The organism is Streptomyces altiplanensis, assembly GCF_053591575.1.
Genome location: NZ_JBSFUB010000021.1, coordinates 1 through 57,671, shown reverse-complemented (window position 1 = coordinate 57,671; position 57,671 = coordinate 1). Strand labels below are relative to the sequence as shown.

36 protein-coding genes and 6 pseudogenes (1 of these 42 running past the window's edge) are annotated in these 57,671 nt (G+C 68.8%); 25 read left to right on the top strand and 17 right to left on the bottom strand.

Going from position 1 to position 57,671, the window contains the following annotated elements; translation table 11 throughout:
* The 8 genes in view from ACWD0Y_RS13070 to fabD are tightly spaced (at most 50 nt apart) and all read left to right on the top strand, a layout consistent with a single transcriptional unit that may run on beyond the window.
* Positions 1-443, top strand: the end of a protein-coding gene (locus ACWD0Y_RS13070) for an SDR family NAD(P)-dependent oxidoreductase (RefSeq protein ID WP_450260419.1). Its footprint begins 15,235 nt before the window's first position; 443 of the gene's 15,678 nt are visible here — the last part of the coding sequence; its start codon lies beyond the left edge, outside the window; the stop codon is at positions 441-443.
* The gene (locus ACWD0Y_RS13065; protein WP_450260418.1) at positions 440-8,119 is read left to right on the top strand and encodes an amino acid adenylation domain-containing protein; all 7,680 of its coding nucleotides are present in this window, start codon (positions 440-442) and stop codon (positions 8,117-8,119) included. Before ACWD0Y_RS13070 ends, ACWD0Y_RS13065 begins: the two co-directional genes overlap by 4 nt.
* Before the next feature lie 17 nt (positions 8,120-8,136).
* On the top strand, positions 8,137-17,400 hold the full coding sequence (locus ACWD0Y_RS13060) for an amino acid adenylation domain-containing protein (RefSeq protein WP_450260417.1): 9,264 nt from the start codon (positions 8,137-8,139) through the stop codon (positions 17,398-17,400).
* A gap of 50 nt (positions 17,401-17,450) precedes the next feature.
* On the top strand, positions 17,451-17,705 hold the full coding sequence (locus ACWD0Y_RS13055; protein WP_450260416.1) for an acyl carrier protein: 255 nt from the start codon (positions 17,451-17,453) through the stop codon (positions 17,703-17,705).
* Position 17,706: 1 nt separating this feature from the next.
* Positions 17,707-19,011, top strand: a complete 1,305-nt coding sequence (locus ACWD0Y_RS13050) for a beta-ketoacyl synthase N-terminal-like domain-containing protein (RefSeq protein WP_450260415.1) — start codon at positions 17,707-17,709, stop codon at positions 19,009-19,011.
* A 20-nt stretch (positions 19,012-19,031) separates the two neighbouring features.
* On the top strand, positions 19,032-20,294 hold the full coding sequence (locus tag ACWD0Y_RS13045; protein WP_450260414.1) for a hydroxymethylglutaryl-CoA synthase family protein: 1,263 nt from the start codon (positions 19,032-19,034) through the stop codon (positions 20,292-20,294).
* Positions 20,282-22,699 carry an enoyl-CoA hydratase/isomerase gene (locus ACWD0Y_RS13040; RefSeq protein WP_450260413.1) on the top strand — a complete coding sequence of 806 codons (2,418 nt, stop codon included), beginning with the start codon at positions 20,282-20,284 and terminating at the stop codon, positions 22,697-22,699. Before ACWD0Y_RS13045 ends, ACWD0Y_RS13040 begins: the two co-directional genes overlap by 13 nt.
* Before the next feature lie 13 nt (positions 22,700-22,712).
* A complete protein-coding gene (gene fabD, locus ACWD0Y_RS13035; RefSeq protein ID WP_450260412.1) occupies positions 22,713-24,602 on the top strand; it encodes an ACP S-malonyltransferase in 1,890 nt (629 codons plus the stop codon).
* 70 nt (positions 24,603-24,672) lie between these two features.
* On the opposite strand, the gene ACWD0Y_RS13030 is transcribed toward fabD, so the two are convergent.
* Together ACWD0Y_RS13030 and ACWD0Y_RS13025 are read right to left on the bottom strand one after the other, a co-directional pair.
* Entirely contained in the window at positions 24,673-25,905 is a 1,233-nt protein-coding gene (locus tag ACWD0Y_RS13030; RefSeq protein WP_450260411.1) for a cytochrome P450, read from the bottom strand.
* 217 nt (positions 25,906-26,122) lie between these two features.
* Positions 26,123-26,950: a pentapeptide repeat-containing protein gene (locus ACWD0Y_RS13025; protein WP_450260410.1), complete on the bottom strand. Its 828-nt coding sequence runs from the start codon at positions 26,948-26,950 to the stop codon at positions 26,123-26,125.
* Between the two features lie 653 nt (positions 26,951-27,603).
* Here ACWD0Y_RS13025 and tap point away from each other — a divergent pair.
* Both tap and tpg read left to right on the top strand, forming a co-directional pair.
* Positions 27,604-29,874, top strand: coding sequence for a telomere-associated protein Tap (gene tap / locus ACWD0Y_RS13020; protein ID WP_450260409.1), 2,271 nt, complete (start codon positions 27,604-27,606; stop codon positions 29,872-29,874).
* Positions 29,875-29,886: 12 nt separating this feature from the next.
* On the top strand, positions 29,887-30,444 hold the full coding sequence (gene tpg / locus ACWD0Y_RS13015; protein WP_450260408.1) for a telomere-protecting terminal protein Tpg: 558 nt from the start codon (positions 29,887-29,889) through the stop codon (positions 30,442-30,444).
* A gap of 184 nt (positions 30,445-30,628) precedes the next feature.
* On the opposite strand, the gene ACWD0Y_RS13010 is transcribed toward tpg, so the two are convergent.
* Entirely contained in the window at positions 30,629-30,865 is a 237-nt protein-coding gene (locus ACWD0Y_RS13010; RefSeq protein ID WP_450260407.1) for a hypothetical protein, read from the bottom strand.
* Positions 30,862-31,113, bottom strand: a complete 252-nt coding sequence (locus ACWD0Y_RS13005; RefSeq protein WP_450260423.1) for a hypothetical protein — start codon at positions 31,111-31,113, stop codon at positions 30,862-30,864. The genes ACWD0Y_RS13010 and ACWD0Y_RS13005 overlap by 4 nt, the downstream gene beginning before the upstream one ends.
* Before the next feature lie 818 nt (positions 31,114-31,931).
* On the opposite strand from ACWD0Y_RS13005, the pseudogene ACWD0Y_RS13000 reads away from it, so the two are divergent.
* Positions 31,932-32,126 (top strand): annotated as a pseudogene (locus ACWD0Y_RS13000) (NF041680 family putative transposase); the annotation flags it as partial.
* 4 nt (positions 32,127-32,130) lie between these two features.
* On the opposite strand, the pseudogene ACWD0Y_RS12995 reads toward ACWD0Y_RS13000, so the two are convergent.
* Positions 32,131-32,628: pseudogene (locus ACWD0Y_RS12995) on the bottom strand (transposase); the annotation flags it as partial.
* Between the two features lie 512 nt (positions 32,629-33,140).
* Between ACWD0Y_RS12995 and ACWD0Y_RS12990 the strand changes: the two are divergent.
* Positions 33,141-33,893 (top strand): DUF899 family protein, encoded by a 753-nt coding sequence (locus ACWD0Y_RS12990; protein WP_450260406.1) that lies wholly within the window; start codon positions 33,141-33,143, stop codon positions 33,891-33,893.
* 81 nt (positions 33,894-33,974) lie between these two features.
* Here the strand turns inward: ACWD0Y_RS12990 and ACWD0Y_RS12985 are convergent, their stop codons facing one another.
* The 4 genes from ACWD0Y_RS12985 to ACWD0Y_RS12970 all read right to left on the bottom strand — a co-directional run bounded on the left by ACWD0Y_RS12985 (position 33,975) and on the right by ACWD0Y_RS12970 (position 39,215).
* On the bottom strand, positions 33,975-34,682 hold the full coding sequence (locus tag ACWD0Y_RS12985; protein ID WP_450260405.1) for a hypothetical protein: 708 nt from the start codon (positions 34,680-34,682) through the stop codon (positions 33,975-33,977).
* Between the two features lie 371 nt (positions 34,683-35,053).
* Entirely contained in the window at positions 35,054-37,330 is a 2,277-nt protein-coding gene (locus tag ACWD0Y_RS12980; protein ID WP_450260404.1) for an FG-GAP repeat domain-containing protein, read from the bottom strand.
* Positions 37,331-37,462: 132 nt separating this feature from the next.
* Complete coding sequence (locus ACWD0Y_RS12975) at positions 37,463-37,660, bottom strand: hypothetical protein (protein ID WP_450260403.1); 198 nt, start codon at positions 37,658-37,660, stop codon at positions 37,463-37,465.
* A 430-nt stretch (positions 37,661-38,090) separates the two neighbouring features.
* Positions 38,091-39,215 carry an NADAR family protein gene (locus ACWD0Y_RS12970; RefSeq protein WP_450260402.1) on the bottom strand — a complete coding sequence of 375 codons (1,125 nt, stop codon included), beginning with the start codon at positions 39,213-39,215 and terminating at the stop codon, positions 38,091-38,093.
* 314 nt (positions 39,216-39,529) lie between these two features.
* Between ACWD0Y_RS12970 and ACWD0Y_RS12965 the strand changes: the two are divergent.
* The 4 genes and pseudogenes from ACWD0Y_RS12965 to ACWD0Y_RS12950 all read left to right on the top strand — a co-directional run.
* Positions 39,530-39,915 (top strand): annotated as a pseudogene (locus ACWD0Y_RS12965) (transposase); the annotation flags it as partial.
* A gap of 2 nt (positions 39,916-39,917) precedes the next feature.
* Positions 39,918-40,193 (top strand): annotated as a pseudogene (locus ACWD0Y_RS12960) (IS30 family transposase); the annotation flags it as partial.
* A 4-nt stretch (positions 40,194-40,197) separates the two neighbouring features.
* Positions 40,198-40,323 (top strand): annotated as a pseudogene (locus tag ACWD0Y_RS12955) (IS3-like element ISAar45 family transposase); the annotation flags it as partial.
* A gap of 110 nt (positions 40,324-40,433) precedes the next feature.
* Complete coding sequence (locus ACWD0Y_RS12950) at positions 40,434-41,858, top strand: IS1380 family transposase (RefSeq protein ID WP_450260401.1); 1,425 nt, start codon at positions 40,434-40,436, stop codon at positions 41,856-41,858.
* Positions 41,859-42,040: 182 nt separating this feature from the next.
* Here ACWD0Y_RS12950 and ACWD0Y_RS12945 read toward each other — a convergent pair whose 3' ends face one another.
* Positions 42,041-42,382 carry a hypothetical protein gene (locus ACWD0Y_RS12945; protein ID WP_450260400.1) on the bottom strand — a complete coding sequence of 114 codons (342 nt, stop codon included), beginning with the start codon at positions 42,380-42,382 and terminating at the stop codon, positions 42,041-42,043.
* Between the two features lie 122 nt (positions 42,383-42,504).
* Here ACWD0Y_RS12945 and ACWD0Y_RS12940 point away from each other — a divergent pair.
* Together ACWD0Y_RS12940 and ACWD0Y_RS12935 are read left to right on the top strand one after the other, a co-directional pair.
* Positions 42,505-42,699, top strand: a pseudogene (locus ACWD0Y_RS12940) (RacP protein); the annotation flags it as partial.
* A 9-nt stretch (positions 42,700-42,708) separates the two neighbouring features.
* The gene (locus ACWD0Y_RS12935; RefSeq protein ID WP_450260422.1) at positions 42,709-43,557 is read left to right on the top strand and encodes a HesA/MoeB/ThiF family protein; all 849 of its coding nucleotides are present in this window, start codon (positions 42,709-42,711) and stop codon (positions 43,555-43,557) included.
* 390 nt (positions 43,558-43,947) lie between these two features.
* Here the strand turns inward: ACWD0Y_RS12935 and ACWD0Y_RS12930 are convergent, their stop codons facing one another.
* The 3 genes from ACWD0Y_RS12930 to ACWD0Y_RS12920 all read right to left on the bottom strand — a co-directional run bounded on the left by ACWD0Y_RS12930 (position 43,948) and on the right by ACWD0Y_RS12920 (position 46,261).
* Positions 43,948-45,099 (bottom strand): family 2 encapsulin nanocompartment cargo protein terpene cyclase, encoded by a 1,152-nt coding sequence (locus ACWD0Y_RS12930; protein ID WP_450260399.1) that lies wholly within the window; start codon positions 45,097-45,099, stop codon positions 43,948-43,950.
* Between the two features lie 607 nt (positions 45,100-45,706).
* Positions 45,707-45,877 (bottom strand): hypothetical protein, encoded by a 171-nt coding sequence (locus ACWD0Y_RS12925; protein WP_450260398.1) that lies wholly within the window; start codon positions 45,875-45,877, stop codon positions 45,707-45,709.
* Between the two features lie 27 nt (positions 45,878-45,904).
* Positions 45,905-46,261, bottom strand: a complete 357-nt coding sequence (locus ACWD0Y_RS12920; protein ID WP_450260397.1) for a PRC-barrel domain-containing protein — start codon at positions 46,259-46,261, stop codon at positions 45,905-45,907.
* A 504-nt stretch (positions 46,262-46,765) separates the two neighbouring features.
* Here ACWD0Y_RS12920 and ACWD0Y_RS12915 point away from each other — a divergent pair.
* On the top strand, positions 46,766-47,023 hold the full coding sequence (locus ACWD0Y_RS12915) for a hypothetical protein (protein WP_450260396.1): 258 nt from the start codon (positions 46,766-46,768) through the stop codon (positions 47,021-47,023).
* Positions 47,020-47,400: a hypothetical protein gene (locus ACWD0Y_RS12910; protein ID WP_450260395.1), complete on the top strand. Its 381-nt coding sequence runs from the start codon at positions 47,020-47,022 to the stop codon at positions 47,398-47,400. Before ACWD0Y_RS12915 ends, ACWD0Y_RS12910 begins: the two co-directional genes overlap by 4 nt.
* A 52-nt stretch (positions 47,401-47,452) precedes the next feature.
* Here the strand turns inward: ACWD0Y_RS12910 and ACWD0Y_RS12905 are convergent, their stop codons facing one another.
* Positions 47,453-47,644 carry a hypothetical protein gene (locus ACWD0Y_RS12905; protein WP_450260394.1) on the bottom strand — a complete coding sequence of 64 codons (192 nt, stop codon included), beginning with the start codon at positions 47,642-47,644 and terminating at the stop codon, positions 47,453-47,455.
* Positions 47,645-48,456: 812 nt separating this feature from the next.
* Here ACWD0Y_RS12905 and ACWD0Y_RS12900 point away from each other — a divergent pair.
* Together ACWD0Y_RS12900 and ACWD0Y_RS12895 are read left to right on the top strand one after the other, a co-directional pair.
* Positions 48,457-51,507 carry an RHS repeat-associated core domain-containing protein gene (locus ACWD0Y_RS12900; RefSeq protein ID WP_450260393.1) on the top strand — a complete coding sequence of 1,017 codons (3,051 nt, stop codon included), beginning with the start codon at positions 48,457-48,459 and terminating at the stop codon, positions 51,505-51,507.
* 49 nt (positions 51,508-51,556) lie between these two features.
* The gene (locus tag ACWD0Y_RS12895) at positions 51,557-51,769 is read left to right on the top strand and encodes a hypothetical protein (protein ID WP_450260392.1); all 213 of its coding nucleotides are present in this window, start codon (positions 51,557-51,559) and stop codon (positions 51,767-51,769) included.
* 521 nt (positions 51,770-52,290) lie between these two features.
* Here ACWD0Y_RS12895 and ACWD0Y_RS12890 read toward each other — a convergent pair.
* Together ACWD0Y_RS12890 and ACWD0Y_RS12885 are read right to left on the bottom strand one after the other, a co-directional pair.
* Positions 52,291-52,653, bottom strand: coding sequence for a DUF6281 family protein (locus tag ACWD0Y_RS12890; RefSeq protein ID WP_450260391.1), 363 nt, complete (start codon positions 52,651-52,653; stop codon positions 52,291-52,293).
* 168 nt (positions 52,654-52,821) lie between these two features.
* A complete protein-coding gene (locus ACWD0Y_RS12885; protein ID WP_450260421.1) occupies positions 52,822-53,544 on the bottom strand; it encodes a hypothetical protein in 723 nt (240 codons plus the stop codon).
* A gap of 595 nt (positions 53,545-54,139) precedes the next feature.
* On the opposite strand from ACWD0Y_RS12885, the gene ACWD0Y_RS12880 reads away from it, so the two are divergent.
* Genes ACWD0Y_RS12880 through ACWD0Y_RS12870 form a run of 3 tightly spaced genes read left to right on the top strand, consistent with a single transcriptional unit; the run spans position 54,140 to position 56,520 of the window.
* Positions 54,140-54,862, top strand: a complete 723-nt coding sequence (locus tag ACWD0Y_RS12880; protein WP_450260390.1) for a metal-dependent hydrolase — start codon at positions 54,140-54,142, stop codon at positions 54,860-54,862.
* Positions 54,862-55,440: a helix-turn-helix domain-containing protein gene (locus ACWD0Y_RS12875; RefSeq protein WP_450260389.1), complete on the top strand. Its 579-nt coding sequence runs from the start codon at positions 54,862-54,864 to the stop codon at positions 55,438-55,440. Before ACWD0Y_RS12880 ends, ACWD0Y_RS12875 begins: the two co-directional genes overlap by 1 nt.
* An 18-nt stretch (positions 55,441-55,458) precedes the next feature.
* Positions 55,459-56,520, top strand: a complete 1,062-nt coding sequence (locus ACWD0Y_RS12870; protein WP_450260388.1) for a threonine aldolase family protein — start codon at positions 55,459-55,461, stop codon at positions 56,518-56,520.
* Between the two features lie 123 nt (positions 56,521-56,643).
* Here the strand turns inward: ACWD0Y_RS12870 and ACWD0Y_RS12865 are convergent, their stop codons facing one another.
* Positions 56,644-56,928, bottom strand: coding sequence for a hypothetical protein (locus tag ACWD0Y_RS12865; RefSeq protein ID WP_450260424.1), 285 nt, complete (start codon positions 56,926-56,928; stop codon positions 56,644-56,646).
* Positions 56,929-57,671 lie beyond the last annotated feature (743 nt).

Below are 57,671 nucleotides of genomic sequence, written 5' to 3'. Positions count from 1 at the left end.
CCTCGGCATCCGCCGCCGCAAGCACCGGCCGGGCCCAGGATCCCGGCGGCCCCGGCCCGGCCCGGAACCCCGGTGAGGACATCGGCCGCTACCTCGCGGACTACTTCACCGAGGCGCTGGGGCTGGACGCCGGTGAACTCCCCATGGACAAGGACCTGCACGGCGTCGGCGTCGACTCGATCCTGTGGGCCCGTCTCCAGCGCGCGGTCCGGGCCGATCTCGGCCTGACCCTCACCACACGGGAGATCGTGGAGCTGGCCACGCTGGAGCGCATCACGGCGGTACTCACCGCCAAGCGCGCACCCGAGGCTGTCGCACCACCCACCCCCGAAACGACCGACGACGTACGGGAGGCCAGGGCCAAGGCCCTGGAAGCGTTCCGGCAGGGCGACGTCGGACTCGAAGACCTGAAAGCACTCATGAAGGAAGCACCGGGCGCGTGAACGAGGACCAGATTCTGGCGGGCTTCAAGGCGGGCATCTACTCCGCCGAGGACGTGCTCGCCTTCTACGAGCGGCTTCAGGACGCGTCCCGGACGGACGCCCCGGACAGGTACCCCCTGTCCGAAGGACAGAAGGGGCTGTGGCTCCTCCACAAGCTGCGCCCCGACTCGGACGTGTACAACGTCCCGGTCTGCTTCCGCACCTCCGCGCCGTTCGACGTCGCGGTGTTCCACGAGGCGTTCGAGCTGGTGGTCGGCCGCCACACCCCGCTGTCCAGCGTGGTCGTGGAGGACGAAGGAACCCCCTACCTGGTGCCGCGGACCTCCGGTGACATCCGCTTCCGCCACCAGCCGGTGCCTTCCGGCCTCCCCGAGGAAGTCCTGCTCACGCTCGTGCGCGAGCAGGCCAAGGCACCGTTCGACCTGGCCCGGGACTCGCTGGCGCGTGCCTTCGTCTACTCGACGGGCTCGGCCGACGCGCCCGACACCCTCGTCCTGCTCGTCTTCCACCACCTGGTGTTCGACGGCGCCTCCACCCCCGTCCTCCTGCGTGATCTCCTCCAGGCGTACGAAGCGCTGCTCGAGGGCCGCACCCCGGAGGACACCTCCGGACGGCAGGACAACTACAACGCGTTCGTCCGCTGGGAGGCCGACCTCCTCGCCGGGCCGGAAGGCGCACGCCACCGCGCCTTCTGGCAGGACACCCTGGCGGGCCCCCTTCCCGTGCTGCGCCTCGGCATCGAGCGGGCGCCCGCGCCGGGCACCGCCGCAGCCGGAGAGACCGCCCGGCTCGCGCTCACCCCGGAGCTCGCCGCCGAGGTGCGCGACCTGTGCGCCGCCCACGGCATCAAGCCCGCCGTCCTCTTCCTCGCCGTGTACGAACTGCTCCTGCACCGCTACAGCGGAGAACGCGACCTGATCGTCGGCGTCCCCTCCATGGGCAGGCCGGGCGCCGCCTACGACGACTCGGTCGGCTACTTCGTCAACATGGTGCCCGTCCGGCACGGGGTGCGTGGTGACGAGCCGTTCACCGACTTCGTGCGGGAGCTGACGCTGGTCATGGCCGACGGCCTCGACCACGCCGCCTACCCGTTCCCGCGCATGGTGCAGGACCTGAGCCTGCGGACCGACCCCGACAACTCACCGGTCTTCCAGGTCTCGTACGTCTTCCAGAACAAGCGCATGATGCACGTGACGGACGAGGTCCGCGGCCTCGGCCTCGCCCGGTCCCTCCGGTTCGTCGACCGGATCTCCCAGGAGGGCGAGTTCAAGCTCCACCTGGAGGTCTTCGAGAACGCGGCCGACGACTACACGCTGCACCTCAAGTACGACGCCCAGCGCTTCGACGCCGAGACCGTCGAGCGCTTCCTCGACCACTACCGGCGCCTGCTGCGGTCACTGGTGGCCGAACCCCGGCAGTTGCTCTCCGAGGCGTCGCACCTGTCCGACGAGGAACGTCATCAGCTGCTCGACGAGTGGAACGACACCCGTCGCCCCTACTCCGACGACCGCAGCCTGCCCGACCTCCTCGACGCCGCCGTGGCCCGCCACGGCCACCGCACCGCCCTCGAGCTGGGCGGACGGACGCTGACGTACGAGGAACTCGGCGCTCGGGTCGACGCCGTCGCCCGTGAGCTGCGGCACCGGGGCGTCACGGCGGACACCGTCGTCGGCGTCTGCATGGAACGCTCCTTCGAGATGGTGATCGGCCTGTGGGCGGTCATGAAAGCGGGCGGCGCCTACCTGCCCCTCGAACCCGGCTACCCGGCCGAGCGCCTCCAGTACATGATCGAGGACTCCGGCGCCCGCATTCTGCTGGCCCAGACCGGAACCGACACGTCCGTGCTGTCCGGCGCCGACCGGGTGATCCGGCTCGACGCCGGGGGCCGGCTGACCGGCGATGTCTCCGACGGCGCCGTGGCCCCTGCCACCACCACCGTCGACCCCGGCCACCTGGCGTACGTCATCTACACCTCCGGCTCCACCGGCCGTCCCAAGGGAGTGATGGTCGAGCACCGGGCGGCCGTCAACCGCATGGAGTGGATGCAGAACGAGTACGCCCTCGGTACCGACGACGTCGTGCTCCAGAAGACGCCGTTCAGCTTCGACGTCTCCGTGTGGGAGTTCGTCTGGCCTCTCATCACGGGCGCCCGCCTGGTCCTCGCCGAGCCCGCCGGCCACAAGGACCCCGACCACCTGATCTCCCTCATCCGCTCGGCCGGGGTCACGACCCTGCACTTCGTCCCGTCCATGCTGCGCCTGATGCTCGACCAGGACGGCTGGGCCCGGTGCACCTCCGTCCGCCAGGTCTTCTGCAGCGGCGAGGCCCTGCCCCCGGAGCTACCCGCACGGCACTACGCCGTGCACGGCGCACGGCTGCACAACCTCTACGGGCCGACCGAGGCGGCCATCGACGTCAGCCACTGGGCATGCCCGCCCTCCACGGAGCCGACCGGCACCGTGCCGATCGGCCGGCCGATCCAGAACATCCAGCTCCATGTGCTCGACGACTTCGGCCGGCTGCAGGCCGTCGGCTGCGTGGGCGAACTGCACATCGCCGGTGCCGGCCTGGCCCGCGGCTACCTGAACAACCCCGATTTGACGCGTGAGCGGTTCATCCCGAACCCGTACGCCGATGACCCCGACGCGCGCATGTACCGGACCGGCGACCTGGTCCGGCGGATGGCGGACGGCACCCTGGAGTACCTCGGCCGTATCGACAACCAGGTAAAGCTGCGGGGTTTCCGCATCGAGCTCGGTGAGATCGAGGAGCGCCTGGCGCGGCACCCGGTCGTCCGGGCCTGCGCCGTACTGGTCCGCGAGGACAGCCCCGGTGAACCGCGTCTGGTCGGCTACGTGGTCCTCGACCGGGAACACACCGGTGACTTCCACGAGGAGCTCAGCCGGCACCTCGGCCGCACGCTGCCCGAGCACATGGTCCCGAACGCCCTGGTCCGCCTGGGGGAGCTGCCCCTGACCGCGAACGGCAAGCTCGACCGCAGGGCGCTCCCGGCACCCGATTCGAGCGCGTACGGCGTCGTCGGCGAGCGCGTCGCCCCCGGCACCGACACCGAGCGGGCCCTGCTCGCGATCTGCTCCGACCTGCTCGGCTTCGACGAGCAACGCATCGGTGTGAACGACAACTTCTTCGCCCTGGGCGGCCACTCGCTGCTCATCCCCAAGCTGACCGCCCGACTGGCCGACAGCGGACTCGACTGCGACCTCCAGAGCGTGTTCGGCGCCTCGACCTTCGCCGAGCTGGCGGTCACGATCGACTCCGCCGCGACCGCGGCCCAGGACGACCCGACGACGGGCGAGGCGGCTGCCGAGCCGTTCACCGTCCCGCCGAACGGCATCCCCGCCGGCTGTACCCGGATCACGCCCGACATGCTCCCGCTCGTGTCACTGACCGAGGACGAACTGGCGACGGTCGTCGCCGCGGTGCCGGGCGGAGCCGCCAACCTCCAGGACATCTACCCGCTGGCGGCGCTCCAGGAGGGGATGCTGTTCCACCACCTCAAGGAGGGCGGCCGGGACCCCTACGTGCTCTCCGGTGTGTTCTCCTTCGAGAGCCGGGCGCACCTGGACGGTTTCGTACGGGCCCTGCGGCAGGTCGTCGCACGGCACGACGCGCTGCGCACGGCGATCCTGACCCAGGGGCTGCCGCAGCCCCTGCAGATCGTGGTCCGGCACGTCGACCTCGAAGCGGAGGAGTTCGAGGTGCTCCCCGGCTCCGACATCCAGGAAGAGATCCGTGAGCTGCTGGCGCGGCCGCAGACGATGCGACTGGACCGCGCACCCCTCATCCGGCTCCGCGCCGCCCGCCGCCCCGGCACCCCGGAGTGGTTCGTGGTGCTCAACCTCCACCACGTCATCGACGACGCCACCTCGCTGGGCTTCCTGTTCCAGGAACTGGTCGCGCACATGACGGGCAGGGAGAGCGACCTCGCGGAGCCGGTGCCGTACCGGAACTTCATCGCGCACGTCCGCCACCGTGCCCAGAGTCTCGATCCGGCGAGCTTCTTCCAGACCCAGCTCGGCGACGTGACGGAACCGACGGCGATGTTCGGCCTGCACGACGTGCACGGCGACGGCCGCCGTGTACTGGACCTGCGCCGCCCGTTGGACAGCCGTCTCGGGCAGCGGATCAGGGACTGCGCCAAGGAGCTGCGAGTCAGCCCGGCGACCCTGTTCCACGCCGGCTGGGCGCTGGTCGTGTCGGCGTGCAGCGGACGCGACGACGTGGTCTTCGGTACGGTGATGTCCGGGCGCCTGCAGGGTCCCCGCGGGATCGAGCGCATGCTCGGCAACTTCATCAACACGCTCCCGGTGCGCGTCGGCCTCGACGGCACGAGCGTGCGCGACCTGGTGCGCACCGTCGACCAGGAACTGCGGGAGCTGGTGCGCCACGAGCAGACCCCGCTGGCCGTCGCCCACGGCCACAGCGACGTGCCCCGCGAGACGCCCCTGTTCAACGCGATCCTGAACTACCGGCACCTGGAGTCCGGTGACCGCATCGACGACTCCGAGCTGGAGCGCGCGGGCGTCAGGTCACTGGCCGGCGTGATCGAGCGCAGCAACTACCCGGTCGCCCTCTCGGTCGACGACCTGGGCCATTCCTTTTCGCTCGACGCCCAGATCGACCAGGCGCAGGACGCCGAACTGGTCATCGACTACCTCGAAACCGCCATGGCGAACCTGATCGACGCGCTTGCCGGGGACGAGTCGGCCGAGGGCCCGGCCCTGGAGCTGCCCGTGCTGAGCGCCGGGCTGCGCAGACGTGTGCTGGTCGAGTGGAATTCTGTTCCGGGTGTTGTTTCCGGCACGGGTTCCGGCACGGTTTCTGGTTCTGGTGTGGTGGGGCGTTGTGTTCATGAGTGGTTCGAGGAGGTTGTGGCGCGGTCTCCTGGTGCGGTGGCGTTGGAGTGTGAGGGTCGTTTTGTTTCGTATGGGGAGTTGAACGAGCGGGCGAATCGTCTGGCGCGGTATTTGCGTGGGCTGGGTGTGGGGCCGGATGTTCTGGTGGCTCTGTGTCTGCCGCGCAGTGAGTTGATTGTGGTGTGTGTTCTGGCGGTTTTGAAGGCGGGTGGTGCGTATGTGCCGTTGGATCCGTCGTCGCCGGTGGAGCGTGTGCGGTATCAGTTGGAGGACAGTGCGCCGTGTGTGGTGCTGACGGACGGTCCTTTGCCTGAGGGGTTTGGTGTTTCGTCGGTTCCGGTGGTGGATGTGCGGGGGGATGCGGGTCTGTGGGCGGGGCTTGATTCTTCTGATGTTGTGGTGCCGGGTGTGTCGTCGTCGTCTTTGGCGTATGTGATTTATACGTCGGGTTCGACGGGGGTGCCGAAGGGTGTGATGGTTGAGCATCGGAATGTGGCGCGGTTGTTCACTGCGACGGATGAGTGGTTCCGTTTTGGTGAGCGGGATGTGTGGGCGTTGTTCCATTCGTTCGCGTTTGATTTTTCGGTGTGGGAGATGTGGGGCGCTCTGTTGCACGGTGGGCGTCTGGTGGTGGTTCCGCAGGCGGTGACGCGTAGTCCTGGTGAGTTCTATGAGTTGTTGTGTGCGTCGGGTGTGACGGTGCTGAATCAGACGCCGAGTGCGTTTCGGCAGTTGATCGCGGCGCAGGGTGAGGATGCGGCGGCGCATCGGTTGCGTGTGGTGGTGTTCGGTGGTGAGGCGCTGGATGTGGCGTCGTTGCGGCCGTGGATGGGTCGTTCGGTGAACCGTGGTACCGAGCTGGTGAACATGTACGGGATCACTGAGACGACGGTGCATGTGACGTACCGGTTGTTGGGTGAGGGGGATGTGGAGCGGTCGGTGAGTCCGATCGGCCGGCGTATTCCTGATCTGCGGACGTATGTTCTGGATCGTTTCGGTCAGCCGGCTCCGGTCGGTGCTGTGGGTGAGCTGTATGTGGGTGGTGCGGGTGTCGCGCGGGGTTATCTGAATCGTCCGGAGCTGAGTGCGGAGCGTTTCCTGGATGATCCGTTCTGTGGTGTCGCGGGTGCGCGGATGTACCGGACGGGTGATCTGGCGCGGTGGTCCCCGGACGGCACGCTGGAGTATCTGGGCCGTAACGACGAGCAGGTCAAGATCCGTGGATTCCGCATCGAGCTCGGGGAGATCGAGGCGAAACTCACCGAACACCCCGCCGTCCAGGAAGCCCGCGTCGTGGTACGCGAATACGACGACCAGGACCGCCGTCTGGTCGCTTATGTGGTGCCGTCGGCCGAGCGGGCCCCCGCTGTCCGCGAGCTGCTGCGCATGGGCCGCACCGAGCCCGAAGCGCTCGCGCAGACCTATGAACTGCCCAACGGCATGACGGTCTTCCAGCAGAACAAGAGCGAGACGGAATTCGTCTACGAGGAGATCTTCACCAACCTCGAATACCTGCGGAACGGGATCACCATCCGCAACGGTGACCGCATCTTCGACGTGGGTGCCAACATCGGCATGTTCACGCTCTTCGCCGGAAGCCGCTGCCCCGACGCGAAGATCTACGCCTTCGAACCGATCCCGCCCGTGTTCGATTCGCTGCGCCGCAACGTGGAACTCCACGGCCTCGACGCCAAGGTCTACGCGTGCGGTCTCGCCGCGGAGACCAAGGAGGAGACCTTCACCTTCTACCGGCACAACACCGTCATCTCCTCCAGTGTGACCACCGTCGAGCAGGCGCACGAGATGGTCCGCTCCTACCTCCGCAACCAGGAGGAACTGGCCACGGACGGAGCAGGCAGCACTGACGGTGAGGCAGCCGGCGACGAGCTCGTGGACGAACTGGTCGACGCGCGGCTCGACAGCGAGCAGTTCACCTGCAGCCTCAGGACCCTCTCGGAGATCATCGAAGAGGAGGAGGTCGACCGGATCGACCTCCTGAAGATCGATGTGGAGAACGCCGAGTACGAAGTGCTCAAGGGCATCCACTGGCGGGACTGGCCCAAGATCCGCCAGCTTGTGGTGGAACTCCACGACGTCAACGGACAGCTGGAGAAGGTCGTCACCCTCCTGAAGGCCCTCGGCTACGACGTCGTCTGCGAGCAGGACAACCGGCTGCTGCGCAACACCACGCTCTACAACGTCTACGCGCGCCGGGCCGACGAGGCACCGTACGTCGCCGGCGCCGACGAGCCGTCCACGGCCGGTACCCGCTGGTCCGGCTCCGCCGCGCTGCTCGGGGACGTCCAGAGCGCCCTGCGCGCGGCGCTGCCCGAGTACATGGTCCCCGCCGCCCACGTCCTGCTCGACGAACTGCCGCTCACCCAGAACGGCAAGCTGGACCACCGCACCCTGCCCGCTCCGGAGAGTCTTCGCGGGAACGCGGAGCGACTGGTCGCCCCGCGCACCGAGTCCGAGCGGACCGTCGCCGCCGTCTGGGCAGACCTCCTGCGCACGGACGTCGACGACCTCGGTGCCCACAGCAACTTCTTCCAGCTGGGAGGCAACTCGCTGCTGGTTACCCGGCTCGTCAACCGCCTGGCACAGACGACTGGCGCGGAACTGCCCATCCAGGCCGTCTTCGACGGTCCGACACTCGCGGAAATGGCCGCCGAGCTGGAACGGCGTGCCCCCATGGCGTCGGCCGAGGGCGCGCTCGACGTGGCCACGATCCTGGAGAGCATCGGCCTCATCGAGAGCATGAGCGAAGAAGAGCTGGACGCGTTGGAAGGCCAGATCTAATGACCACGGGGCCGAACATGAGCACAACGAACAACGACAACTCGCTGGAACTGATCAGGAAGATCAAGTCCCTGCCCGCCAAGCAGCAGCGCGCCCTGGTCGCGATGCTCAAGAAGCAGGGCGTCGACCTTTCCGCACTGGAGGCCATCCGTCCGTACCCCCGCACCGGGGACGGGCCGGTCCGGCTCTCCTTCGCGCAGCAGCGACTGTGGTTCCTGGCCAGGCTCGACGGGACCAGCGCGTACTACAACATCCCGATGGCCATGCGGCTGCGCGGGCCGCTCGACCGCCCGGCGCTGCTGCGCGCCCTGGAGACGATCGTCCAGCGGCACGAGGTCCTGCGCACCCGCTTCGTGGAGCGGGACGGAGTGCCCTACCAGGACATCGGTGACGGCAGCGACTTCATCGTCTCGCAGGAGGAACTCGCCGACCCCGCCGAACTCCCGTCGATCTGCGAGCGCGAGGCGGTGGAGCCGTTCGACCTCGCCCGCGAATCACTTATCCGGGTACGCCTGCTGCGCCGGTCCGAGCAGGAGCACGTCCTGCTCGTGACCATGCACCACAGCGTGTCCGACGGCTGGTCGCTCGGTGTCTTCTTCCGCGAGATGGTCACCCTCTACGAGGCGTTCTGCGCGGGTGCGGAGTCGCCGCTCGCGCCCCTGCCGATCCAGTACGCGGACTACGCGCACTGGCAGCGCCAGTGGCTGGTCGACGAGGTCCAGGCCCGCCAGGTGAGCTACTGGAAGCAGCAGCTGGACGGGATCGACCCCCAGGTGTCCCTGCCGACGGACCGGGCGCGTCCCGCCGTCAAGACGTACCAGGGCGCTCACGAGCGCTTCCATCTCCCGAAGGACCTGCTGACGCGGCTCAAGGCGCTCGGCGAACAGCACGACGTCACGCTCTACATGACACTGCTGTCGGTCTACGCTCTGCTGCTCCACCACTACGGCGAACAGACCGACATTCCCATCGGCACCCCCGTCGCCAACCGCAACCGCATCGAGTCCGAGGGCCTGATCGGCTTCTTCGCCAACACCCTGGTGATGCGTGCCGACCTGTCGGGCGACCCGACCTTCGCCCAGCTCCTCGGACGGGTGAAGGAGGTGGCCCTACAGGCGTACAGCCACCAGGACGTGCCGTTCGAGGCCGTGGTCGACGCGCTCCAGTTGGAGCGCAGCCTCAGCCACTCACCGGTCTTCCAGGTGGCGTTCGTCCTCCAGGAGGCACAGGCCGACAGTGAGGTACGCCTGGGTGACCTCGATGTCTCCCTCATCGAGTTCGACTTCGACATCACCAAGTTCGATGTGACGCTCGATCTGCGCGAGGCACCCGACGGACTGATCGGCGCCGTCGAGTACAACACCGACCTGTTCGACCGGGAGACCGTCCGGCGCTTCGTACGCCATTACACCGCCTTGCTCCATGCCGTCGTGGCCGAACCGCAGCAGCGGATCTCCCGGATCAGCACCCTCGATGAGGCCGAGCGGCATCAGGTCCTCGTCGAGTGGAATTCTGTTCCGGGTGTTGTTTCCGGCACGGGTTCCGGCACGGTTTCTGGTTCTGGTGTGGTGGGGCGTTGTGTTCATGAGTGGTTCGAGGAGGTTGTGGCGCGGTCTCCTGGTGCGGTGGCGTTGGAGTGTGAGGGTCGTTTTGTTTCGTATGGGGAGTTGAACGAGCGGGCGAATCGTCTGGCGCGGTATTTGCGTGGGCTGGGTGTGGGGCCGGATGTTCTGGTGGCTCTGTGTCTGCCGCGCAGTGAGTTGATTGTGGTGTGTGTTCTGGCGGTTTTGAAGGCGGGTGGTGCGTATGTGCCGTTGGATCCGTCGTCGCCGGTGGAGCGTGTGCGGTATCAGTTGGAGGACAGTGCGCCGTGTGTGGTGCTGACGGACGGTCCTTTGCCTGAGGGGTTTGGTGTTTCGTCGGTTCCGGTGGTGGATGTGCGGGGGGATGCGGGTCTGTGGGCGGGGCTTGATTCTTCTGATGTTGTGGTGCCGGGTGTGTCGTCGTCGTCTTTGGCGTATGTGATTTATACGTCGGGTTCGACGGGGGTGCCGAAGGGTGTGATGGTTGAGCATCGGAATGTGGCGCGGTTGTTCACTGCGACGGATGAGTGGTTCCGTTTTGGTGAGCGGGATGTGTGGGCGTTGTTCCATTCGTTCGCGTTTGATTTTTCGGTGTGGGAGATGTGGGGCGCTCTGTTGCACGGTGGGCGTCTGGTGGTGGTTCCGCAGGCGGTGACGCGTAGTCCTGGTGAGTTCTATGAGTTGTTGTGTGCGTCGGGTGTGACGGTGCTGAATCAGACGCCGAGTGCGTTTCGGCAGTTGATCGCGGCGCAGGGTGAGGATGCGGCGGCGCATCGGTTGCGTGTGGTGGTGTTCGGTGGTGAGGCGCTGGATGTGGCGTCGTTGCGGCCGTGGATGGGTCGTTCGGTGAACCGTGGTACCGAGCTGGTGAACATGTACGGGATCACTGAGACGACGGTGCATGTGACGTACCGGTTGTTGGGTGAGGGGGATGTGGAGCGGTCGGTGAGTCCGATCGGCCGGCGTATTCCTGATCTGCGGACGTATGTTCTGGATCGTTTCGGTCAGCCGGCTCCGGTCGGTGCTGTGGGTGAGCTGTATGTGGGTGGTGCGGGTGTCGCGCGGGGTTATCTGAATCGTCCGGAGCTGAGTGCGGAGCGTTTCCTGGATGATCCGTTCTGTGGTGTCGCGGGTGCGCGGATGTACCGGACGGGTGATCTGGCGCGGTGGTCCCCGGACGGCACGCTGGAGTATCTGGGCCGTAACGACGAGCAGGTCAAGATCCGTGGATTCCGCATCGAGCTCGGGGAGATCGAGGCGAAACTCACCGAACACCCCGCCGTACGCTCCTGCGCCGTGCTGGCCCGAGAGGACCAGCCCGGCGACAGGAAACTGGTGGCCTACGTCGTCCTGACCGACGCCCCCTCCGGCGGTGCCCCCTCCGCTGACGGACCGGGAACAGCCGACCACCGCGCCGAACTCGCCCGCCACCTGCGGCGGACGCTGCCCGACTACATGGTTCCCAGCGCCTTCGTGGCACTGGAGCGACTGCCGATCACCGCCAACGGCAAGCTCGACCGCAAGGCGCTGCCCGCTCCGGGGATCGACGCCTACGCCCAGCGCGATTACACGCCGCCCAGCACCCCCACCGAGCGGATTCTCAGCTCCGCCTGGGCGGAGCTGATGGACTTCGACGAGGGACGCGTCAGCGCCCACGACAACTTCTTCGCGTTGGGCGGGCACTCCCTGCTCATCACCGTCCTGATAGCTCGGCTCAAGGAACACGGGCTGGACGTCACCGTACGCAGCGTCTTCAACAGCCCCACGCTGGCCGACCTGGCAGCCGAGATCGACCGCGGGACGGCCGGCGGCCCCGCCTATCAGGTCCCGGACAACCTGGTGCCGCCCGACTGCGAGCGGATCACCCCGGAGATGCTGCCGTTGGTCCGGCTCGGCCAGGCCGAGATCGACTCCGTCGTGGAGAAGGTGCCCGGCGGCGCGCCCAACGTGCAGGACATCTACCCGCTCGTGCCGTCACAGGAGGGCATCCTCTTCCATCACCTGATGGATCCCGCGAACGACCCGTACGTCATCCCGATCCTGCTCGTCGCCCCTGACCAGCAGGTGTGCGACTCTTTCGTGGCCGCCCTCCAGGCGCTGATGGACCGCCACGACGTGATGCGCACCGCCGTGGTCACCGAGGGCCTGCCCGAACCTGTGCAGGTCGTGCTGCGCGACGTACGCCTGGAGGTCGAGCGGCTGAGTCTCGACCCGGACGAGGACGCCGAGCGGCAGGCCCGCGCCTGGCTGTCCCGGCCGGGCGCGATGAGCCTGGACCGGGCGCCGCTGCTGCGGCTCGCGGTGGCCGCCGACCGGCACTCCGCACAGCGCTACCTGCTGCTGAGCGTGCACCACCTCATCGAGGACGCGACGTCCCTGCGGCTCATCCTCGACGAGCTGACGGCCCACATGGCCGGCCGTCCGGAGCGGCTGGCCCCGCCCCCGGCCTACCGCGACTTCGTCGGCCACACCCTGCATCAGCTGGCCTCCAAGGACGCGGAGGCTTTCTTCCGTCAGGAGCTGGGCGACGTCACCGAGCCGACCACACCGTTCCAGCTGGTGGACGTGCACGGCGACGGCAGCCGGGTCCGCGACCTGCGCCGCTCGCTCCCGGCCGGACTGACACGCGACCTGCGCGAGCAGGCCCGGCGCCTGCGCATCAGCCCCGCCGGCCTCTTCCACGCCGCGTGGGCCCTGGTGACCGCGGCCACCAGCGGGCGCGACGACGTGGTGTTCGGCACCGTCCTGTCCGGGCGCCTCCAAGGTGTCCCCGGCGTCGAGCGGATGCTGGGCAACTTCATCAACACCCTGCCCCTGCGGGTACGGCTGCGCGACCGCAGCGTCCAGGAGCTGGTGTCCGACGTCGACGCCGGCCTGAAGGAACTGATCTCCTACGAGCAGAGCGCACTCACCCTGGCCCAGCAGTCCAGCGGTCTGGACAGCGACGCCACCCTGTTCAGTTCGATGATCAACTACCGGTACTTCGAGCCCCGTCAGGGCGACGGGGGCCCGGCCACCCTGGAGGACTTGGGCATCCGCTGGCTGGGATCCCTGGACCGCACCAACTACCCGGTCGGTGTGTCGGTCGACGACACCGGGACCGAACTCTCCCTGAACGCACAGGTCGACGCCACCCTCTCGCCGGACGCGGTACTGGGGTACGTGGAAGCCGCGCTGTTCGGGATCGTTGCCGCGCTGGCCGACGACGACGGGGCCGGCACCCGGGCGCTCGACATCGACGTCGTCCCGCCCGCGGAGCGCCACCGTCTGCTGACCGAGTGGAACGACACCGCCAAGCCCTACCCCGACGACCACTGCCTGTTCGAGCTCTTCGAGGAGCAGGTGCGGGAGCGGCCGGACGCCGTCGCCGTCGAGTACGGCGACCAGCGTCTGACCTACGCGCAGACCAATGCCCGCGCCAACCGCGTCGCCCATTACCTGCGAGAACAGGGCGTGGGCCCGGACATCCTGGTCGGCCTGTGCGCACAGCGCTCACCGGAGATGGTGATCGGGCTGCTCGGCATTCTCAAGGCGGGCGGCGCCTATGTCCCCATCGACCCGGGCTACCCCCAGGAACGCATACGCACCCTGGTCGCCGGCTCCGACGTGGGCATCGTGCTCAGCGAGTCGACCCAGCCGGCCTCACTCCTCGAAGGCACCGCGGACGGCGCCCGCCCCCAGGTCGTCCACCTGGACACCGGGGAACGCGCGGACGACCGCGCCCAGGTGCTCGCCGACCGGCCGGAGAGCGACCTGACCCGGGCGGAGCTGGGGCTCACCCCCGACCACCTTGCCTACGTCATCTTCACCTCGGGTTCCACCGGGCTCCCCAAGGGTGTTCTCGTGGAGCAGCGCGGCGTCGTCCGTCTGGTGCGCAACCCCGACTACTTCCCGACCACCTCCGCCACCGTCATGCTCCACCACTCGTCGATCTCGTTCGACGTGGGCTCGCAGGAGGTTCTCGGTCCGCTGCTGTCCGGCGGCCGGCTGGTCCTGCACGACGGCGACTCCAAGGACGTCGGCCATCTGCTCGACCGGGTGGAGCGCTCGGGCGTCACCATGATGGCCCTGTCGGCGGCCTTCCTCCCGGCCTTCGCGGAAGCCGCGCAGGGGCGGAGCCTGCCGCTGGAGTACCTGGGCGTGGGCGGCGAGGCGTTCTCCGCGAAGGACGTACTCCGGCTCCACCGGGCGCATCCCGGACTGACCGTCGTCAACGCCTACGGCCCCACCGAGAACAGCATCGCCTCCACCTGCCACGTCATCCCCCGGGACATCGCCGAGGACGCCGTCATCCCGATCGGCAGGCCCATCGCCCGGTCCACCGCGTACGTGCTCGACGAGGGCCTGCGGCCGGTGCCGTGCGGTGTCGTCGGGGAACTGTGCGTGGGCGGCCCCGGCGTGGCACGCGGCTATCTCGGCAACCCGGAACTCACCGGGCTCCGGTTCGTCACCGACCCCTTCGCCGACGAGCCCGGCGCCCGGCTGTACCGTACGGGCGACCTGGCCCGATGGCTGCCCGACGGCACCCTGGAGTTCATCGGCCGCGCCGACAACCAGGTGAAGGTGCGGGGCTTCCGCGTCGAGCTCGGCGAGATCGAGAACGCGCTGCTGTCCCACCCCTCCGTACGGAGCACCGTCGTCACCACCCAGGCCACGGGCGAGACCAAGAGGCTCGTCGCGTACGTACAGCCCACAGCGGAATGGCTCGACACCACCGCCCGGGACCAGAACGCCGAACGCCTCGAGCAGTGGCAGGAGCTCTTCGAGGACCAGTACTCCGGCCCGGCCGAGGACGACGCCACCGACGAGCCCAGCCTGATCGGCTGGAACAGCAGCTACACCGGGGAGCCCATCCCCGAGGCCGAGATGGGGGAGTGGATCGACGGCACGGTCCGGCAGATCGAAGCGTTCCGGCCCCGGCGCCTGCTGGAGGTCGGCTGCGGAACCGGGCTCCTCCTCTTCCGCTACGCCGAAGCCTGCGAAGCGGTGCACGCGTTCGACATCTCCGCCTCGGCCCTGGCCGGGGTCCGTCGCGGGGCCGACCGCCGCGGCTGGTCCCACATCACCCTCGGCCAGGGTGACGCCCGGTCCGTGACCGTGCCTCCGGGGACGGAGAAGTTCGACACCGTCGTCGTCAACTCCGTCGTGCAGTACTTCCCGAACCGGCTGTACCTGGAGGATGTGATCGAGCGCCTGCTTCCCCTCGTCGCGGACGGCGGCCGGATCATGATCGGGGACGTCAGGAACCTCGATCTGTTCTCCGCCCACGTCGGTGCCGTGGAACGCAGCCGGCTGCCCGTGCGCACCTCCGTCGGCACGCTTGCCCGACAGGTGCAGCGCCGCCGCCAGCAGGAGACCGAACTGCTGGTCAGCCCCAGCTACTTCGCCGGGCTCACCGACCGCTTCCCGCAGATCGGCTCCGTCGACCTCACGGTCAAACGCGGACTGGGCGACAACGAGATGCTCAGCTACCGCTACGACGTCGTCCTGACCAAGGGCGCCGCCGCGCCGCCCGAGGACCTGCCGTGGCTGACCGCCGCCACCCCCGATGAGCTGCGCACCCTCCTGGAGGACGGCGCGCACCGCCGCTTCGGTGTCACCGGACTGGTCAACCCGAAGGTCGCCGGCGACGTCCGCGTCAGCCAGGGCCTGACCCGCTGGCCCGCCCGGACGCAGGTGGAGCCCCTCGCCGGCGCCTCACGCCTCTCCGACGACGACGCCGCGCAGGTGCGGGAGCTCGAAGCCGTACTCCGGTACGCCGAGGAACTCGGTCACCACGTCGCGGTGACCTGGTCCCAGGAGCGGCTGGACGGCCTCGACGTGATCCTCGCCAAGGGGGAGCCGCCCCGTGCGCGGGCCCGTGGGGACTACCGCCGGTCGTACCTGGCGAACGTCCCGCAGATCGCCCGCACCGGCCAGGAGATGACCAGGACGCTCAAGGAGCACCTGTCCGGCAAAGTGCCCGAGTACATGGTGCCCAGCGTCTTCGTGGCACTCGAAGAGCTGCCCCTGACCCCCAACGGCAAGGTCGACAAGCAGGCGCTCCCCATGCCCGACGAGGCCGATGTGCGCAAGGAGGTGTACGTCGCACCGCGCAGCGCCACCGAGCTCCTCCTGTGCCGGCTGGTCCAGGACGTCCTCGGGCTGGAGCGCGTCGGTCTCCAGGACGGCTTCTTCGACCTGGGCGGTCACTCCCTCCTCGCCACCCGTCTCACCATCCGGGTGAAGCAGGGGACCGGCAAGGAGCTGCCGCTCCAGACGATCCTCTCCGGCGCCACCATCGGCGAGATGGCCGAGGTACTGGACGCCGCACCGGGCACCGCCCCGGCGCAGAACGTTCCGCTGCTGCCCGTCACCGACAGCGCCGAGGCGGTCCCGCTCTCGTTCCAGCAGAGCGAACTGTGGTTCCTCAACCCGCGCGAGCACCTGGGGTCGGCGTACGACAACGTGCAGATGGCCTACCGGATCATCGGCAGGCTGGACCGCCGGGCCTACGCGGGCGCGTTCGAGGCGCTCGTCGCCCGCCACGCGATCCTGCGCACCAGCTATGTGCGGTGCGGCGACTCCCTCACCCAGCGCGTGAACGACGTGTCCGGCTTCTCCGTGGCCTTCGAGGAGGTCGGCGGCGACAGCGCGGTCGCCGACCTGCTGCGGGCCGAGCGGGTGCGGCCGTTCGCCCCGGACGACCGGCACATGCTGCGCGTCCACATCCTGACCCTGTCGGAGTACGAGCACGTCGCCGTGGTGACCCGGCCGTGGGGCATCTTCGACGGCTGGTCGACCGGCATCTTCGTGGCCGAACTGAACGCCGCCTACCGGGCGCTGAGCCGGGGAGAGGAGCCGTCCCTGCCGGAACTGCCCGTGCAGTACCCCGACTTCGCCCACTGGCAGCACCGCGCCGTGGACGAGGCGGCCCGCGAGGGGCAGAAGGCGTACTGGCGCTCCCAGCTTGCTGCACTGCCGTCGTGCACGTCGCTGCGCACCGACTACCGGCGGCCTCCGGTGAAGTCGTACCAGGGGGCGTCGGTCGAGCTGAAGGTCCCCTCGGAGGTGCTCGGGCAGCTCCACCGCTTCAGCCAGGAGCAGGGCGGCACGCTCTACATGACGCTTCTGTCGGCGTACGCGGCGCTGCTCGGCGCGTACACACCGGACCGCGAACTCGCGATCGGCTCCCCGGTCACCAACCGGCCCCTGCCGGAGCTGGAGGGGCTCGTCGGCTACTTCATCAACGTACTGGTGATGCGGCTCGACGTGACCGCCGGCCAGGGCTTCGGCGAACTGCTGGGACAGACCAAGCGGGTCACGGCCGCAGCCCATGAGCACAAGGACGTTCCCTTCGCCGACCTGGTCCGGGAGCTCGCGCCGAAACCGGATCCCGCCCACTCCCCGCTGTTCCAGGTCATGTTCAACCTGGTGCCGGCGGCCGGACCCGCGCCGCGGGACGAGGAGGCCGGGCACCTGGCGTTCGTGCCGCTGCGGACCGACAGCGGGGTGGCGAAGTTCGACCTCAACCTCGTCGTCCGGGAGACGCCCGCGGGACTGCACGGGTACCTGGAGTACAGCACCGACCTGTTCGCCAGGAAGACGATTGAGGAAATGGCGGCCACCTATGAGAGGTTGCTGCTCAAGATCGTGGCGAACCCCGGGGCGAGCGTTTCGCAGCTGCGTGAAGCGGCGGCGGACGGCTCTCTCGGATAGGCCCCCACCCCACCCCTGTCTGCCGTATTTCACAGAATGATGGTGCGCACATGACCAAGGAAGAAACCTTTCCGCTGATCACCGAGGCGATTCGCGAGATCCTTCCCGAACTCGCGGACCACGCCTTCCAGGATTCCGATTCCCTGGAGGATCTCGGCGCGAACTCGATGGACCGCGCGGAGATAGTGATGACCGTGCTGGAGGAAATGGACCTGGAGATACCGTTGGTCGACACCTACGGTCCGCGGAATCTGGGCGAACTCGCCGAGCGGTTGAGCGAAATAGCAGCGGTCAGGGCCGGGTGACGTGAGGGACTCCGTCGGCAACACCGCCAGCGCAGACAGCGCAGACAGCATCGGCATCGCTGTTACCGCTGACCACACCGATACCGCCGACTTCGAACTCGTGGTCACCGGACTGGGCGTCACCACCGCCATCGGCCAGGGCAAGGACGCCTTCGCGCGGGGGCTGTTCGCCGGGAACCACGGGTTCGCGGTCATGGAGCGCCCCGGCCGGCAGCTCGGCACCCGGTTCGTGGGGGCCGAGATACCGAGGCCGGCGCCCACCACCCGGCTGGCCGCGCGGGACCTGCGTACCGTCTCCCTCACCGGGCAGGTCGCCCTGGCCACGCTCGAAGAGGCATGGACCGAGGCCCGGCTGGACGAGTTCGACCCCGAGCGGATCGGCCTCGTCATCGGAGGCAGCAACCTCCAGCAGCGGGAGCTGGTCCTGGCGCACGACCGGCACCGGGCCAAGCCGCGCTTCCTGCGGCCCAGCTACGGCATGTCCTTCCTGGACACCGACCTGTGCGGACTGTGCACCACCGCGTTCTCCGTCCGCGGTTTCGCCCACACCGTGGGCGGCGCCTCGGCGAGCGGCCAGCTCGCGATCATCGAGGCGGCGGAGGCGGTCGCCTCCGGCCGGGTCGACGTCTGCATCGCCGTGGGCGCGCTGGCGGACCTGTCGTACTGGGAGCTGCTGGGGCTGCAGTCGATGGGTGCCATGGCGTCCGAGGAGAGCGCGCACGACCCCGGTCTCGCCTGCCGGCCCTTCGACCGGCAACGGGCCGGCTTCGTCTTCGGCGAGGCGTGCGGCGCGCTGGTCATTGAGCGCCGGGGTGCCCGGCCGGGCCAGGAGGACACCCTCTACGCGCGGCTCAGCGGCTGGTCGGTGCAGCTGGACGGCAACCGCAACCCCAATCCCTCCCTGGACGGCGAGACCCGGGCGATCCGCCAGGCCCTCGACCGGGCCGGGCTGACCGCCGGCGCCATCGACTACGTCAACCCCCACGGCACCGCCTCCCACGTCGGAGACGAGACCGAGGTCGCGGCGCTGCGGGCCTGCGGCCTCACGCATGCCGCGGTCAACGCCACGAAGTCGATCACCGGTCACGGCCTGACGGCGGCCGGAGCCGTCGAGGCGGTCGCCGCGCTCCTCCAGATGAAGCACGGACGACTGCACCCGACCCGCAATCTCACCGACCCGATCGACGCGTCCCTGCGCTGGGTGCGCGACGAGGCAGTCGAGACCGAGGTGCGCCACTGCCTGAGCCTGAGCATGGGCTTCGGCGGCATCAACACCGCACTGTGCATGAGCACATGCGACGCATAGAGAGCAGATGAACGTAAGCCATGTCCCGCGTCGGTATCGAAGCGATGAACGTGTTCGGCGGCTCGGCCGTGCTCGACGTCATGCAGCTGGCGAAGCACCGGGAGCTCGACCTCCCGAGACTGAACAACCTGCTGATGAAGGAGAAGACCGTCGCGCTGCCCTTCGAGGACCCGGTGACCTTCGGCGCCAACGCGGCCAGGCCGATCCTCGACCGGATGAGCGCGGCGGAGAAGGACAGCATCGAGCTGCTGATCACCTGCACGGAGTCCGGCTTCGACTTCTCGAAGTCGGCCAGCACCTATCTGCACGACCAGCTCGGGCTGAGCCGCAACTGCCGGATGTTCGAGCTGAAGCAGGCGTGCTACGCCGGTACGGCCGGGCTCCAGATGGCCTGCAACTTCATCCTGTCGGGCACCTCGCCGGGCGCGAAGGCCCTGGTGATCGCGACGGACATCTCGCGCTACATCCTTGAGGACGGTGACGACGCGGCAGCGCAGGACTGGGCCTACGCGGAGCCGAGTGGCGGCGCGGGCGCGGTGGCCATGCTGATCAGCGACACCCCGCACGTCTTCCAGCTCGACGTCGGTGCCAGTGGCTACTACGGCTACGAGGTCATGGACACCTGCCGTCCGGCGCCGGACAGCGAGGCGGGCGACGTGGACCTGTCCCTGATGTCGTACCTGGACTGCTGCGAGAAGGCGTACCTGGCGTACGAGGGCAAGGTGCAGGGCGCCGACTACCGCGACTCCTTCCAGTACCTCGCCTTCCACACCCCTTTCGGAGGCATGGTCAAGGGCGCCCACCGCACGATGATGCGCAAGGTCGCCAAGGTCAAGGGCGCCGAGATCGCCGAGGACTTCGAACGGCGCGTCATGCCCGGTCTGGCCTACTGCCGGCGCGTCGGGAACATCATGGGCGCGACCGTCTTCCTTTCCCTGGCCGGCACCGTCTGCAACGGCCGCTTCGACACGCCCCAACGCCTCGGCCTGTTCTCGTACGGATCCGGCTGCTGCTCCGAGTTCTACAGCGGCGTCGTGACCCCCGACGGCGCGGCGCGGTTGAGGGAGATGGGCATCGAGGACCACCTGGACAGCCGCTACCAGCTGTCCCTCGACGAGTACGACGCGCTCCTCCGGGAGAGCGAGTTCGTCCGGGTCGGCACCCGCAACACCGTCGTGAACCAGGAGTACGTCCCCCGCACCCGGCGCGGCACGGGGCCGGCTCCGCGCCTCGTACTGAAGGCGATCAAGGAGTTCCACCGGGAGTACGCATGGATCGACTGAATTACTCCACCCTGCGGGTGCGCGAAGAGGGCAGTGTGCTGTTCGCGCGTATCCACCGGCCGGAGGCGGGCAATGCCATCAATGCCGACCTCGTGCACGAGCTGAACGACGTCTTCACCAGGGCATCGGCCTCCCCGGCCGTCACTGTCGTCGTCCTCGAAGGGCTGCCCGAGGTGTTCTGCTTCGGTGCGGATTTCCGTGCGATCAGCGACGCGGCGCGCCAGGGCCAGGACACGGCGTTCGACCCCGAGCACATGTTCGAGCTCTTCCGGCGGATGGCGTATGGGGACGTCTTCACCGTCGCCCACGTCCGGGGCAAGGCGAACGCGGGCGGAGTGGGCCTGGTGGCGGCGAGCGATGTGGTGATCGCCGACGAAAGCGCGTCGTTCAGCCTCTCCGAGCTGCTGTTCGGGCTGATACCGGCGGTCGTCCTCCCGTACCTGATCCGCCGGACCGGCTTCCAGCGCGCCCACTACCTTGCCGGTACGACCCAGACCATCGACGCCCGGCAGGCACACGAATGGGGGCTGGTCGACGCCCTCGGCGCGGACAGCCACGCGCTGGTGCGCCGTCATCTGCAACGCCTGGGCCGCCTCTCCAAGAAGGGCGTCGGACGCTACAAGGCGTACCTGCGGGAACTGTCCCCGATCTCCGAGCACACCAAGGGCGTCGCACTGGTCACCAACCGCGAGGTGTTCGCGGACCCCGACAACGTGCGGGCGATCCGGCGTTACGCGGAGCGTGGCGTCTTCCCCTGGGAGGACGCCGCCACGGCCGACCTGCCCGTCGCCTCTTCGGACACCACCGAGCTCCCCGCGCCCGCCCCGCAGCCGGGTTCTTCCTCCGGCGCGTCCACGGACCACGCGCACCGCCCCTCGCACGCCCCGGCGGGGCGGGACGAGCAGCCCGCCCCGCCCGGCCCGCGGACCCCACCGACCGAGGACACCGTGGAACCACAGCACCACCACCCCACCGAACGGTTCGCCGTCCCGCCCCAGGCTCTCGGAAACCCCCGATTCCGCGAGGCCCACGGCATCGACTACAACTACGCCGCGGGCGCGATGTACAAGGGCATCGCCTCGGTCGAACTCGTCACGGCCCTGGGCAACGCCGGAATGCTGGGCTTCTTCGGCACCGGCGGACTGGCCCCGGACGTCATCGACGACGCGATCACGCGGATCAAGCGGGACCTGCGCCCCGGCCGCGCCTACGGCATGAACCTGCTCAGCAATCCTCAGGAGCCCGAGCTGGAAATGCGTACCGTGGAGCTCTACCTGCGCCACGAGGTCCGCTCCGTCGAGGCATCGGCCTACGTCCGGCCGACCCTCCCGCTCGTGCGCTACCGGCTGGCGGGACTCGGCACGGACGGCGACGGCCGGATACGGCAGGACCACCACATCGTCGCGAAGGTGTCGCGCACCGAGGTCGCGGAGCGGTTCCTGCGCCCGGCGCCGGCGGAACTGGTCCGCCAACTGCTCGACCGTGGCCTGATCACCCCCGAGCAGGCGGAGCTGGGCGCACGCGTCCCGCTCGCCCAGGACCTCTGCGTGGAGGCCGACTCGGCAGGCCACACCGACGGCGGCAACGCGTATGTGCTGATGCCCGTCATGCGCGCCCTGCGCGACCGGGTGAGCCGCGAGGAGGCATACCCCCACGAGGCCGAGGTCCGCGTCGGGGCGGCCGGCGGCATCGGCTCCCCGGAGGCGGCGCTCGCGGCGTTCACCCTGGGCGCCGAGTTCATCGTGACCGGCTCCATCAACCAGTGCACGGTGGAGGCCGGCACCAGCGACGCCGTCAAGGACATCCTCCAGGACCTCGGCGCCCACGACACGGACTACGCTCCCGCCGGCGACATGTTCGAGGTCGGCGCCAGGGTGCAGGCGGTGAGGAAGGGGACCTTCTTCCCGGCCCGTGCCCAGAAGCTGTACGAGTTGTACCTGCGGCACGACGCGATCGAGGAGCTCGACGCCCGGACCCGGGCCACGCTGGAGGGCAAGTACTTCAAGCGCTCGATCGACGAGGTGTGGGAGGAGACCCGCGCCCATCTGGCCCGGCGCTTCCCGGACCGGCTGGCGGAGGCCGAGCGGAACCCCAAGCAGAGGATGGCGCTCGTCTTCCGCTGGTACTTCGTCCACTCCGCCAGGCTGGCCATGAGGGGCAGCACCACCCAGCGGGTCGACTACCAGATCCACTGCGGCCCCGCGATGGGCGCCTTCAACAGCTGGGTGAAGGGCACCGACCTGGAACCATGGCGCAGCCGCAGAGCCGACGTCATCGCGGAGCGACTGCTGCGGGAGACCGCCGCATTGCTCGGACGGCGTCTCGGCGAGTACGCCGCACACGGCACACACGCCGTCCCCGCCCTCCACGGCGAACCAGTAATCCCCGCGACAACGGCTGAGTGATCACATGAAATCGGTGTACGTATTCCCCGGGCAGGGCTCGCAGCGCAAGGGCATGGGGGAGGGGCTGTTCGAGAAGTTCCCCGACCTGGTGGCGCAGGCGGACGACATCCTCGGCTACTCGCTCCGGGAACTGTGCCTCCACGACCCCGACCGGGTGCTGGGCAGGACGGAGTACACCCAGCCCGCCCTCTACGCGGTCAGCGCTCTCCAGTACCTGGACCGCGTCGCCTCCGGCGAGGAACTGCCGGCCGTCGTGGCCGGACACAGCCTGGGGGAGTACTGCGCCCTGTTCGCCGCCGGTGCCTTCGACTTCGCCACCGGGCTGGACCTGGTGCGCAAGCGCGGCGAGTTGATGAGCCGGGCTCCCAAGGGCGCGATGGCCGCCGTGGTGAACCTGGACCAGGAGCGGGTGGCCGAAATCCTGGCCGGTCTGCCCTACCGCGGCATCGACATCGCCAACATCAACTCGCGTCAGCAGTGCATCCTCTCCGGCGTCTACGACGAAGTCCTCGCACCCGAGGTCCGCGCCGCCTACACGGAGGCCGGGGCCGCCTTCATCCCGCTCAACGTGAGCGCCGCCTTCCACTCGCGCTGCATGACCGAGGTGCAGGACGAGTTCGCCCGCTACCTCTCCGGTTTCCGGCTCGGTGCGCTCACGATTCCCGTGGTCGCCAACCTCACGGCCCGGCCGTACCCCACCACCGGTTACGCGGACCTGCTCGTCCAGCAGATATCGAGCCCCGTCAAGTGGTACGAGTCGGTCTCCTGGCTGATGGGCGAGGGCCACCGGGACTTCCACGAGATCGGCCCGGGCAACGTATTGACCAAGCTCACCGACAAGATCCGCCAGGAGCCCCTTCCGTTCGACGAGACCCCGCCCGCCTCGCGCCGGACGGGGCAGCGGCCCGAAGTCGTCTTCATGTACGGGGGACAGGGCACCCAGTACCACCGGATGGGGCAGCAGCTGTACGACGCGCATCCGGTGTTCCGGGACGCCATGGACCGGTGCAGCGCGCTGTACGAGGCGGCCAACGGCACCTCACTGGTGGCCGCGATCCACGACACCTCCCGACGGGGACAGGGCTTCGACGACATCCTGCAGACCCACGCCGCCCTCTACAGCATCGGATGGAGCCTGACCGAGGCACTGCGTGACGAGGGCTTCCACCCCGACGCGGTGCTCGGCCACAGCTTGGGCGAGTACATCGCCGCGACCGTCGCCGGGGCAATGTCCTTCGAGGACGGCCTGGACCTCGTCATGAAGCAGGCCCACCTGCTGAAGTCGCGCTGCCGCCCCGGCGGGATGCTCAGCGTCCTCGCCCCGCCGGACCTCTACCAGCGGCGACGTGACCTGTTCGGCGGCCTGTCACTCGCGGGCGTCAACTACACGGGGGAGGCCACGGGCAACTTCGTCGTCAGCGGCGAGAGCGAGCGGATCGCCGAGGCGCGCACCGCGCTGGACGAGGAGCGGGTGATCGCCGTCGCACTGCCCGTCCGGTACGCGTTCCACTCCGGTCTCCTCGAGGACGTCCGCCAGGAGTGCCGCGGCCTCGGTCGGGCCGTGCCGGTCGGCCGGCCGCAGCTGCCGGTCTACTCCTGCGCCTACGCGGGGCAGCTGGGGAGCGACTCGCTGGAGAACTGGGACACCTATGTCTGGGACGTGATCCGTGGCCGGGTGCGCTTCGACGAGCTGATGGCCACCTCGTTCCGCGCCCCACGCCACCATTACTTCGTGGACCTCAGCGCCAGCGGCTCCTTCGTCAACTTCCTGAAGCACGGCTACGGACCCGAACACCGGGGGGTGTTCGCGATCAACCAGTTCGGGAACAACACCGCGTCGATGGCCAAGCTGCGCGAAGGACTGCTCTCCGTCGTCCGGGAGGGCGCCCCCGCCCCGGTGTGAGACGGCACCGCGAAAGGGCCCACCGGACGACCCGGTGGGCCCTTTCGCGGTATCCGCTCGGGGGCCGGACTCAGCCGGCCGTCACCGGCAGCGAGGCCGGACCGCGCACGTTGATACGGCCGTTCCACGTCACCTCGCCGTCGAGGGCCAGCTTCGGGAACCGCCGCAGCATCCGCTCGAAGGTGATGCTCGCCTCCAGCCGCGCCAGCGAAGCCCCCAGGCAGTGGTGTGAACCGGAACCGAACGAGACGTGCCCCCGGGCCCCCTCCCGGTCCAGACGCAGGGTGTCCGCGTCCGGACCCCAGTACATCTCGTCCCGGTTCGCCGAGGCCAGACCCGCGATCACGAAGGAACCGGCCGGGATCTCGACCCCGCTGAGCACGGTGGGCTCGACGGTGATGCGCCGGCTCGACTGGAGCGGGCTGTCGTAACGGAGCAGCTCGTCGATCGCGTTCGTCATCAAGGAGGCGTCCGAGCGCAGCGCGGCGAGCTGGTCGGGGTGGCGCAGCAGGGCCAGCGTGCCGCCGGCGAGCAGATTCACGGTCGTCTCGTGACCCGCGATGTAGAGCAGCAGGATCTGGGCGACCAGTTCGTCGTCGCTGAGCGCGTCGCCGTCCTCCTCCGCCTCGATCAGAGCCGTCATCAGGTCGTCGGAGGGATTGCGGCGCTTCCAGGCGATCATCTCGGCGGTGATCCCGGCGAGTTCCTCGTCCGCCGCCTCGATCGCCTGCATCAGGGCCGGGTCCGCGACCGGTTCGAGGGAGCGGACCATCGTGCCGCTCAGCTCGCGGATCCGCGCATGGTCGGTGGACGGCGCGCCCAGCATTTCCGCGATTACGGTGAACGGCAACGGAGAGGCGAGTGCGGGAACCAGGTCCGCCCGGCCCGCGTCGGCGACGCGGTCCAGCATCTCGTCGACGAGTTCACCGATGCGCGGCGCGAGGGCCTGGATCGACTTCGGCGTGAAGGCCTTCTGCACCAGCTTGCGCAGCCGCGTGTGGTCCGGCGCGTCCCGGTCGATCATCGAGAAGCCGTCGATGAGGGGGGTCTTGCGCGACTCGTCCTTCTGCCGCAGGTTGACCATCGCACCCGAGGTGACGTTGCGCAGCTCGACCGACGCACCGGAACGCAGGAGCGCCGAGACGTCCTCGTACCGGGTGATGACCCAGAACCCCATCGGGTGGGCGTAGACCGGAGCGGTCTCCCGCAGCAGGGCGTACTGCGGATAGGGATTGTCGGTGAATCCCTCGGCAAATGGATTGAACAGTGGTATCTGTTCGCTCGGGAGAGCGTCCCCGGGCATCTCTGCTCCTCGTTTGTCGCATGAAGTGCATCAGTTGACGCCGAGACAGACTAATGCGCCACGTGGTCCGGCCGTATCCGGGGCGGCAGACGCACCCGGTCACGGCCGCGTGTGGTGGCCGGGCGGGGGACGAGGAATGTTCTCCGGGGACGCGGGGCCCGGCCCGGTGCACGAAGGAGACCGGCCTCCCGACGAAGCCGTGCCGGCGGTCCGGGCTTTACGCGGTCCAGTGCCCGGGCCGCTGGAGCGCCGCCGGGATCCTGGTCGCCAAGTCGCCCCGGGCGGCGTTGAGCTGCGGCTGCGTGAGGAACAGAGCTCCCGTCAGGTCCGCCCCGCACAGGTTCGCGTCCCGCAGGTCCGCACCGATGAGGTCCGCCTCACGCAGGTCCGCGCCGGACAGGTCGGCGGCGATCAGGTAGGCGCCGCGCATACTGGCGCCGCGCAACTTGGCGTTCCGCATGCGCTTGCCCATGAGGTCGGCGCCCCGGTGGTCCTTCTTGCGGCCGGGCACTTCGGCGCGGGCAAGCTCGCTGGCCCGCAGCAGCAGCGCGTTCACTTCCCCGCGCAGCGCCATCACGTCGACGGCGAGCAGCGACTCGGCCGTGTCCCGGGTCATCGCGTCGATCCGGTCGTAGGCGCGACGCAGATCGCGGCGGACGGGCCGGGCGGCCGGAAGGTCCATGGCCTCGGCGATGTACCGCAGCAGCTCGTGCAGGTGCCGCATGACCGGGAAGACCTCGTACATCGTGCGGGCCGATGCCGGCTCCTCGCGCCAGCTGCGGCCCTCGAAAGTCACCTGAGAGACTTTCTGCCCGGCCCCGAAGCAGTCGAAGACCGTGCAGCCGTTGTAACCGCTGTCCCGCAGTCGCTCGTGGATGCCGCAGCGAAAGTCCTGCTTGAGGTTGCTGCACGGGGTGCCGGCGGCCTTGTTCGCGGCGAAGTCCGCCGAGCGAGCGAAAGGCAGCGCCACGCAGCACAGGCCGAAGCAGTTCCCGCAGTCGGCCTGCAGGTCGGGGTTGGCGGCGTTCGGGGTGTGCTGGGACAAGACGGTTGCTCTCCTGGTGAGGCGGGGCGGTGGACCACTACGGAACCCCCTGCGATGTCCGGCCCTGCGCGCGGGGGAAGGCAGCCTCCTATCCTATCCGGTCCCGTGCGCCGCTACCACTTGCCTCCCGTCCGCCCGCGCCCGCCTCCGGAGGGCACGGCGGTCGCGCCCTCCGGCCTGCGCCTCCGCTCGGACGGGGGCGGGGCCCGGGACCTCGGGGCGAGCGGTGCGGACGAGGACGGTGGGCCGGGAGTCACGCCTCGACAGCGCGTCCCGCCCCGACAGGATGCTCCTGCCGCATCCGCGCCCCGGGGACAGCGGGACGCAGGCTCGCTGTGGCGCGCAGAGAGCCGGTCTGCTGGGGTCTCTGCGCTCTCGAGTTGCTCACGTATCCACCTCAGTTCCGTCATCGCCTCGTCGAACGACTGTTTTCACCACGCGTGACTCCCTCGTTACTCCTGGCGGATGGCCGCCCGTATCGCTCTGGGTGCTTCGGGGGACACGGTCTTTTCCGGCCGTTCCGAAACGGCGTAATCCGGAAGATGGCCCTTGTTCTCTCGGAGGCACTCGTACGGACCACGCACGCGAAACGTACGCAATTCGTACTCGAAATGTACGTTTCGTGGGGTAGGGTGTTGGTCAGGAGGTGCTCCATGTCCGAGTTGTTCGACGCGGTCGACGCACTGCTCGCGTCCCGCGCCACGCTGCCGCCGCCGGCGGAGCGCAAGCGGCTGCGTGCCGCGCACGGTCTGACGATCGACGAGGTGGCCACCGCGCTGAAGGTGCGGCGGGCCACGGTGTCCGGCTGGGAGGCCGGAAAGACCGAGCCCCGCCCGCCGGAGCGCGACGCCTACGCCCGGCTGCTGGACAAGCTCGCGGAGCTCTACCCCGCCCCGGCCGACGCGGACGCACCCGTCCAGGACGCTGCGGTGCCGGCCGCATTCACCGCCGCACCCGCACCCGCACCCGCACCCGCTCCGGCGGAAGCGCAGCCGCTGGCCACAGGCCCGGCGCCCGACGCTGCGGACATGACTGCAACCGGGCACCCCCAGACCCCTGCCCCTGCTCCCGTCGCCGCTGCCCCGGCGTCCGCGCCGCGTCCGGTGCGCACCACCAGGCCGATGTCGTCGGTGTCGCGCCGTCCGGGGGCGAAGAAGGCGACCCAGGCCGCGCCCCCGGCGAGCGAGACGGACCCGCGGTTCGAGAACGGTCCGCTGGCGGTCGTCGACGTCGACGCTGCCGGGCAGGTACTGGCGTACTGCACCGGCGGCCTGGTCCTGGACGTACCCGCCAAGTCCATCCCGGCCCTGGTGGACTGGACCCTCACGGAGGCGAAGCTGGGCGCGCCGAAGCTGTCCGGGCCGGGCAAGGACGTCGATCCTCTGATCGTTCTCACCGAGGCGGCGTGCAAGCGTTACGGCCTGCCGGTCCACCTCACCGACGAAGAGCGCCTGTCGGGGCGGCTGCCGGAGGGCCACAAGGTCATCAAGCAGCTGGTCCGTGCGGAGTGGAAGCTGACCAAGCGCGGTTTCGGACCGTGGGCGCGGATCTACCGCCCCGCGACCGGTTCGCAGCGGGCCTGCGTGCAGCTGTGCATCCCGTCCTGGAACGCGCTGGACACCCGCCACTGGGGCAGCGCCGGGCAGTTGGCTGCGGCGGAACTCGCCCGGGTGCTGGGCACGTACGCGTCGCGGGTGATGACCCCGCGCGGTTCCACCGCCGTGACCGGCCTGGAGCTGATGACCGCCCTGCACCCCCCGACCCGCGCCTCCGAGCCGGACGCCGACGGCCGGCGACACTCCGAGCACAACCCGACATCTTTGGGGAAGGACCCGGTGGACTGTGCGCCGTGTGAGGCACCGGACGGCCACCCGCTGCTCAAGGACCTGCCGCGCTTCCACGTCCGCGGCCCCGGAGAGAAGCTGTTCGAGGAGGCGTACGACTGGGCACGGCCGCTCACCGACGCCGAATGCATGCGCCGCAACCTCGTGGGCCTGGACGTGAACATGGCCTTCGCCGCCGGAGCGAACGGCCTGGTCGTCGGCCTCGGAGCGCCCACGCACGTCAAGGCGCCGGTGTTCGACCCGAAGCTGCCGGGCTCGTGGCTGGTGGACCTGTCCCACGTCGACCTGTCCCGGGTGAAGGCCGGCAAGGACAAGTGGGCGGAGCTGGACGCGAGTCTGCTGCCCAGCCCGTTCACCCCGAAGGGCGAACGACCCGAGGGCCCGGCCTGGTACGCGACCCCCACCGTCGCCTACGCGGTGGAGCTCGGGTACGACGTCGCGCCGATCGAGGCGTACGTCCGCTACGAGAACGGCCGCTACCTGGACGGCTGGTACCAGCGGTTGCGGGATGCCTACCTCGCCACCATGGCCGACCTCGGCGTCGACGCCGACCTGTCGCCGGCCGGCTTCCTCGCCGCGATGGACGGCTACCGCGACCGCGACCCGCAGCTGGCGATCGTCGTCTCGGCGGTCAAGGCGACGGTCAAGGGCGGCCTGGGCAAGCTGCGCGAGCGGCCCCGGGGCGAGGGCTGGCGGCCGGGCGAGCCGTGGCGTGCCCTGTCCCGCCCCACCTGGCGGCCCGACATCCGCGCGGCGGTCATCGCCCGCACCCGCATCAACCTGCACCGCAAGATCGTCAAGCACGCGGCGTTCACCGGCCAGTACCCGGTCGCGATCCTCTCCGACTGCGTCGTCTACGCGGCCGACGGCACCAGCCCGCTGGACTTCCTGCCCTACCGCGACGGCAAGCCGCTGCCCGGTGGCTTCAAGCTCGGCGTCAACCCGGGCCTGGTCAAGCACGAGGGCACCCAGAGCGTGCTGTGGGGCGAGGGAGTGCGTGAGCAGTTCAACGCCCCGGAGCTCAACCTCGCCCGGTACATCAAGGACGGCGCCGTCACCGACATCGACAACGGAGAGTAGGAGAAGGCCACGATGAGCACGTTCGGGGACGGCCTGGAGAAGGCGGTGCACAAGGCGTTCACCCGCCCGGCGCCCAAGAGCGCGGGCGCGCAGATGCGGTATCTGGTCAGGCAGATGAAGGGCACCAGGGCGGTCGCCCAGATGCTGCGCATCTCCCAGCGCACCGTCGAGCGGTACGTGAAGGACCAGATCAAAAAGCCCCGCCCGGACCTCGCCGCACGGCTGGAGGGCGAGGTGAAGAAGCGGTGGCAGCCGCAGATCCGGGCCAAGGCCAAGGCGAAGGCGGCGACCACCGGCGGCATCGTCATCGACACCCGCGCCCGCCTCGGCTACGTCGCACCGATCGGGTCGACGGACGAGGACCGGATCCGGCACCTGACCGTCGCCCTGCCCCCGCAGTACGCCGCCCGTCTCTTCGAGGCCCAGGAGGCCGGCGCCGGCGACGCACAACTCCAGGAGATCGCCGCCGAAGCCCTCAAGGAGACCTACTTCCAGGACGGCGGCCGCCGCGCCGGATCCCTGGAAGAAGTCCGCTTCACCGACATCGAGCACCTCGAGTTCGACCTGTGACAACCGCACCCCGAACAGCCCGCCGGCCCGAATGCGACTGAGCGCGATAGTTGGCCCTTGAGCAAGCTAGTTGGCCCGCTAGGCAGCGCGTGGATCATCCTGATCTCGCTTGCGGCGACGGGGGCCCGCCGGCTGTGAGGGCACGCCGATGCCACGAGCGGGTGTGGGCTGCCGAGCTGGAAGATCATGCGCCTTCGTAGGACCGGCGGACGTTACGGAGGTCCCCGGCCTGCAGGTCCTCATCACGGATCCAGAAGGAGACATTGACGATCTCGCCCCAGGCGGTCCCGGCCCCCGCCTCCACCTGCAGCAGCGGCCGATGCTCCTTCGGCTGCGGGGTGTCACTGCTGTCGCACCAGCCAAGCAAGCGGTGTCGTGGAACCGGCAAGAGGGTGGACAGGACCTGGTCCAGGCTGATCAAGGCAATGACGTCTCCTCCGACTGCCTGATTCGCCTCAGTAGTTGTCCAGCCCGGCAATGAGGGCAACGCACTGGCCTCCAGCGGCAGGACCGGCAGTGCGGGGGCCCGGTGCCCTCCTGAGCTCGCCCGTCATACCGAGCCGCGACATGCATGTAGAGCGGAATGGCCCGGCCCAGGTCGCCCGCCGACGCGTAAGCGGTGGCGAGGTTGTTGCGGGCGGTCAGGGTGCGGGGATGGTCCTCGCCCAGGAGCCGTACATGGCCGGTGCATGCGCGGTGGAGGTGTTCTGCAGCGCGGGGTGATCAGACCCTGCTCGCGAAGGAAGCCTCCGGCCTTGAGGAGAAGGTTCGCGGTGGTCTCGGTGTCGAAGTGGGCGGGAGCGTGTTCGGCAAGGGCATCGAGGTGGGGCACCAAAGTCAGGTACTGCGGCCATGTCCGGGAGGAGGCACGGTCCTTCGGGACTGCCGTTTTGAGGCAGGCAGCGGCATGGTCGCGTGCCCGGTCGATGCCGGCTGTCTGCCGTTGGGGGCGTACCAGGCCAGGATGCGCAGGATCTCGCCCGCGAGGGGGTGTCGGTGAGCCGGTCGAGGGTGATGCGCCAGATCCGGGCGACGGTGCGGGCGGTGTCACTTCCTTCGGCGGCGTCGGCGAACAGGTCCGCCGGTGACTCGGCGAGCATCCGCAGGCAGGTGCGGGGTGAGGTGGCGGTCTCGGCGCAGTAGGAAGCGGCCTGCTCCACGGCCAGCGGCAGGTGGCCGAGTTCCGCACAGAGCTCGGTGGCGCCGTCGATGGCGCCGGGGCGGATGGGGTTCAGGATGCGGGTGAACAGGTCGAGGGCCTCGCCTTCGGCCAGGACCTCCAGGCGCAGGGTGGTGGCGGTGGCGTGCCAGCCGGTGGCGCGGTGGGTGGTGATCAGGAACCGGCCCCTCCCGGCGCGGTCGAGGAGGGGACGGATGCGATCGAGGTGGCCGACGTTGTCCAAAACGATCAGCCAGCCCTCGTGGGCGGCCGGCCACTGCAGCGCCCGCTCCACGAGGAACTCTTCGGGCAGCCCGGTCAGGGCGGGCTGCAGGTCGACCACCTTCGCGGCGACCGCGATCCCCGGCCGGTCCGGCTGTGGTGGTCGGCCATCGATGCCACCGCCGGGGACGTCGACCGGCTCCGGCAGGCCTTCCTGCGCAGATTCGACCTGGAACACACCTTCAGGATGTTCCAGCAGACGCTGGGCTGGCCGACTCCCGAACTCCGCGAGCCGGCCGCCGGATCGAGTCCTGCACACTCGCTGCGGTGACCATGACCGCCAGGAGGAGTCCGACGGTGTCGATGACGATACTCCGCTTGCGTCCGACGATCTTCTTGCCCGCGTCGATGCCCTGTGCGGAGGTGGGGACGTCAGTGGAGGTCTTGATGCTCTGGGAGTCGATGACACACGCGGTCGGTTCCTCCTCCCGGCCTTCCTGCTTGCGGACCTGACGGCGGAGGAGGGTGTTGAGCTGGTCGAAGACATCTTCGGCCTGCCGACGGGCGAAGTAGGCGCAGACGGTGTTCCAGTGCGGGCAGTCGTGCGGCAGGTGGTGCCATGGGATGCCGGTCCGGTTCACGTAGAGGACCGCGTCCAGCAGGCTCCGCAGGTCGTGATCCGGTGGCCGGCCGATGTCCAGGCCTCGGCCGCGGCGCTCGGCCCGCCACGCGGTCAGCACCGGCTCGGCCAACTCCCAACGGGCATCAGACAGATCATAGGGATATCGACGACGTTCAGGCATGATTTCGGGCTACTCACCCACGCCCCGGCAGGCCCGGGCGCAGACACCGGCGCTCGAAGCGCACGGCGCACAACCCGGCGCCATGGGATGAAACAGGACCAGACGCACCAAGACACCCCTGCAAAGGCCTCTCCTGCACCACGCGCCTCACCAGGCCCGGCAGTCACGACAAGGCCGAAGCTAATACCACCACAAACGATCTCAATAGAGGGCTAAGCGCCCTCTGGGATGCTATCTGTGAACTCGCGTCGGATCGAGAAACTACGCTTCCCGTTCCAGGGGTCTGCGGCCCTGTACGGCGCGCTCTGTCCCGCCGCAGGGCCCGGGGCGGGTCACGCCCGTGGCCTCGCCGCCCCGATGGCGAGGCCTGATCGCGTGCACGTCGTTGGGGCCCGGCTGTTGGACCGAATGAGCGAGCCGCCGAAGGGCTACTGCGTGGCACCCGGGAGTGCGGCGCAGCCTGGTGGGCATTGTGGTTCCACGTGACCTCTTGACAGCCTTCCCAGAAGCGAATGGAGACGCTCGTGAACGATCGATCACCGAGCCCGGCCCTCCCGCCTGTGGTGGACAGAAAGACCTACCAGGAGGCGCGGGAAGCTCTGCTCGCACGGGAGAAGGCGCACACCCGTGAAGGAGACGCGATCGCGGCGGCGCGGCGGCGGCTGCCGATGGTGGAGGTCGATGCCACCATCGAGGTCATTGGCCCTGACGGGCCGATCACGATCCTCGACGTCTTCGAAGGCCGCAAGCAGCTCATCGCGTACTTCCACGCCTGGTGGCCCGGACGACCCGCCGCCGAGCAGTGCGAGGGTTGCACGTTCTTCAACAGTCAGGTCCGCGAGCTGTCCTACATCCACTCCCGCGACGCCACGTACGCCACGCTCTGCAAGGGTCCATACCAAGAGAGCGTCCGCTACCGCGACTTCCTGGGCTTGGACATGCCGTGGTACTCGGTCGAGAAGGCGGCGCCGCAGCTCTTGGAGGGTCGTGACTGGCAGCGTCACCACCTGGTCTGCTACGTCCGCGACGGCAAGCGGGTGTTCGAGACGTACTACACTGGCGGTCGCGGCGTCGAGGTCATGGCACCCACCCACGGGCTGCTGGATATGACCGTCTACGGACGCCAGGAGGCGTGGGAGGACTCCCCTCGCGGCTGGCCCCAGCCCTGGTACTCCGCCGAGAATCCCGAGGAGTGGCGTACGAACGGGCGCCCCATCGCCCAGTGGTCCCGCATCGAAGCCGGTCGCTCCGACGAGCTGACCTAGAAGACTGATGAAGACCTTGGGTCCTGGCCCCGCGGGCCTTGACCCCGGATCCTGGACGGCTCCCTGAGGCATGGAAGCTGGTCAGCGTACGCACTCACCGCATTCCGCCGGCAACAGCGTCGCACCTGGCGGCAGTTCGTGCGGATGTCGGCCGATGACCCGCAGGCACGCTTCAAGGGAGCCCTTCGCCGGCGAGTATTCGAGGGCAACCTCGTCCAGTGCGGTGATGGAACCGGCGACGTGAAGTTCCGCCGCATGGACGCCGCCTGGAAAATGGCCCCCCAGAATCCCGAAGGCTGCCGTGTCGTCACCGTCAGTGACGCACTCTCGGATTGTGAAACGCCAATGCTCAGCCGCATCGGCAAGCAGCAATTTACCCATCCGGCCCAGGCCGGCAAGGAAATCGGCCCGGGATCGCAGATGGTCGGCGATGGCACAACAGAGGGGAACGGCCTTGCCGTAGGGCGTCGCCAGCCGTGTGTACCCGGCGTGGGGAATGAATGACAGGGCTTCATCAAGCAGGCTCAATACGGCGTCCCGTGCCGCTGGATGCCCTTGTTGCGCAATGTCCAGAAGAAGCGGGGCCGCCACGGCAGCCGCTGGGAACACCGCTCCACTGTGACCATGGATAATTCCGCCACCGTCCAGAAGCGAGCCCGCCTCGGCTACCTGAATCAGGTTTGCCGCATCGGCCAGGGCGCGCAGACCCGAGGCCACACGATCTGGTTCATACCAGTCGGGATGACCAGGTATGGCGCCCCAGTCCACTGCGTCGATCGCATCCAGCACAACTGCATCCTCGCACCCTGGTTCCCACGCACCGGTGCCAGGGCCCGATGAAATCTTATAAGTCATTCCGTCAGGAGTCCTTAGTACGTCAAGCACTCATGCCCCCCCACGGGCGCGTGCCCGGGTCGGACTTCGGGGTGCGGATAGAGCGGGGCGAGGACGGCCTCGTCCGGACGGGGGTCGCGGACACGCGGGGCGACCGGGAGCCGATGCCCGTCCCTCACGGAACCTGGAGAGGGCGGATGCGGGCTGCTGCTCGTATCCGCCCTCACCGGCGCCTGGACGCCAAGGACCGCCGCGTCGAAAGGACCGTCTGAGCGACCGTGCCGACGTCCCGTCAGAACAGGGTCACCGGATGGAGGCCCGCGTCGTCAGAAAACCGAGTTGACGCGTGCCGAGTCCCAGAGCAGGTTGCCCGGGGCAGCGGGCTTGAACGGGACCGCCTTGTCGCCGGTGCCCGCGTAGAACTTGGCGCCCGAGGTTCCGACCGCGTAGAGATCGGCCCGCCCGTCTCGGTCGGCGTCGCCGATGCCGACGAGGTGGGTGAAGACGCCCCAGCCCCCGCCGATCCTCGTGCGCGGTGCGTAGGTGCCGTCGCCCCTGCCCTCGTACAGCCACAGGACACCGGCCTTGTCGCGGGCGACAAGGTCTCCGGCGGAGGTGCCTGTGATGTTGCCGGTGGCGGTGAGCTGGTTGTAGATTCCCCAGCCCCGGCCGATCTTCTTGCGGGGGGCGAACGGCGCGCTCGTGCTGCCCGTGCCCTTGTAGAACCACACGTCGCCGGCGGCGTCGGTGGCGAGGAGGTCGGACTTCCTGTCGCCGTTGAAGTCGCTGCCGCCGGTTATGTTGTTGTAGATCTGCCAGCCGCCGCCGATCTTCGTACGGCCGGCGAAGTTGCCGTTTCCGTTGCCCCGGTAGAGCCAGAGCACGCCGGCCTTGTCACGGGCGACAAGGTCGCCGGCCGGGCTGCCGGCGATGTTTCCGACGGCCTCCAGCTGGTTGTAGACCTGCCAGCCGCCGCCGACCTTCACCCGGCCCGTCGAGTACGGCTGCGGCGCGGACGCCACCTTGGCCGAGTCGTCGCGCCACAGCACGCCCGCGGTGTCACGGGAGAGCAGGTCCGGTGTGCTGTTGTTCGTGTAGTCGTGCAGGCCGGTCGTACGGGTGACCTTGAAGGTGCCGGTCTGCGCGACGTCCGGACCGATGCCGTTGAGCGGGGAGGCGGTGAAGTCCCAGGCGTAGTCGCCGCTGGGCGCGAACTCCTTCATGCCTTCGGCGTTGGGAAGCATCCCGTCCCAGCGGAAGTCGACGGATCCCTTGCCTTCGTAGGTGGCCGCCTGCGCGAAGTCGTACCGCACGCTGCGGCCCGTGCCGACGTGACGCACCGTCACGGAGCCCTTGGCGTTGGTCCGGGAGAGCACCCAGCGGAGCAGGGCCTGACCGTTGTTCTTGTCGAGGTCGACGGCCGGGGGAGTGGCCTCGGTGTGCAGCGTGAGCACGGTCGGCTCGCCGGTGCTCGCGATGAGCGTGGCGGTGGGCTTGCCGTCCGCCCCGAGTACGATCCGGTAGACCCCCTCGCCGTGGGCGACCGTGCCGCCGCGCACCAGGAGCGCACCGTCGGCGGTGGGGACGGTGGACGAGGCGTGGTCGAGAAGCTTGACCGTGGATTTGTCGACGAGGTTGACGGCACTGAGCGCGAAGCGCGGGGACGCTTCGGTCGCGGCGGCGCCGCCCGGAGCCGCGTACGTGACCCAGTTGCCCAGGACGCCGATGTGCGGGCGGACGGAGTTGCCCAGGTCGGCCGCTTCCACGGCCGACGTGCTCCCCGAACCGTCGCGGGTGGCGTACATGAGCTTGGCGTGCGCGGACGTCGGGGCGTCGACCCATACCCAGCGGTCCCCGGAAAGGGCCGTGTCGGTGTCGTACGCGGACACGCCCACCTCACGCTTCTCGACGACGGAGGCGGTGGCGACGTCCACGACGGCGAGGTAGGAGCGGTCGGTGTCGGCACCCGCCGAGACGTACCGGACGAGCGCCGAGCTGTCCGAGAGGGCCTCGACGCTCTGGACCCTCGAGTTCGGCGTGAGGCCGGTCACCTGCCGGTCGCTGCCCGCCTGATTCCCCTCGCCGATCAAACGGAGCTGGCCCACCTTGCCCTGGCTGTCCCAGGACGAGAAGACGAGAGTCCTGCCGACCACGCCCTTCCAGTGGAGCCGGGTGTCGGCCTGGTTGACGACCGCGGGGTCGCTGCCCGGCGATGACATGTCATGGAGCAGGTACCGGGTCGTGCCGTCCTCCTTGGCGACGACGGTGTCGGAACCGCCGCCGCGGTACCCGCTGTACCACTCCGGGAGGGCCGTGGTAGTGCCGTCGACGGTGCTGGTCCAGCGGTAGTACGTGTGGTCCCATCGGCGCTCCACCGACAGAAACCCGGTCGGGCCGACACTGAGGATCTGGTCGGTGCGGGGGATGGAGATGACGCCGTCGACGGTCGCCTGCGCGTCGGCGGGGCCGGCGTCCGTGGCGACGGCAGCGGTGGGCGTCGCGGCGATCGCGGGCGCTGTCGCGAGGCTCGCACCGACGGTCGCGGCCAGAACGGTGGTGACGGCCGCGACGAGCTGATGTCGGGCGGGACGAACATGGATCAAAGCGGGTTCCTCTCAAACGACCGGGCGCGCACCAGGGGCTGCGCGCCCGGTCAGACTCTTGATCACGTCAGAAGGTTGTGCTGGGTGGCGATGTCGTCAGGCCGACGGAGGTGTCGCTCAGGCGAAGTGGTCCTACCGGCGCTTGGTGCCGGCGAAGTACACACCGACCTGCTCACGCGAGCGGAAGGGTACGCGCCGGTCGCCCGTGCCCTTGGAGGGGTACACACCGTGGGAGTTGGCAGCGTTGTCGGCGTACAGGTCGGGGCGCCCGTCGCGGTTGGCGTCGCCGCCGCCGACGAGGTGGGTGTACGTGTTCCAGTCGCCGCCCACCCGGATACGGGACGCGAAGGTGCCGTCGCCCTTGCCCAGGTACAGCCACGAACGACGACACGCATCACGGCCTTGGCGGGCATGGCGAGGTCTCAGTCGACCTGCGATTGGCGCCACCTCTACGCGGCCTGACTCCGCCATGCCGTATCCCCGAAGGGGGCCGCCATCTCCACGATCAGGCACCAGTCCGAACCGGTCGTGATGTGCGTGGCGACCCCCTCGCTGTCGATCAGTCACACGTCCAGCGGGCCGGACCGAGCCTCTGAGCCGTACAGGTGCCACGAGGCGACTACTTGCTCAAGACGCCGCCCGACCAGGTAGTCAGGACGCGCACCGACCCCATGCAACAGGCACTCGCTCACCCTCTTCGACTCCACCCGCCGACCGTACCGGGGAAACCCCCAGCTCACGCCCTTATACGGGACAAGCCTTAGTTCAGCATGCTGGGGTCCTCGGGCCGGAGCAATTGCTGGGCAACGAGCTCGGAGCGGGTCAGCTCGAGCAACCGCCCCATCCAGTTCCGTCCCCGACCGTCGGGGACGTCTCTCCAGAAGGGTGAGTCCGAGAAACCGGTGTAGCTGATCCTGGCGTCCCCTGTGGAGACGAGGACCTGGGCGGGTTCAGGGTGCTGAGTGAACTTCGCGCGAAGGAGCTCTGCCATGACCGCGAGCCGAATGTCGGGCCAGTCACTCCGGTGCGTTGCCCGGCCACCCAGGTCATGTGCCTCTGTGCCGGAGGCCGCATCCCGGATTCTGTTTCTGTCAGAAGCGTCGGTGGCCGACAACGCCCAGTACCCATGCAGTACGGACGCATAGGACTCGCCGGCGAACACGATCTGTGCAGGGAAGTCGTTGCGGAGCATGAACAGACCCGGCTGCTCAGGCCACCCCTGTGGGTAGACGGTTTCGTGTGAGATGAGAGCCGGCCGGCCGGGTTCTGAAGGATCGTCGGCATGCTGGATGGCTCGCCCCTCCTGCTCGCTCTGGACTCCCTGATCTCCGCGGTTGAAGTAGTCCAGGACGTCCTGATGCATCTCCGCTGTCACTACCGGGCCATCGCCGTCGACGGCCTCACCAATGTTCGTGAGCAGGATCCGCAAGGGACGGTCCTGGCGGTCCATATCTCCGAGGACATAGATCCGAAGATGCGGTGGAACCGCCAGATATGCCGCTCGGAGAAGTGCCCGGTTGGACTCGGCTGGCTCCTGCTGAAAGCATCGGATCGCATCCCAGCAACGTTGCCCGGCAGTTGGTCGCTCATTGAGTACTTCGATGCGGTCAGCGACTTCCAGAAGAAACCCCTCCGGTGTCAGCGGTTCGCCGCGACGAGAGGCCCACTTCGATGGTTCCTCGGGAAGCGGTGGAATCTCAGGGTTGGTCACCGCCAATCGGCCCGTTGCCAGCATCTTCTCGAGGCCGGCCAGGTCCGTACGTTCTCCGCAGGTGATCGCTCCGTCCGCGAAGACAATCAAGTCGTCGAGGTAGTACTCACTGTCTGGTCGATACCGCCGCCAGACATGGCACCAGGCCCCATCGATCCTCTCTCTATCCACCATCCGATATGTCGGTCCCCGCCAAGTCATGAGCGCACGCTATCGCCTGCGGGACGATCATGGGAGTAGCAAGGGAGTCCCCATTGACTTCTCGACAGTGCTGTCGTCCGCCACCCGCAGCGATACCAGCGCGCCTCCGGCGCCATCACGCGACGCCTGCGCTCTCCGAGGCGGAGCACAGCCCGACCCCATCGCCTGGGAACCCACAACTGGGACTGCTGCACGGATAAGTGACACCTGACCTGGCTTGCTGAGAGACGGCCTGGAAGGATGTTGCAGTACCCAAGCCCTATCCGAAGGAGTTCCGCGAGGACGTCGTGCGGGTCGCGCGCAACCGTGAGCCCGGCGTCACGCTGGAACAGATCGCTGCCGACTTCGGTGTCCACTCGATCACCCTGTCGAAGTGGCTGCGCCGTGCCGACACCGATGAGGGCGCCAGGCCCGCGACAGCGGGGGGTGAGTCGGCCGAGCTGCGCGAGGCCCGCAAGCGCATCCGGCTGCTGGAGCAGGAGAACGAGGTTCTGCGGAGGGCTGCGGCGTATCTGTCGCAGGCGAACCTGCCGTCAAAATGATGTACCCGCTCGTCCGCGAGCTGGCCGCCGCTGCCCCTCACCGGGTGCCGGTGCCGGTGCCGGTGCCGGTGCCGGTGACGTGCCGGGTGCTCGGGCTGGCCCGCCAGCGCTACTGCCGGTGGCTGGCATCGGTCATGCTCAGTTCGCTCTCGATACCGGGACGAAGGTGTTCTCCGCGGATCCGCACTCGCCCTGGCAACGACCGACGAACGAGAACACGAACGGGCTGCTGCGTCAGTACTTCCCGAAGGGCACCGATCTCTCCCGTTGGTCGTCCACGGACCTCGAAGCCGTCGCCACGGCGATCAACAACCGGCCCCACAAGATCCTCGGCTGGCGGACACCGGCCGAGGTCTTCGAAGAGCAGCTACGCTCGCTTCAACAGCCCGGTGTTGCAACGACTGGTTGAACTCGCCCAGTTCCGCTCACGGAAGTTCGTGTCCGTTCTCGCACGTCACGACCTGGTCGGCTCCATGGGCCGGGCCGGTGCGGCCGGCGACAACGCGGCCATGGAGAGCTTCTTCGCGCTGCTCGCGCGCCCCCACCAGATCACTCACACCCCAACAACGACCCAGAACCCGAACCGTTTCTGATCAATAACTGTCCGGCGGGTGGTCAGGTAGGCGAAACATGCCTCTGACCAGCAAGAATGAGGATTGTCGAGGTCCTTGTTCCTGCCGCCGTCGGAGGCACTTCTCAGGCGAAGAAGCGTATCGGGTCCTATCCACGCGTCCACATCCAGGGCGGCCGCCGGGCGGTGGTGTCTCAAGCCGGTGCTGTGCTCTTGGCCGAGACCGCTCGCAAAGCCGGACTGGACCAGGCGATAACGGCGGCGCTGACACCCTGGCGCCGCCCTCGAGCGGTGCACGATCCAGGCAAGGTCCTGCTGGACGTTGCCCTCGCGGTCGCGCTGGGCGGGAACTGCCTCGCGGATGTCACCAGGCTGCGGGCCGAGCCGGCCGTGTTCGGGCCGGTGGCCTGCGACCCGACGGTCTCCTGTCTCATCGACACCCTCGCCGCCGCCGGGCCGAAGGCCCTCTCCGCGATAAGGGCCGCACGGGCCGAAGCGCGCGAGCACGTCTGGGATCTGGCCAAGGACGCGGCCCCGGACGCCACAGGTCAGGTGATCGTGGACCTGGACGGGGTGCTGGTGCTGGCCCATTCCGAGAAGCAAGATGCCACCGCGACCTGGCAGAGGAGCTTCGGACACCATCCGCTGATGGCCTTCGTCGATCACGGAAGCGGTGACAGCGGGGAGCCGGTGCCCGGCCTGCTCAGGCCGGGCAACGCAGGCAGCAACACCGCCGCCGATCACATCACCACGGACCGAATCGCCCTGGCCCAGCTGCCGAAGAACTACCGGCGCGGACGCCGGACGCTGATCCGTACCGACTCCGGCGGCGGCACCCACGGGTTCGTCGCCTGGCTCGCCCAACGAGGCAGGTGGCTGCCGTACTCGGTCGGCATGACGATCACCGAGCAGATCCACCAGGCCGTCCGCAAGGTTCCGCCCGCCGCCTGGACGGCGGCCGTCGAACGGGAAGGTGAAATCCGGGGCGGCGCCGGGGTCGCCGAACTCGACGGCGATGTCCTCAAAGGCCGGGCGAAGGGAACGCGGCTGATCGTCCGCAAAGAACGCCCTCACCCCGGAGCACAGTTGCGGTTCACCGATGCCGACGGGCTGCGGCTCACCGCGTTCGCCACCAACACCACCAACGTCCCGATCGCCGCCCTCGAACTGCGACACCGCCAACGTACACAGGCCGAGGACCGCATCCGAAACGCCCGCGCCACCGGCCTGCGCAACCTGCCCCTGCACAAGAGCGCGCAGAACCAGATCTGGCTGGAGATCGTCCAGATCACCCTGGACCTGCCGGCCTGGATGCCCATGCTCGCCCTGACCGGCGAAACCCGCAGGTGGGAGCCCCGCCGCCTGAGGCTCCACCTCTTCGCCGCCGCCCAGCTCGTCACCACCGCCCGCCGCCAACACCTGAGATTCGCACGCCACTGGCCCTGGACCGACGTCATCACCGGCGCGATCGAGCGACTCGACGCCCTCCCGAACCCCGGCTGACCAACAGACTCACCCACCCCGACGAACCTGAACCACCCCACCGGAACCGTGGAACCCGGCGCCCACCCGACGGACAGCCGGGTCATCAACATCCCCACCACCAGCCCGGACAACCGAAAAGACCCGCCAAAGAAGCCAGCGGGCCGTCACGAAAGATCGAGGTTAACCTTCCGCTGGCCTGATTAGTCGCCGACGAAGACCAAGTAGCTGCCAGGAGTCGTGGCACAGTCCTGCAGGTATGTGGCTAGGTCACGGACCGCATTGGCTTGGACGTCGTCAGTGCAGTGGTCCAGGAGGTCTGGGATCTCGCGGAGTGCGGCTTCGGCCTCTTGCTCGTTGAGGACGGTGTCGTTGCAGGGGTCGACCGTCCAGAGCTTTCCCGAAGTGTTCGTGGGGAGCTTGGCGATCAGCTGAGCCAGTGCTTCACCGTACTCGCCGGATTGGCGGATCAGACTCGGCTTGCGCTTCGAGCGACGGCTGGGCCAGCGCGGGCGGCTGTCGTGCAACTGCAAGTCGATGCCCATGGTCCGATTCTCTCGCAGCCCTATCTGGCGGCAGCATCGGGCCTTCGCTCTCGAATGGTCACTCGAACTTGATCGCCCAAGGCGGAAAGCGCCGGACGTAGAGGCGGCCTTCGTCTGATCATGTACGCGACATCATCGCGGAGAACGGCTGGCCGCCGCTGATCTGGGCGAGAGCCGACGGCTACCAGCTCGGCGCCGAACCGGCCACTCTCCAGGCATACGAGCGGGCCGTTCCCGCCGGGAAGCTCACCGAATTCCGCCGGTTCCTCACCGGCGCGGTCGCCCCGCACGCCGCCACCCACCCAGGCGACAAGTGAGTCAAGCACATCATTGCCCAGCTCAACTCCATCGAATCCACCGGAATTCGGCAACTCGCCGGTCACTGGCCCATAAAGGAACTGCGGAACGCCCGCATCATGCTGGTCGGGGCGGGGAGCATCGGCTCGGCCACCGCCCCCACTCTGGCCGGCTACGGCGTCGGCGATCTCACCCTCATCGACCCCGACCGGCTCGACTGGTACAACCTCGTCCGGCACACCAGCGCCCGCCGACCCATCGGACGACACAAAGTCACCGCCCTCGCCGAGGAACTCGCCGCACTGCGCCCCGACACTACCGTCAGCCCAATGGCCCTGGACGTCATCGAGCACGCCGACCACATCCGGGCCCTCCTCGCGGACACCCACCTCGTCGTGTGCACGGCAGACGGAGTGGCCCCGCGCCGCGTCACCGGCCACCTGGCCCGCCGCGCCGGCCTCACCGCAGTGCTCGCGTACGTCCTGCAGGACGGCGCCCTCGGCGAAATCCTGCGTCTGCGTCCCTGGCCCCAGCACGGCTGCCTCACCTGCAGACGTCGGAGCCTCGCCGAGGCAGGCGGCCTCGACCCCAAGCCCGCCCTGGACGCCGGGTACGGCGCCGGCACCCGCCACCGGCCGATGACCGTCGTCGGCTCCGACCTTCACCCGGTGGCCCAGCTCGCGGCCAAAACCGCCGTCGCCGCCGTCCTCCAACGTGCCGGACACCCCGACCAGCGACTGCCAGGGGAGCATGCCCTGCTCAGCCTGCGTCGCCAACCCGACTGGGCGCCGCCCTTCGGCCTCGGCCGCACCGCCGAGCTGCGCTGGCTCCCCGCCACACCACCGAGATCCGGCTGTCCCACCTGCGAAGCCCCATGACCCAGCAGCCCGTCACCGTCGTGCACCTCCCCGCCCCGGCCACCCGAATCGTCACCACCGAACTGCGCACGGGCGACCACACCACGGAGACCGGAGGCATCCTGCTGGGACACCACACCCACGACACCGTCACCGTCCACCACGCCGGAACCCCAGGCCCGGCCGCCGTGCGCACCCCCACCTACTTCCTCCGCGATCCGGCACACGCCCAGGCACTGGCCGAGGAGGTGTTGACCTGCAGCAAGCCCGGCCGGACCAGCACCGGCATGAAGAGCAGGGCCAGGCCGTGCCCGGGCAGAAGGCCGGCGGAACCTGGATCTCACGCTTCCGCAGCACCGAGCGGCCGATGCGGCGCACCCGCTGGCGGGTGCCCGACGGACGCCACGGCGATCAGCCGCACCCGTCGCTGCTGCTGGACTCGGGGGCCGGGCCCGATGTCCGTGCTCGGGGACTGCGTGGCTGCCCTGCCGGGTCCTGGTGGCCGTAGCGGGCGGTGGTGGCGTGCCATTCCCGGTTGCCGCCGAGCCAGGCCCACATGCCCGCGAGGAGCCGGCCCAGAGCGGGTGATCCGCCCAGGGCGAGGGCTGCCGCCTCCTTTTCGTAGGCGTGCATGAGGTCGTTGTGGATCCGAATGCTGCGCTGGACGGCTTCATGGGGCGGGCATCCTTCTTCCGCCGCGATGACGGCGGGGAGGTCGAAGTCCAGCCCGGGGGAGGAACGTTCCTTGGCCATGGAGTACAGGTCGTTCACGAGAACGCCCGCGGTGCCCGCCAGGTTCATCACGCGCCGTACCCGCGGATCGGCGAACTCATGGGCAGGCACGTCGTATCCCGCGACCGCGTCGATCATCACCAGGTTGGGGCGGAAACTGTTGACCGCCCGGTTCAGCAAGTACTCCCACACGGCAGGCAACCGGTTCTCGTTGCGCCAGGACGCCTCTTGCTCGTAGCCGAGGAACAACGTGGCGGCTTCGTGCCGGATCCTTTCCGCCTGTCCGGGTGTGGTGTACCGGGACAAGTACTGCCAGGCAGAACGATGAGCAGCCAGTACCGGCTCAGAAGCGACGGCGTCGTGCAGGTCAGCGGTGTAGCGGTCGGGCATGGCAACGGGGTCCGTTGCCGTATAGGCGACGGCCAGACGCGAACCGAGCAGCGCCGGTACCGAGCCCAGCGATGCGTCGTCGCAGTAGTAGTCGTCCGCAGCCCACCAGGCGAGAGTCATTCTGGCGACCGCGAGCAGCCGGTCATAGTCGTCGGTGTCCACGTACGTCAGCGTGATGAGCCGGCCGAAGTTCATCTCCCGCAGCACATCCAGCCGTCCTGGGAAGATCCCCATCTGCCCAGCCCACTCGACGAGACCGTCATTGACGGCACGTTCGAGAGCCGGGTCATGACGGACCGCCGGCGGGCAGTGCAGCTCGTCCTGCGCCACTGCCGGATTGGCCTGACCCAGGCTCAGGGCGAGGCGAGCCGCCGAGGTCCCGATGCCGGACGGGCCCCAGGGAAGCTGTCCGCAAACGCGGGGGGAGAACGGCAACGCCATGGGCCACGCTCCTGCACCGGGGCGACCGGGGCAGGGAGACGACATCACCGTGAACAGTTCCGACACAGCGTTCCTCCATGAAGCCGATCACATCCGGGACATGGACTTCCCCTCTGACCGGCCCGCCGCCTCCTGAACGACCGCCTGTCGGGCAGCAGCCACGCGAATGCGCCCCGGCGCTGCGCCTGCGGCTCAGCGAGCAGTGACTACCCAGGACGATCCGCCGTATGGCCAGAACCACCGATCGAGTGCCACCTCGAACTGATGCCCACGGAGCCCGGCTCCTCCTGAATCCACCCCAATCAACCCCAATTCACCCCCGACACCCCGTGCAAGGCACTCTCCTCACCTGTAGGGACTGTCCTCCGACACGGCAGCGGGGCTCGAGTTTGGGGCTCAGTGCTTCTCGCACCTGTATCGGATGCGTGTGAGGGGGCAGCCACTGCCTTTGCAGCCGGTGGCTGCCCCCCGGCTCCTGGCCGACCGCAGAACACTGTCACGAACCTCCTGGCCAGCACGGGTGATCTCCGTAACGCGCATGGTCAACGCCCGGCGGCCCGGGAGGAATCAGCCCGGCGTGTCGTCAGGCGAGGTGGCAGCTGGCCAGTCAGCGCAGCGGGCGGCGTCGGCCGGAGCGCCGCATGTGCAGACCGAGGTAGACCAGGGCCATGACGAACACCGCGATGCCGATGATCAGCAGGTAGAACAACCCTTCGGTGACGACACCGATAAACCCCAGCACGATCGCCGCGATGATGAGGACCAAGAAAAGCGTCATGAGCGTGGGACCTCCTTGACGGGCCGGTCAGCGGCGGGCGAGCTGACGCTCACCGTTCGCACCGGGCTTGTATGGCAGGCCGTAGTGCGCGAAGACCGCCGCCTCGTCCTCGGCGGGCAGGACATCGTCCGTGCCGATCGACGGGCACTTCTTCACCAGCGACCGGTCGTAGCCGACCTTGACGTAGTCCGGTCCCACCAGCGCGCCCGCGAGCGGAACGAAGACCAGGTGGCGCCGGGTGGGCAGCCCGACCTGGACGGTGGCCATGGCCGGCTCGTCGGTGCTGGTGTCCACGTAGACCGCTTCCAGCACCCCGATCTTGTGACCACCCGCGTCAACGACATCACGGGTGCGCCATTCACGGATATCCGCGATCTGGATCATTACGGGTTCCCTCTCGCGCGATGTGCCCGAAACCGGTGCACTTCACAGCCTGCCCCGCAAAGACCGCCCACACCAGCTTGGACACCCGCAATTCCCTGCACCACCCAACTCCAGCGCTGCTCAGCCGCAGAACGCATCCGTACGGGGCGTCTTGACACCCCGGCCGACGGCGGGGGCGAAGATGCAGCCACCTGCAGAGGGGATGGTGCGCTCCACAGGCTGGCGGCAGCACACCGCCGGTAGGCGGCTCAGCCGACTCCCGACCGATAGGGCGATCCCCACCACAGCCTCCAGGACCGGTGGATCGGCGCCCCGGTTCGGACCGATGGGCAGCCAGCCGTCGGCGTACCGCCCTCACGCGCCTGCTGCTACGGCCAGCACCGGGACCGCGCCGACCGGGGTCCTCGGCGTGTGGATTCAAAGCCGCCCGGGATCGCCAGTTCGACCCGGTCGACGGGTACGGGTACGTACCCGTACCCTTGTGGGATAGGGAGGAGCACCACGATGTCCGATGCCAACGTCCGTATCCCCGAGGAAGCCAGGGACCGGCTGGCCGCCATAGCTGCCGCCGAGGGGCTGTCGCTGCGCGCGTATCTCGCCCGTCTCGCCGAGACGCTGCTGACCCCGGCCGAACGGGCCGAGCGCGCCGAGAAGGCGAAGGCCGCACTGAAGGAGTGGAACGGCTACGCGCCGACCACTGCCCAGGAGCAGGACCTGGACAGTGAGCTGGACCGGCGCCTGGCCCGGGTGGCCGGCCGGTGAGCGACGCCGTGCACATCGTCCTGGACGACACCGCGATGACCGCGGCCGGCCAGGGCAACGTCCTCGCCTCCCGGCTCATCCACCGTGCCCATGCCGAGGCGGGCTGGTTCCTGTACGCCCCGGCATGCGCGCTGGTCGAAGCCGACCGGGCCCGGCCCGGCACGGCCGAGCACCTGGCCTTGCTGCCCGGCATCACCGTTCTGGACCTGGATCTCGCCGCAGCCCTGGCCGTCGCGCGTCAGGAGACCTGGGCCGCGGCGCACAGCCAGTACGCGGCGCAGCCCACCGCGGACCGTCCCGACGGTGCGATCGTCGCGACCACCGCACCGGGCCGGTGGGCAGGCGAGCCGGTCCGTGTCCTGGATCTCACCCCCTGATCACAGCAGCAGACGACGGTGGGCCCCGCCATCCGGCGGGGCCCACCGTGCTTCATCGGGTGGTGCGCAAGTGATCGCGCCGGGCTGCGACCAGAGCTTGCCGCCGCCGCCGGGTGAGGTGTTCTCCATCGAGCCACCGTGCTGGCGCGGGGCTGCTCATGGGAAGACCGGTCATGAAGCGGGTGATGCCCGCGTAATCGCCGAAGCCAGTCAGGGCCCGCAGGCGGGAGATCGCGGTGGTCAACGCACCTCGCGCCGTCGACGGCGTGACGGAAGCGCAGGGCGAGTTCGAGAGCCGGCTCGGCGGCGGTAACACTGGCGAGGCGGATGCCGGTGCGCAGCAGCCCGGCCTGGTCTCCGCTCTCCGGGACGAAGTTGCCCCCCGGTTGGCCTGTGACCGCGTGGGCGCCCTTCGCTGCATTGCGAGCAAGCGGCCGGGCCCGGCTTCCTGCTGGCGGCGTCATCCACAGCAACGAGTGTCGAAGGGGCAGATGTGGTGGGGATGCGGAGGTGTGGTGTTCAGGTCAGATCCGCAACACCTGCTCGAACGAGTGTCCCAGTTGGGCGGGTCTCTTTGGGGCACTTAATCCATTTCTTTCAGCCCAGGAAGAGGGGCTGGTTCCCGCAGCATGGACCCGGACCTTGGGGGTACATCACCGCGTTCTGTGGAGAAGTTGTGGCAGCTTGTGAGGCCCTGGTGACCGGTGGGGTCACTGGTATCTGACTTTCCGTGGGGGGAAGTTGATGTATTCACGTGCCTCGGGCACGCCTCTTCGGCGTGTCCGCAGATCATCCCGGTACGGCCTGGTTGCGGCGCTCGCCGCGCTGTCGCTGGCCGTCTCGGTAACACCGGCGCTGGCCGCTCCGGCCGATCCGGGGCCGTCCTCGGTATGGGGCAAAAACGGTCCCCGCTTCGAGGTCCCGCCAGTCCGGACCGGCTCGACCAAGCCCGTTGCCAACAAGGCACAGGCACCCGCATCACCGAAGGTGGCGGCGTGGCGTGCGGAACAGAAGAAGCGGGCCGCCTCAGCGACGCCGACCGCTCGCAAGTCCGCGATGAGCACGCCGTACAGGCCCGAGGGACAGGGCGCGGTCCCGTGGCATCAGATCTCCGACTTCCGGATCACCGATTCACTTGTCGCGCGGATCAACCTGTCCAACGGCAACCTGATGCTGGCCGCCACCGACTTCGAGGTGGCGGGCGTGGGGCAGAAGCTGCGCCTGGCCCGCACCTACAACTCCTTCGACGCGCCGTGGGGCAAGGTGTCCCAGCGGTGGTGGCAGGAGTACGAGCGCTACCTCGTGATCGACGCCTCCGAGGTCGTGCTCTACGACATGACCGGGGACGCGGTGCGCTTCGCCAAGAACACCGACGGCACGTTCGTTACGCCCAAGGGCTACTCGAAGGACCTGAAGAAGAACGCGGACGGCACCTACACACTGACCGCTCGCAAGTCGGGGCTGAAGGACACCTACAACGCCTCCGGCACGCTGACGAAGGTCACGGACAAGAACAACGGGACGATCACCGTTGACCAGCACGACGAGACTGGTGAACACAAGGGCTTCAAGCTCACCGAGACGCGCTCCGGCCGCTGGATCGACCTCGTCAAGACCTACCCGAGCCAGTGGCAGGCCAAGGACCACACCGGACGCACGGCCGTCTTCGACCTCGACGGCGGCGGCAACCTGTCCCGCACCACCGACACCGAGGGCAAGACCACGGTCTACGGCTTCGACGCCGACGGGCGCGTCCTGAAGATCACCACCCCCGAGGGGCGGGTGACGGCCTTCACTTACGACGAGCACAACCGGGTGCGCTCCATGCTGCGCGCCACCGAGGCCAACTCCACCGGTCACACCGGTCCCACCTACACCTACGCGTACTCCAATATCGATCCCTCGGAGGCCGGAACCACCACGGTCACCGATCCCGAGCAGCACGCCACGAAGTACCAGCACAACGCCGACGGCGGGGTCATCAAGGTCACCGACGCTCTCGGCCACTCACGCTCGCGCACGTTCGACGCCAACCACAACGTCGATACCGCCGCTGACGCGATGGGCGTGGATGGCACCGGGGGCAACGTCACCGACTACGGGTGGGACGCCCGCAACAATCCCACCTCCGCCGAACTGCCCACTGGCGCGAGGGCCACGGCCGCCTGGCAGACCGTCGCCGGCGCCGACCTGCCCGGCACCATGACCAGCGCGGACGACGAGAAGACCGAGTACACGTACGACACGGCCGGCAATACCAAGTCCGTCGCCGTGAGCGGTACCGGCGGCGGCAGCCAGTCCTTCGACTACAACCCCGCCTCACCCACCTGCGGCGGCTTTGAGGGCCAGCGGTGCAAGGTGACGGTGAAGATGTCCGACACCAAGTCGGTCTCCACCTCCTTCACCTACGACGCCAAGGGCAACCTGACCAAGGTCACCCCGCCCGCACCACTCGGCGTCACGACCTACACCTACGACGCACTCGGCCGGACAGCGACGGCGAAGGACGGCCGCGGCGTCACCACGCTGTACACGTACGACCACCGCGACCGCATCACCAAGGCCGACACCTCCGGTTATGCGACCGTCACCTACTCCTACGACGGCGACGGCAACCTCACGCAGCGCTCCGACGGCTCAGGTGTCATCACGTACGACTTCGACCCGCTGTCCAGGGAGACGGTCCGCACCCTGCAGAACGGCTCACAGACGAAGCTGACCTACACCCCGGCCGGCAACGTCGACACCTACACCGACCCAGCCGGCGTCACCGACTACACCTGGAACGCGGTCAACAAGCTCACCGAGCTGAAGGATCCGGCGGGGAAGATCACGAAGTACGAGTACAACAACAACGACCTGCGCACCAAGACGTCCTACCCGGGCGGCACCGTGCAGACCGTCACGCCGGACAAGTCCGGCCGGCCGGAGAAGATCAAGGCGACTTCTCCCAAGGGCACGCTGACGGATCTGTCCTACTCCTACCTCAACGGCACCAAGGACGGGACGAAGATCCGCACCCGCACCGACGCCGCCTCCGGACACAAGATCACCTACACCTACGAGGGTGCGGGCCGCTTCTCCTACGCCAAGGAGGAGAAGGCCGGCGCGATCACGGACTCCTGGCAGTACTGCTACGACCTGGCGGGCAACCTGACCTCCCAGGGCACAGACCCCGGCTGCCCGCGCGGCACCACGTACACCATCAACGACGCCCAGCAGATCACCGCGAAGAACGGCTCCACGGCGAACTGGTCCTACGACAAGCTCGGCAACGAGACCGCCGGCGCCTCCACACCCGAATACACCCGCACCGGCGAGACCTGGTCCGACTACTCGCAACTGACCTCGATCACCGTGGACAGCAAGACGTATGCGGGCCAGTACGGTTCCACCGACCAGTCCGAACGCATCAAGCTCGGGGACACCTTCTTCCACAACGGCCCGCTCGGCCTGTCGGCCAAGACCACGGCCGGTGTGGACATGGGATTCAACCGGGAGCCCGGGGGCACCCTGAACTCCATGACGACCGGGGGCAAGTCCTACTACTACCTCACCGACGCCATCGGCAGCGTGATGGGCCTCGCCGACGAAACCGGCACCAAGGTCAACACCTACACCTACAGCCCCCGCGGAGTCCGTATCCTGGCCCGCTCCAGCGAACCAGTCGTCCAGCCCTACCGGTTCGCCGGCGGCTACCAGGATCCCACCGGCCTCTACCACTTCGGCGCCCGTTACTACGACGCCAGCATCGGCCGTTTCAACTCTCCTGACCCCTCGGGCCAGGAGAAGAACCCCTACCTCTACGCCGAAGGCGACCCCGTCAACCGCATCGACCCGCAAGGAACGCTCAGCATGAGCGGTGTGGCCGACGCTCTCGGGCCGGCCGGTGACCTCATTCAAGGCGGCGTACACCTGGCCCAGGGAGACACCAAGGCCCTGTGGGGCGATGTAGCGGGAGCACTGGTGGGAGGCGGTATCGCCGTGGGGTGTGCAAGCGCTGTTGTGGCCGCTCCATTGACCCTCGGTGCCTCGCTGGGATTCGCCGCGGGCTGCTACGCGGCGAGCTGGGCGGGCAGCCAGATCGCGCAAATGCCCTTTAACTAGATAAGTTGCCCATCGGCACAGTCCCGATGGCAGTGAGAGGAGATACAGGATGCGCCAGGTCGGAGTATCACTACAGCGCCAAGCGCTCGCCAAGCGACTGTTGATCACCACTCACGTCTTCGGCGTGCTCGGCGTCGTGTTCTCAGCCGCGCTGCTGATCATGGGCATGATCGCTGGTGGACTGACTGTTCTTGCCATGACCGCCCTCTTCTGGGGCGGGGCAGTCGTGAGCGCACGAGCCAGGGCGAAAAGGCAGCTGTAGACCGCGGTAGGGGTGGCTCCTGTCAGCAGGCGCCACCCCTACTCGATGAGGACGCCAGATCTGCCCACAGCGGACTCACGCGTACCCCCACTGCTGATTTCGCACGGCTCGAGCCGTGCTCAGCCCAGCGCCACGAAGTAGACGTGGACGACACGGTCCTGGTCGGGCGGTCATCCCCGCGCATGCGCGGAGATGACCCTGCCTCTTCTTGCTCCACGCCCGTATGCCCCTGCCCCGCATACGCCGAACCGCCTCTTCGCGCCCCCCGGGTCCCCTCGGGCCCGGCGCGCGCACCCGCGAGGCGCGGACTCACGCCTCGCGGAATCCGGCCCCTCACTGCTGCCGCCGACAGGAGCGGCGCCCTCGATCGCCGGCTGAAGTGCCTGCCCGAGGAAGTACAGGGCGGCCATCCCGGCACAGATGAACGCGCCCCAGCCCACCCAGGGCCAGGACGACGACGTCGTGTCTAGATGCACGCCATCCCCACGCTTCTGTGACGCATCCTCCAGGCGGAAGCGGTCTCAGGAGCCGTCGATCAGTTTCTTGACCTCGGCGGGAAGATCTTCGCCTGAGTCGACGGCGAAGAGGACGGCCTCACTGGGTGTGTCTCCCACCGCGATGGCGATGTCGGTGTCGAGTCCCTCGACCGCGTAGGCGGTCGACTCGGTCGCGGGCTCCTCGCCCTGATTCTTGCTGCCTGTGTCGTCGCACGGCGCGGAACTGACGGTGCCTACCTTTTTCCCGATTCTGAAGTCAGCGTTGGCGACATCCCCGTAGGTACGGTCTTCGTACGTCACCCGGTACGCGCAGGACGCGGAGTCATCGCCGCCGCTCGACGAAGTGCAGCCGACGGCCGACGCCACGGCGGTGGCTACCAGCAGCATGCGTATGGATCCGCCTCGGCTGACCGGAAAAGCAGGGCTCATCGGTTCGTTCCTTCTCTCTCGGAGTGGCTTCGGCTCAGTAGATGCTCCGAAGGCCGAGGACATCACCCTTGCCGAGCCGGCCTCGGGGAACATCGGTACAGCAGCTATCGGTGAGAACGATCATGGTCAGGGCATGAGGGCGCTGACGCGGTTCTCGTACTCGCGGCGGGCCTTGCGCTGTGCCGGGATCGCTGGGGTGTCCGGGGTGCCGTCGAGGGGCTGGCAGCGGTCGAGGAGCCAGCGGTGTACGGCGGGGGCGGCGGTGACGCGCAGGGTGCAGCCCTGGCCGCGCCGTACGATAAGGCCCTGGTCGAGCGCGGCCCGCTCGGCGGGCTCCAGGTCGGTGGTGCGGAGGAAGTCGGCGACCTCGCCCGGCATGTCGAGCGTGACCGGCAGCTCCGGGGCCGGGATGCCCTCGGGGTCGGCCGCGGTGTGGTCGGGCATGAGGCCGGCGACGGCCGTGCGGATCGCGCCGCGGCTGACGCCGTGCTCCCGGGCGAGGGCGGCGATCGAGCGGCCCTCCAGGCAGGCGGTGCGCACCGACTCGGTCTTCTCGGTCGCCACGGCCGGGCGGCGTCCGCCCTTGTTGCCCTTGGCCTCGGCGGCGCGCAGTCCGTCGTAGGTCAGTTCGCGCCGGAGGTCGCGCTGGAGTTCGCCGGCGGCGGCGAGGGGCTGCATCATGAACTTCACGGTGGACAGCAGTGCGCCGGTGCGCGGGTGGCGGGCGGTGAGGTCCATCGCGGAGAACGCGCCGCCGTGGATGCGCAGCGCGACCTGGTCGCGGTGGAGGACGTCGAGCACGTCGAGGATGTGCCCGGTGCCGCGGACGAGGCGGAACATCTCGGAGATGTGGACGGTGTCCCCGGGCCGTGCGTAGTCGAGGAGTGCGCGGAACTTCGGGCGCTGGAGGGGTGGAGACGGCTTGAGGTGCCGCCGTCCCCCTCGAAGACGACCGGGTCCTCGATCCCGGCCTCGTCCAGGACGAGGTTCTGCCGGGCGGTGGACTGCTGGTCGGTCGAGACCCGCTTGTAGACCGGATTCGCCACCAAGGGGCCCCTTCCGTACGGAGGAATGGACCCTATCTGTCACCAGACCCCGTCATCAATCACCATCGGATCTGATTGGATCGTCACCACTCCTGCGTCCGGAATGTCCTGGTTCATTGGGCATGCCGCCCGCCTGTCGTCAAACGATCGTTTGACGACGGCAATGAAGTAGCAGCGTTCGCCCTGCCTGGCAGCGAGGGCGGGCGGGGTGGCTGCCCTCCCGAAGCTGCGGCGAGGTGACGAGTAGCTCTCTGTCGCGGATTCCGGTCGGATCGTTGACCGTGGGTGAGGTGTCGGGCCGGGGAGAGTCCGGCTAAGGATGAGGAGCGGTGCCGGGCGGTCGTTCGTTTTACTGAACGCGATGTTCGCCAGCTCCGTTCGTTCGTTATAGTGAACATATGGTTCATTCAACCGAGATGCTTCGGGAAGCTGTCCAGGTCGCCACGTACCTGGATGACACGTATCTGGATCAGGCCGATACACAGGTGATCGCCGTAGGTGAGCGGGACGGTGCGCCGTGGGCTGCCGTCGAGCACTGCCTGTTCCATCCGCAGGGCGGCGGTCAGCCCGCCGACCGGGGCTGGCTGGACGACCTGGCGGTCGTCCCGGTCCGGGACCGGGAGTCGGGGCTGGTCGTGGCGGTGGCGCCCGAGGGCGGCAAGCTGCCGCCCCTCGCGATGGGGCAGGAGGTGCGGGCGCGGATCGATGCGCAGGCCCGGATGACGCACGCCGCGCTGCACACGGCCGGGCACCTGGTCGAGGCGGTCGGACGCCTCCAGGGGTGGGAGATGCTCAGCAACAACCACTTCCCCGGTCAGGCCCGCATCGAGTTCCAGGCGCCGCAGGAAGATGCCCGGCTGGCCGACCCGGCGGGGCGGGAGGAAGCCACCGCTGCGCTGCGGACCGCGGTGGCCGCCGCGATCGCCGACGATCTGCCGGTCTTCGCGCGGTACGAGGGTGAGGGCCGGCGCGTCGTGCACCTGGACGCCCTGCACTGCGCGCCGTGCGGGGGCACCCATGTGCGCAGCCTCGGCGACCTGGCCGAGGTGGCCCTGCCGACGCTGAAGGTGAAGAAGGGCCGTATCCGCGTGTCCTACTCCGCCACCCACCGGAGCCTCTGATGGCCGCCTCGTCTGGGTCCGGCCGGCAGCCGGTGAGCAGTACCGCGGCCGCGGTCGGCGCGAAGATCCGTCTGCGCCGCCGGCAGCGCGGCATGAGCGCCGCGGAGATGGCCCGGCGCGCCGGGCTGAGCAAGGCCACGCTGTCGCAGCTGGAGGCCGGCAACGGCAATCCGACGATCGACACCCTGGACGCGATCGCCGTCGCGCTGCGCATCCCGATCGCGGACCTGCTGGCGCGCGACGCCGACACCGGGCCGGTCTACCGGCCGGGCACGCCCGCCGAACCGGGCGAGGTCGCCCGGGAACTGCTGCGCCGCATCAGCAGCGGCAACAGCCTGGAGATCTGGCGGCTGCGGATCCCGCCCGAGACGGAGCTGGCCGGCGTCCCCCACGCCACCGGCACGATCGAGCACCTGCTCATCGCCTCCGGGCACGTGACCGCCGGGCCGGTCGATGCCCCGCAGGACCTGGGCCCCGGCGACATGCTCGCCTTCGCCGGCGACGCCCCGCACTTCTACCGCACCGGTACCGAGGCGGTGGACATCACCGTCGTCTTCGCCTCCCCCATCAGCACCTGAGCCAAGGAAGACCCACCCATGAGCACCACCACCGACGTCATCGGCTCCAACAGGGCCTTCATCAGCGACAACATGGCGGGCGCCTCGCCCGAAATAGCGCAGGCCGTCGCCGCGGCGGCGGCCGGGCACACCCTGCCCTACGGCAACGACCCCTTCACCGGCAGCGTCCGCCACCAGCTGAGCGAAATCTTCGAACATGACGTCGAGGTCTTCCCGGTCTCCACCGGAACCGCCGCGAACTGCCTGGCCCTGGCCGCCCTGACCCCGCCCTGGGGCAGCGTGCTGTGCCACCCCGACAGCCACATCAACAACGACGAGTGCGGCGCGCCGGAGTTCTTCACGGACGGCGCCAAACTCGTCACCGTCCCCGGCGACGACAGCAAGATCGACGCCGACGCGCTCCGCGAGGCGGTGCGCCGCAAGGCCGGTGACGTGCACAGCGTGCAGCCGTCGGTGGTGAGCATCAGCCAGGCCACGGAGAGCGGCAGCGTCTACACCCTCGACGAGATACGCCGCCTGGCCGCCATCGCCAAGGACGCGGGACTGCGCGTCCACATGGACGGCGCACGCTTCGCCAACGCCCTGGACCACCTCGGCGCCACCCCGGCCGAGATGACCTGGAAGACCGACATCGACGTCCTGTCCTTCGGCGCCACCAAGAACGGCGCGATGACCGCCGACGCCATCGTCTCCTTCGACCCCGCACTGGCCACCGAACTCGCCTTCCGTACCAAGCGCGCCGGCCAGCTCGCCTCCAAGATGCGCTTCCACACCGCCCAGCTCGACGCCTACCTCGCCGACGGCCTGTGGCTGCGCAACGCCCGCCAGGCCAACACGATGGCCACCCGGCTCGGCGACGGTCTCAAGGCCCTCCCCGGCACCGAACTCCTGGGCAGCCCGCAGGCCAACATCCTCTTCTGCCGCCTGCCCCAGCAGACAACCGAAGGGCTCCTCGCCGAGGGCTACACCTTCTACCACGACCGCTGGGCACCGGGCATCGTCCGGCTCGTCACCTCCTTCTCCCACACCCCCGAAGACATCGACCAGTTCCTGGACGCGGTCCGCCGCCACACCCGCTGACCACCGGGCCCGACCCGGCCAGGCGGCTTGGGAGAACAGGGCCCTCGGCAGCAAGATCTGCCGGACGGGGCTCACTCCCGTCCGCCGCCCTCGTCGTCCTCGTCCAGTTCCGGTGCGTCCGGGTCAAACGAGCGGTGTAACTCGGGTTGTTGAGGGCTGCTGACGTGCTGCGGAGAGCCGGCCGTCGAAGGTGATGTCGAAGGCGTTCAGGGCGGTCTTCCAGCGCATGGTCCAGCGGGCCCGGTCCTTGCCGGTGATCGCCGATGCTTCCGCCGCGATGGCCTGCAGGATCTTCTCGCGTGCCTCCGCAGCCGCCGGGACCTCTCGGACGCGGATCACAGCCGGGATCTGCTGAACCTCGTCAGCTGCCTGCTCCTGCACGGGTACGGCTTGCTCTTCGATGCTCATGAGCCCCCTTTATGTCGTACGCAATCGGTCGTAAGAACCCCATGCAGGAACCATCGAGGCGTCAGGGCGTTCGCGGTTCCAGACCTACCAAGAACCGCCCCCGAACCGACTCCATAGCCCAAAGACCCCGACCCCCTGCAGACGTCGGCCTGTCGTACGTCGTGGTGGCCCGCGTGGCGCAGGTGGTGGCGGGTTCACTCCACGGTGCTCCGGGCGGTGAGGCGAGGGAAGGCGGGGCAACGTCGGGACAGGCCCGAAATTAGAGATTTACAGCCAAAGTTTGGCTATTCAGTCTCTTTAAAGACATTTGATCACGCTTTGGGATACGAGGTGCGTCGCACTTCCCTATGTTGAGGGGTGTCGGGCGGAGAATCTCTCCGTCTGCACAAACCGAAGGAAGTACCTCATGCGCTCCCTGCGCACCACGACCACTGCCCGGACCTTCCTGATCGCCGCGATCGCTGTAGCCAGTCTCACCGTCACTCCTGTCCTCGCCTCCGCCCAGCCCGGTGCGGTCAGTGCCCGGGCCCTCAACGGCGTCGGGGCCCCCGGCAGTAACGGTGCCGACGGTGTCGGGATCCTCGGCGGTCTCGGCGGCCTGGGCGGCACCGGTGGTGCTGCGGGTGCCAACGGCAACGGAGGCAGCGGTGGCGGGGGGGGGGGGGGGGCCGGCGGGGGGGGGGGGGGGGGGGGGGGGGGCGGGGTTGGGCGGTGGGGGCCACCGGTTTCGCGGGCGCGGGGCG

Bases quoted from the DNA above. Each gene is read 5' to 3' on its own strand.
- ACWD0Y_RS12895 (WP_450260392.1), top strand. From the start codon at position 51,557: ATGCGCCAGGTCGGAGTATCACTACAGCGCCAAGCGCTCGCCAAGCGA.
- ACWD0Y_RS12970 (WP_450260402.1), bottom strand. From the start codon at position 39,215: ATGGTGGATAGAGAGAGGATCGATGGGGCCTGGTGCCATGTCTGGCGG.
- ACWD0Y_RS12925 (WP_450260398.1), bottom strand. From the start codon at position 45,877: ATGACGCTTTTCTTGGTCCTCATCATCGCGGCGATCGTGCTGGGGTTT.
- ACWD0Y_RS13030 (WP_450260411.1), bottom strand. From the start codon at position 25,905: ATGCCCGGGGACGCTCTCCCGAGCGAACAGATACCACTGTTCAATCCA.
- ACWD0Y_RS12875 (WP_450260389.1), top strand. From the start codon at position 54,862: ATGGCCGCCTCGTCTGGGTCCGGCCGGCAGCCGGTGAGCAGTACCGCG.
- ACWD0Y_RS13060 (WP_450260417.1), top strand. From the start codon at position 8,137: ATGAGCACAACGAACAACGACAACTCGCTGGAACTGATCAGGAAGATC.
- ACWD0Y_RS13045 (WP_450260414.1), top strand. From the start codon at position 19,032: ATGTCCCGCGTCGGTATCGAAGCGATGAACGTGTTCGGCGGCTCGGCC.
- ACWD0Y_RS12930 (WP_450260399.1), bottom strand. From the start codon at position 45,099: ATGGCGTTGCCGTTCTCCCCCCGCGTTTGCGGACAGCTTCCCTGGGGC.
- ACWD0Y_RS13055 (WP_450260416.1), top strand. From the start codon at position 17,451: ATGACCAAGGAAGAAACCTTTCCGCTGATCACCGAGGCGATTCGCGAG.
- ACWD0Y_RS12900 (WP_450260393.1), top strand. From the start codon at position 48,457: ATGAGCACGCCGTACAGGCCCGAGGGACAGGGCGCGGTCCCGTGGCAT.
- ACWD0Y_RS12880 (WP_450260390.1), top strand. From the start codon at position 54,140: ATGGTTCATTCAACCGAGATGCTTCGGGAAGCTGTCCAGGTCGCCACG.
- ACWD0Y_RS12915 (WP_450260396.1), top strand. From the start codon at position 46,766: ATGTCCGATGCCAACGTCCGTATCCCCGAGGAAGCCAGGGACCGGCTG.
- ACWD0Y_RS12950 (WP_450260401.1), top strand. From the start codon at position 40,434: ATGAGGATTGTCGAGGTCCTTGTTCCTGCCGCCGTCGGAGGCACTTCT.
- ACWD0Y_RS12865 (WP_450260424.1), bottom strand. From the start codon at position 56,928: ATGAGCATCGAAGAGCAAGCCGTACCCGTGCAGGAGCAGGCAGCTGAC.
- tpg (WP_450260408.1), top strand. From the start codon at position 29,887: ATGAGCACGTTCGGGGACGGCCTGGAGAAGGCGGTGCACAAGGCGTTC.
- ACWD0Y_RS12990 (WP_450260406.1), top strand. From the start codon at position 33,141: ATGGAGACGCTCGTGAACGATCGATCACCGAGCCCGGCCCTCCCGCCT.
- ACWD0Y_RS12890 (WP_450260391.1), bottom strand. From the start codon at position 52,653: ATGCTGCTGGTAGCCACCGCCGTGGCGTCGGCCGTCGGCTGCACTTCG.
- tap (WP_450260409.1), top strand. From the start codon at position 27,604: ATGTCCGAGTTGTTCGACGCGGTCGACGCACTGCTCGCGTCCCGCGCC.
- ACWD0Y_RS13040 (WP_450260413.1), top strand. From the start codon at position 20,282: ATGGATCGACTGAATTACTCCACCCTGCGGGTGCGCGAAGAGGGCAGT.
- ACWD0Y_RS12870 (WP_450260388.1), top strand. From the start codon at position 55,459: ATGAGCACCACCACCGACGTCATCGGCTCCAACAGGGCCTTCATCAGC.
- ACWD0Y_RS12945 (WP_450260400.1), bottom strand. From the start codon at position 42,382: ATGGGCATCGACTTGCAGTTGCACGACAGCCGCCCGCGCTGGCCCAGC.
- ACWD0Y_RS12920 (WP_450260397.1), bottom strand. From the start codon at position 46,261: ATGATCCAGATCGCGGATATCCGTGAATGGCGCACCCGTGATGTCGTT.